The organism is Peptoniphilus faecalis (genome assembly GCF_012976305.1).
Taxonomy (GTDB): Bacteria; Bacillota; Clostridia; order Tissierellales; family Peptoniphilaceae; genus Peptoniphilus_A; species Peptoniphilus_A faecalis.
In genome coordinates, this window is record NZ_JABDSR010000011.1 from 1 (window position 1) to 57,671 (window position 57,671).

41 protein-coding genes and 1 pseudogene (1 of these 42 running past the window's edge) are annotated in these 57,671 nt (G+C 30.8%); 8 read left to right on the forward strand and 34 right to left on the reverse strand.

Features of this window, described 5'->3' with window-relative positions; genetic code table 11:
• Nucleotides 1-183: 183 nt before the first annotated feature.
• The 3 genes from HKO22_RS08155 to hutI all read right to left on the reverse strand — a co-directional run bounded on the left by HKO22_RS08155 (nucleotide 184) and on the right by hutI (nucleotide 4,019).
• A complete protein-coding gene (locus HKO22_RS08155) occupies nucleotides 184-711 on the reverse strand; it encodes a hypothetical protein (RefSeq protein WP_075659468.1) in 528 nt (175 codons plus the stop codon).
• A 54-nt stretch (nucleotides 712-765) separates the two neighbouring features.
• Nucleotides 766-2,301, reverse strand: a complete 1,536-nt coding sequence (gene nhaC, locus HKO22_RS08160; protein ID WP_169969942.1) for a Na+/H+ antiporter NhaC — start codon at nucleotides 2,299-2,301, stop codon at nucleotides 766-768.
• 452 nt (nucleotides 2,302-2,753) lie between these two features.
• Nucleotides 2,754-4,019 carry an imidazolonepropionase gene (gene hutI / locus HKO22_RS08165; protein WP_169969944.1) on the reverse strand — a complete coding sequence of 422 codons (1,266 nt, stop codon included), beginning with the start codon at nucleotides 4,017-4,019 and terminating at the stop codon, nucleotides 2,754-2,756.
• Between the two features lie 413 nt (nucleotides 4,020-4,432).
• Here hutI and HKO22_RS08170 point away from each other — a divergent pair, with 413 nt between their 5' ends.
• Nucleotides 4,433-6,424 carry a urocanate hydratase gene (locus tag HKO22_RS08170; protein WP_202968698.1) on the forward strand — a complete coding sequence of 664 codons (1,992 nt, stop codon included), beginning with the start codon at nucleotides 4,433-4,435 and terminating at the stop codon, nucleotides 6,422-6,424.
• Between the two features lie 400 nt (nucleotides 6,425-6,824).
• Here HKO22_RS08170 and HKO22_RS08175 read toward each other — a convergent pair whose 3' ends face one another.
• Nucleotides 6,825-7,391, reverse strand: coding sequence for a MarR family winged helix-turn-helix transcriptional regulator (locus HKO22_RS08175; protein WP_083635526.1), 567 nt, complete (start codon nucleotides 7,389-7,391; stop codon nucleotides 6,825-6,827).
• Nucleotides 7,392-7,550: 159 nt separating this feature from the next.
• On the opposite strand from HKO22_RS08175, the gene HKO22_RS08180 reads away from it, so the two are divergent.
• Together HKO22_RS08180 and HKO22_RS08185 are read left to right on the forward strand one after the other, a co-directional pair.
• On the forward strand, nucleotides 7,551-8,732 hold the full coding sequence (locus tag HKO22_RS08180; protein WP_075659472.1) for a MalY/PatB family protein: 1,182 nt from the start codon (nucleotides 7,551-7,553) through the stop codon (nucleotides 8,730-8,732).
• Nucleotides 8,733-8,760: 28 nt separating this feature from the next.
• Nucleotides 8,761-9,993 (forward strand): dicarboxylate/amino acid:cation symporter, encoded by a 1,233-nt coding sequence (locus HKO22_RS08185; RefSeq protein WP_169969947.1) that lies wholly within the window; start codon nucleotides 8,761-8,763, stop codon nucleotides 9,991-9,993.
• 423 nt (nucleotides 9,994-10,416) lie between these two features.
• Here the strand turns inward: HKO22_RS08185 and HKO22_RS08190 are convergent, their stop codons facing one another.
• From HKO22_RS08190 to HKO22_RS08200, 3 genes are all read right to left on the reverse strand, one after another.
• On the reverse strand, nucleotides 10,417-16,104 hold the full coding sequence (locus HKO22_RS08190; RefSeq protein WP_169969949.1) for a S8 family serine peptidase: 5,688 nt from the start codon (nucleotides 16,102-16,104) through the stop codon (nucleotides 10,417-10,419).
• 109 nt (nucleotides 16,105-16,213) lie between these two features.
• A complete protein-coding gene (locus tag HKO22_RS08195) occupies nucleotides 16,214-20,803 on the reverse strand; it encodes an S-layer homology domain-containing protein (RefSeq protein ID WP_169969950.1) in 4,590 nt (1,529 codons plus the stop codon).
• A 1,171-nt stretch (nucleotides 20,804-21,974) separates the two neighbouring features.
• The gene (locus HKO22_RS08200; protein WP_075659475.1) at nucleotides 21,975-22,484 is read right to left on the reverse strand and encodes an adenine phosphoribosyltransferase; all 510 of its coding nucleotides are present in this window, start codon (nucleotides 22,482-22,484) and stop codon (nucleotides 21,975-21,977) included.
• 112 nt (nucleotides 22,485-22,596) lie between these two features.
• Here HKO22_RS08200 and nhaC (HKO22_RS08205) point away from each other — a divergent pair, with 112 nt between their 5' ends.
• Together nhaC (HKO22_RS08205) and HKO22_RS08210 are read left to right on the forward strand one after the other, a co-directional pair.
• A complete protein-coding gene (gene nhaC / locus HKO22_RS08205; protein WP_169969952.1) occupies nucleotides 22,597-24,033 on the forward strand; it encodes a Na+/H+ antiporter NhaC in 1,437 nt (478 codons plus the stop codon).
• A gap of 51 nt (nucleotides 24,034-24,084) precedes the next feature.
• A complete protein-coding gene (locus tag HKO22_RS08210) occupies nucleotides 24,085-24,840 on the forward strand; it encodes a formate/nitrite transporter family protein (RefSeq protein ID WP_169969954.1) in 756 nt (251 codons plus the stop codon).
• Between the two features lie 33 nt (nucleotides 24,841-24,873).
• Here HKO22_RS08210 and HKO22_RS08215 read toward each other — a convergent pair whose 3' ends face one another.
• From HKO22_RS08215 to HKO22_RS08230, 4 genes are all read right to left on the reverse strand, one after another.
• Complete coding sequence (locus HKO22_RS08215; RefSeq protein ID WP_169969955.1) at nucleotides 24,874-25,575, reverse strand: YwaF family protein; 702 nt, start codon at nucleotides 25,573-25,575, stop codon at nucleotides 24,874-24,876.
• A 183-nt stretch (nucleotides 25,576-25,758) separates the two neighbouring features.
• Entirely contained in the window at nucleotides 25,759-26,670 is a 912-nt protein-coding gene (locus HKO22_RS08220; RefSeq protein WP_169969957.1) for an AEC family transporter, read from the reverse strand.
• Between the two features lie 5 nt (nucleotides 26,671-26,675).
• A complete protein-coding gene (gene pepD, locus HKO22_RS08225; RefSeq protein ID WP_169969958.1) occupies nucleotides 26,676-28,112 on the reverse strand; it encodes a beta-Ala-His dipeptidase in 1,437 nt (478 codons plus the stop codon).
• A 35-nt stretch (nucleotides 28,113-28,147) separates the two neighbouring features.
• Nucleotides 28,148-29,569 (reverse strand): YfcC family protein, encoded by a 1,422-nt coding sequence (locus tag HKO22_RS08230; RefSeq protein ID WP_169969960.1) that lies wholly within the window; start codon nucleotides 29,567-29,569, stop codon nucleotides 28,148-28,150.
• Nucleotides 29,570-29,743: 174 nt separating this feature from the next.
• On the opposite strand from HKO22_RS08230, the gene HKO22_RS08235 reads away from it, so the two are divergent.
• On the forward strand, nucleotides 29,744-30,607 hold the full coding sequence (locus tag HKO22_RS08235; RefSeq protein ID WP_169969962.1) for a LysR family transcriptional regulator: 864 nt from the start codon (nucleotides 29,744-29,746) through the stop codon (nucleotides 30,605-30,607).
• A gap of 67 nt (nucleotides 30,608-30,674) precedes the next feature.
• On the opposite strand, the gene HKO22_RS08240 is transcribed toward HKO22_RS08235, so the two are convergent.
• Both HKO22_RS08240 and HKO22_RS08245 read right to left on the reverse strand, forming a co-directional pair.
• Nucleotides 30,675-31,106 carry a PaaI family thioesterase gene (locus HKO22_RS08240; protein ID WP_169969964.1) on the reverse strand — a complete coding sequence of 144 codons (432 nt, stop codon included), beginning with the start codon at nucleotides 31,104-31,106 and terminating at the stop codon, nucleotides 30,675-30,677.
• On the reverse strand, nucleotides 31,093-32,151 hold the full coding sequence (locus HKO22_RS08245; protein WP_169969965.1) for a DNA polymerase IV: 1,059 nt from the start codon (nucleotides 32,149-32,151) through the stop codon (nucleotides 31,093-31,095). Before HKO22_RS08245 ends, HKO22_RS08240 begins: the two co-directional genes overlap by 14 nt.
• A gap of 77 nt (nucleotides 32,152-32,228) precedes the next feature.
• Between HKO22_RS08245 and HKO22_RS08250 the strand changes: the two genes are divergently transcribed.
• Nucleotides 32,229-32,864, forward strand: coding sequence for an HAD family hydrolase (locus HKO22_RS08250; RefSeq protein ID WP_169969967.1), 636 nt, complete (start codon nucleotides 32,229-32,231; stop codon nucleotides 32,862-32,864).
• A 16-nt stretch (nucleotides 32,865-32,880) separates the two neighbouring features.
• On the opposite strand, the gene HKO22_RS08255 is transcribed toward HKO22_RS08250, so the two are convergent.
• The 20 genes and pseudogenes from HKO22_RS08255 to HKO22_RS08350 form a co-directional block, all read right to left on the reverse strand.
• The gene (locus HKO22_RS08255; protein WP_169969969.1) at nucleotides 32,881-34,662 is read right to left on the reverse strand and encodes a thioredoxin domain-containing protein; all 1,782 of its coding nucleotides are present in this window, start codon (nucleotides 34,660-34,662) and stop codon (nucleotides 32,881-32,883) included.
• Entirely contained in the window at nucleotides 34,659-35,594 is a 936-nt protein-coding gene (locus tag HKO22_RS08260) for an NAD(P)/FAD-dependent oxidoreductase (RefSeq protein WP_169969971.1), read from the reverse strand. Before HKO22_RS08260 ends, HKO22_RS08255 begins: the two co-directional genes overlap by 4 nt.
• Before the next feature lie 9 nt (nucleotides 35,595-35,603).
• A complete protein-coding gene (locus HKO22_RS08265) occupies nucleotides 35,604-36,209 on the reverse strand; it encodes a histidine phosphatase family protein (RefSeq protein WP_169969973.1) in 606 nt (201 codons plus the stop codon).
• A 115-nt stretch (nucleotides 36,210-36,324) separates the two neighbouring features.
• Nucleotides 36,325-37,935: a MutS-related protein gene (locus HKO22_RS08270; protein WP_169969975.1), complete on the reverse strand. Its 1,611-nt coding sequence runs from the start codon at nucleotides 37,933-37,935 to the stop codon at nucleotides 36,325-36,327.
• A gap of 143 nt (nucleotides 37,936-38,078) precedes the next feature.
• Complete coding sequence (locus HKO22_RS08275) at nucleotides 38,079-39,020, reverse strand: D-2-hydroxyacid dehydrogenase (RefSeq protein ID WP_075659486.1); 942 nt, start codon at nucleotides 39,018-39,020, stop codon at nucleotides 38,079-38,081.
• A gap of 997 nt (nucleotides 39,021-40,017) precedes the next feature.
• Nucleotides 40,018-41,181, reverse strand: a complete 1,164-nt coding sequence (locus HKO22_RS08280) for a helix-turn-helix domain-containing protein (RefSeq protein WP_169969977.1) — start codon at nucleotides 41,179-41,181, stop codon at nucleotides 40,018-40,020.
• 11 nt (nucleotides 41,182-41,192) lie between these two features.
• Complete coding sequence (locus tag HKO22_RS08285) at nucleotides 41,193-42,578, reverse strand: MmgE/PrpD family protein (RefSeq protein ID WP_169969979.1); 1,386 nt, start codon at nucleotides 42,576-42,578, stop codon at nucleotides 41,193-41,195.
• Between the two features lie 3 nt (nucleotides 42,579-42,581).
• Complete coding sequence (locus HKO22_RS08290) at nucleotides 42,582-43,895, reverse strand: sodium/glutamate symporter (RefSeq protein WP_169969981.1); 1,314 nt, start codon at nucleotides 43,893-43,895, stop codon at nucleotides 42,582-42,584.
• 13 nt (nucleotides 43,896-43,908) lie between these two features.
• A complete protein-coding gene (locus tag HKO22_RS08295) occupies nucleotides 43,909-44,769 on the reverse strand; it encodes an isocitrate lyase/PEP mutase family protein (protein WP_169969983.1) in 861 nt (286 codons plus the stop codon).
• A gap of 1,356 nt (nucleotides 44,770-46,125) precedes the next feature.
• Nucleotides 46,126-47,154, reverse strand: a pseudogene (locus tag HKO22_RS10890) (proline racemase family protein); the annotation flags it as partial.
• 52 nt (nucleotides 47,155-47,206) lie between these two features.
• Complete coding sequence (locus tag HKO22_RS08305; protein ID WP_169969985.1) at nucleotides 47,207-47,371, reverse strand: 2-hydroxymuconate tautomerase; 165 nt, start codon at nucleotides 47,369-47,371, stop codon at nucleotides 47,207-47,209.
• A 13-nt stretch (nucleotides 47,372-47,384) separates the two neighbouring features.
• Nucleotides 47,385-48,572: a CaiB/BaiF CoA transferase family protein gene (locus HKO22_RS08310; protein ID WP_169969987.1), complete on the reverse strand. Its 1,188-nt coding sequence runs from the start codon at nucleotides 48,570-48,572 to the stop codon at nucleotides 47,385-47,387.
• Between the two features lie 10 nt (nucleotides 48,573-48,582).
• Nucleotides 48,583-50,115: a BCCT family transporter gene (locus tag HKO22_RS08315; protein WP_169969989.1), complete on the reverse strand. Its 1,533-nt coding sequence runs from the start codon at nucleotides 50,113-50,115 to the stop codon at nucleotides 48,583-48,585.
• Nucleotides 50,116-50,126: 11 nt separating this feature from the next.
• On the reverse strand, nucleotides 50,127-50,555 hold the full coding sequence (locus HKO22_RS08320) for an aconitase X swivel domain-containing protein (RefSeq protein WP_169969991.1): 429 nt from the start codon (nucleotides 50,553-50,555) through the stop codon (nucleotides 50,127-50,129).
• Complete coding sequence (locus tag HKO22_RS08325) at nucleotides 50,540-51,808, reverse strand: aconitase X catalytic domain-containing protein (RefSeq protein WP_169969993.1); 1,269 nt, start codon at nucleotides 51,806-51,808, stop codon at nucleotides 50,540-50,542. Before HKO22_RS08325 ends, HKO22_RS08320 begins: the two co-directional genes overlap by 16 nt.
• Before the next feature lie 34 nt (nucleotides 51,809-51,842).
• Complete coding sequence (locus tag HKO22_RS08330) at nucleotides 51,843-52,628, reverse strand: YitT family protein (RefSeq protein ID WP_169969995.1); 786 nt, start codon at nucleotides 52,626-52,628, stop codon at nucleotides 51,843-51,845.
• The gene (locus HKO22_RS08335) at nucleotides 52,625-53,161 is read right to left on the reverse strand and encodes a 2-oxoacid:acceptor oxidoreductase family protein (RefSeq protein WP_169969996.1); all 537 of its coding nucleotides are present in this window, start codon (nucleotides 53,159-53,161) and stop codon (nucleotides 52,625-52,627) included. The genes HKO22_RS08330 and HKO22_RS08335 overlap by 4 nt, the downstream gene beginning before the upstream one ends.
• Nucleotides 53,154-53,900 carry a thiamine pyrophosphate-dependent enzyme gene (locus HKO22_RS08340; protein ID WP_169969997.1) on the reverse strand — a complete coding sequence of 249 codons (747 nt, stop codon included), beginning with the start codon at nucleotides 53,898-53,900 and terminating at the stop codon, nucleotides 53,154-53,156. The genes HKO22_RS08335 and HKO22_RS08340 overlap by 8 nt, the downstream gene beginning before the upstream one ends.
• Nucleotides 53,900-54,982: a 3-methyl-2-oxobutanoate dehydrogenase subunit VorB gene (vorB, locus tag HKO22_RS08345; RefSeq protein WP_169969998.1), complete on the reverse strand. Its 1,083-nt coding sequence runs from the start codon at nucleotides 54,980-54,982 to the stop codon at nucleotides 53,900-53,902. Before vorB ends, HKO22_RS08340 begins: the two co-directional genes overlap by 1 nt.
• Before the next feature lie 3 nt (nucleotides 54,983-54,985).
• The gene (locus HKO22_RS08350; protein ID WP_169969999.1) at nucleotides 54,986-55,198 is read right to left on the reverse strand and encodes a 4Fe-4S binding protein; all 213 of its coding nucleotides are present in this window, start codon (nucleotides 55,196-55,198) and stop codon (nucleotides 54,986-54,988) included.
• Between the two features lie 258 nt (nucleotides 55,199-55,456).
• On the opposite strand from HKO22_RS08350, the gene HKO22_RS08355 reads away from it, so the two are divergent.
• Nucleotides 55,457-56,230 carry an IclR family transcriptional regulator gene (locus HKO22_RS08355; RefSeq protein WP_169970000.1) on the forward strand — a complete coding sequence of 258 codons (774 nt, stop codon included), beginning with the start codon at nucleotides 55,457-55,459 and terminating at the stop codon, nucleotides 56,228-56,230.
• A 791-nt stretch (nucleotides 56,231-57,021) separates the two neighbouring features.
• Here the strand turns inward: HKO22_RS08355 and HKO22_RS08360 are convergent.
• Nucleotides 57,022-57,671, reverse strand: the 3' portion of a protein-coding gene (locus HKO22_RS08360; RefSeq protein ID WP_169970005.1) for a nitronate monooxygenase. 283 nt of this gene lie beyond the right edge of the window; 650 of the gene's 933 nt are visible here — the last part of the coding sequence; the start codon falls outside the window, past its right edge — the gene reads right to left on this strand; its stop codon occupies nucleotides 57,022-57,024.

Sequence of the window (57,671 nt, forward strand, 5' to 3'; positions counted from 1 at the left end):
TCTTTTGATAATTTTAGATTAAGAATTTTTTTATGTTTTTACCATAAAAAAATATATGGTTTAAGCCATAAGACATAAACCATATATCATTAATTTTTATTCACCAACACTATTTGACAAAGAACCAAAAAAAGACAAGATTTGCTCTCGTCTTTAAAAAATTAAATATTCAAAAAATAAAAGTCATTTCTTTTTATTTTTGCGACCTATTCTATTGGAAATTTTCATTTCTTTTTTAAATTTCTTGAGATTTTGTTTGTATTCCCAAGCATCGTAAATTTTTATCTTTTTATTGTGCTTGCGAGCTACTTCAAAAACTCTTTCTTTGTCTTCTTCAGTAAAGAAAAATCTTTTTGTAATATCTCCCTTTGTGAAATACAAAAGTGTAAGCTTGGGCTGCTCAGGTTTTTTCTCATAAGTAATTGCTTCAATCTCTGACCAATCCCAGACATTGTAGGTCTTTGTAATCTTCATATCCGTATACATTTCCAGACCTTTGGCACTTGCTGCCACATATCTTTTAGTCAGTAAAGATAAGAGAAGGAGTCCTGCAAGGACAATTGTAAGTTTGTACTTTGTAAAAATACCCAACAAAATCAAAATAGAAGTGATTATGTAGGCATATTTTTCAGAAAAGCTTTTTCTAGGATTAACATATACATATTTAATTGCTTCGCTGTCATCATCCCAAGGTAGTTTTATATCTGACACATAATCACTTCTTTCTCTTTTAAAATTTTTAATTTGTTAATTTTTTATCGTCAATTAAGCTGTAACCTTTGGTGCTTTTCCCTCAGTCCTTAATTTTTCAAGTTGAGAAACAGCATATTTATGTGCTTCTTCAGGAGCTGCAGCAGCTTTCTTCATAACAGTTTTGCCAAATAAATTTGTGTAAGCACCGTCAGCCCAGAATATATTTTTGCCCATAAATGCAGTTATGCAAGCATAAATAGGGTTTAATAGATTAACAAATGCATATGGGAAATATACAAATGGATTCATTCCAAGTACACCGCTTTGATAAGCTCCGCAAGCTGTCCATGGGAACATACAAGCCCAAAGTGTACCGGCATCTTCAAGTGTTCTTGAAAGCATATTTCTTGCAAGTCCAAGTTCGTCATATTTGTCATCATAAAGTGGAGCAGGCACTCCAATTCCTAAAAATTGGTCACACATTGCTGCATCACAGAAAATTGATGTAAGCATTGTTGCTAAAACAAGTCCTCCAACAGAGTGAATCTTGTGTTTAATATTTCCAAAGATTCTTTCAACAGTACCACATCTTTCAAGAGCACCACCAAAGGATACTGCAAGTAAAATTAGGTTAATTGTCCACATTTGATTGTCCATACCACCCTTAGCAAGAGCCTTATCTACAAATTCGTTTCCCGTTTCAATAGATGGTCCATAGTGAAGAATACTAAAAATATCTGCAACATTATGTTGTCCTTGGAAAATAACTGCAAATAATACACCTGTTACAACTGAGATAAGAACTCCAGGAAGTCCAGGAACTCTTAGGATACATACTACAACAATTACGACTATTGGTAGAAGTACAAGTGGATTTAAATTGAAATTAGCTGCAAGTGCTTCTTCTATACCTTGTGCAATTGTAGGATCATAATTTACAACATTAATTCTTGAACCGAGAATTGCATAAATAATAAGTGAAATTAAAAATACGGGTCCTGTAGTAGAAACCATTGCCGTTACGTGATCAAATAATCCAGTATTTGAAACACCAGCTGCAAGGTTTGTAGTATCAGATAATGGAGAGAATTTATCTCCAACATAGGCTCCAGAAATTACCATACCTGCTGTAAGTGCAGGTTTGATTCCAAGACCAACTCCTATTGTCATAAATGCGATACCAATTGTACCTGTTGCTGTCCATGATGAACCACAAGCTAGTGAAACAATTGCTATAAGTATACAACCTATAGGCAAAAATAATTGTGGTGTAAGTAATCTCAATCCATAATAAATAACTGCTGGGATTGTTCCTGAAATCATGAAAGCTGAAATTAAAAGACCTACTGTAAGTAAAATTAAAATTGCTTCAAGAGTAGCTGTAAGTCTTTCGATCATTCCTTCTAACATTTCAGAAAAGCTGTGTCCACATGCTGCTCCAACTGCACATGCAACACAGATTGCAATTATTAGTGGCATATGAGCTGCGTCATATTTTTCGTCACTAAAGTTGAAAACATATACCATTAAACAAACCATTGTAATGATCGGCAAAAATGCTTCAACAAGACTAGGTAGTCTAACAGTCCTTTGACCGTCGTTCTTCATATAATTACCTCCTCGACATATCATTTAAGCATATTAACTTTACATAAATTTTTCTAATATGCTTAGGATACAATTTTAAAAATTTTTGTATCTTTGAAAATGTTTTCTGAGTAAATTTTAACTCTGAGTAATAAACAAGTCAATCAATTAATTTTAAAAATGACAGAATTACAAGAAAAAATACAATTTATTAATATCGTTACATGATAACTCATTATCATGGGTAATAATCTTTCTTGTGAAAATTTATTTTATCGCAAGTCCCATAATTATTTAATTAATAGCATTAAATAATTGAATTTACAAAAAACCCTTTAAGAAAATAAGAGTCTAAAGTGTTTTTTGTAAATTTATTTAATTCTTCCCCTTCATTAAAGATAAAGTTTTTACAATTAAATAAAATGCAAGTAGAATTTTCCACCTGCATTTTATAAATCATAGCTTTGCAAAAATTATTTAACTAATTTTCTATCTTCAACTACAAGTTCTCCATCTACATAAACTTGTTTGCATAAATTTGTTGCAAAGAAGTAAAGCGTGTAGTCTATGTTGTGAGCATCAAAAATTGTTATATTTGCTCTCTTGCCCTTGTCAAAAGATCCAATAGTCTTTGCTCTGTCAACTGAATATGCAGCATTAATAGTTACTGCGTTAAATACTTCAATTGGTGTTAATTTCATTTCAAGACAGCCAAGTTGCATAATGAATTGTAAATTTGCTGTTGGACAAGATCCTGGGTTTGAGTCTGTACAAAGTGTAATAGCCATTCCCTTCTCGAGCATTTTTCTTGCAGGTGCATAAGTGTCAAGCATTAGTGAGAAAGTTGTTCCCGGAAGTAAGTTTCCAATTACATTTGCCTTAGAAAGTGTTTCAATTTCTTCTTCATCTACCACCATTAAATGTTCTGCAGAAACTGCTCCAACTTTTGCTGCAACATCTACTCCACCAATATTTTCAATTTCATCAGAGTGAATTCTTAATTTGAAGCCTTGTTTTTTTGCAGCTTCTAAAATTCTTTCAGATTGCTCGGCAGTGAATACTCCCTTTTCGCAAAATACATCACAAAACTCGGCAAGATTTCTTTTTGCAATTTCTGGCATCATGTCTATTACAACATCAACATATTCATCAGAATTGTCTTTGTATTTTTCGTGGATTACGTGAGCTGCCATAAAAGTTCTTACAAGTTCTACTGGAAAGTCTTTGTTTAGCTTTTCAAGAACTTCAAGTTCTTTAAGCTCAGTTTCAAGAGTAATCCCATATCCGCTTTTTGCTTCAACAGTAGTTACACCATGAACTAGCATATGTTCAAGTAAATCTCTAGTCTTATCATAAAGTTCATCAAAACTTGCAGATTCAGTTGCCTTTAGCGTAGAAAGAATCCCTCCACCTGCTTCAAGAATTTCAAGATATTCCATTCCATTGAGTTTCATTGCAAATTCATTTTCACGACTTCCACCATAGACTAGGTGAGTATGAGCATCAATAAGACCTGGAGTTGCAACTTTTCCTGTAAGATCAATTATTTCCGTATTGTCGTCTTTTAGCTTTTCGTAACCCTTACCTTCGCCAATTTCTAAAATTTTTCCGTCTTTAATTGCAATATAAGCATTTTCTAAAATATCCGCTTCATTCATTTCTTCGCCTCTTAAAGGTCTTCCAATATCTTTAGGTGAAAAAACTTGGTTTAGATTAATTAATAATTTATCCGCTTTCATAAATCCTCCTTATTTTTCAAACATCGTATTTTTATTATACCCTAGTTAATTTTAAAATAAAGAAAAACTGTATTTTTAATTTTATAAGTTTTAATATTTAAGATATTTCTATATCGATGTTTTTATTATAATTTTATGATGAATTAATTTTCTTTCTTTTGGACTTTTTTTGCAAAGGTTTTATTTTTAATTTAGTTTGATAAACTTATCAATCGATAATCTGATTTTTAGTTGCTCCATTTGCTTTAAAATAGTAAATTTCTCTATTTTAATTAGTATTACTAAAAATTTTTATTTTTTTAGGAAATTAATTTCCCTATGTATTTACTTTTTAAAAATTTTAATTTATAATGGCTTATAAATGGAGGTTGATAAAAGTGATAAATAATCATAATGCAGAAGTTCAAAAGATCATGAAGGTACAAATTACGAATCTTCCAGAAAAAAAATCTTTTGAACAAGGAATTAGGAGAGCTCCTGATAGGGGATTTAGACTTTCAAAGGCACAAACTAAAATTGCCCTTAGAAATGCTCTAAGATATATCCCAGAAGAATATCACGAAGAACTAATTCCCGAATTTTTAGAAGAACTTACTACTAGAGGAAGAATCTATGGATACAGATTCAGACCAGAAGGAAGAATTTACGGCAAACCAATTGACGAATATAAGGGAAATTGCTTAGCTGGAAAAGCTTTCCAAGTAATGATTGATAATAACCTAGACTTTGATGTTGCCCTTTATCCATATGAACTTGTAACTTACGGAGAAACTGGTTCAGTTTGTCACGACTGGATGCAATACAACTTAATCAAGCAATATCTTGAAATTATGCATGATGATGAAACTCTTGTAATGGAATCTGGACATCCCCTTGGACTATTTAAATCAAGAAAAAATTCTCCAAGAGTTATAATCACTAATGGACTTATGGTTGGCGAATATGACAATCTTGAAGATTGGGAAATTGCAGAAGAAATGGGAGTTGCTAACTACGGACAAATGACTGCTGGTGGTTGGATGTACATTGGACCACAAGGTATTGTCCACGGAACTTACAACACTATCCTAAACGCTGGTAGACTAAAATTAGGTCTAAGCGAAAAAGATAACCTAGCTGGAAAATTATTCGTTTCATCTGGACTCGGTGGAATGAGTGGTGCTCAAGGTAAAGCTGGAGACATCGCTGGCGCTGTTTCCATCATCGCTGAAGTTGATATCTCAAGAATAGAAACTAGACTTGAACAAGGATGGATTAAAAAACTTGCTGAATCTCCTGAAGAAGCTTGCAAACTTGCTAAAGACGCTCTTGAAAAGAAAGAACCCCTTTCAATTGCCTTCCACGGAAATATTGTTGATCTTCTTCACTATATGGATAAAAATAACATCCACATTGACCTACTTTCTGACCAAACTTCTTGCCACAATGTATACAATGGTGGATATTGCCCAGTAGGTATTACTTTTGAAGAAAGAACTGAATTATTAAGAACTGATATTGATAAATTCCACAAACTTGTCGATAAAACTCTTAAAGAACACTTTGAAGTTATTAAAAATCTTACTGCTAAGGGAACTTACTTCTTTGACTATGGTAACTCTTTCTTAAAAGCTATTTACGATTCTGGAGTTAAAGAAATTTCAAAGAATGGTAAAGACGACAAAGACGGATTTATTTGGCCTTCTTATGTAGAAGACATTATGGGACCACTTCTATTTGACTATGGATATGGACCATTTAGATGGGTTTGCCTAAGTGGTAAACACGAAGACTTAATTGCAACTGACCACGCTGCAATGGAATGTATAGATAAAGACAGAAGATATCAAGATATGGATAACTATATCTGGATTAGAGATGCTGAAAAGAACCAATTAGTAGTTGGAACTCAAGCAAGAATCCTTTACCAAGATGCTAAGGGCAGAGTTGACATTGCTCTTAAATTCAATGAACTTGTTAGAGAAGGAAAAATTGGTCCTGTTATGATGGGTCGTGACCACCACGATGTATCTGGTACAGACTCTCCATTTAGAGAAACTTCTAATATCAAAGACGGTTCTAACGTAATGGCTGATATGGCTACTCAATGTTTCGCAGGAAACTGTGCTAGAGGTATGTCACTTGTTGCTCTTCACAACGGTGGTGGAGTTGGTATTGGTAAATCAATCAATGGTGGATTTGGTCTAGTACTTGACGGATCTGAAATGGTTGACGAAATCATCAAACTTTCACTTACTTGGGATGTAATGAGTGGCGTTGCTAGACGTAACTGGGCTAGAAACGAACACGCAATTGAAGTAACTAAAGAATTTAATGAAGACAATAAATACGGACACATTACAATTCCTTATCTTGTAAAAGATGAATTAATTGACAATGCTGTTGACGCACTTGACATTGACTAAGTTTGAATAAAAATTGCCCTGCATATCATGGAAAGCAGGGCTTTTTTCATTTTTTTAGGCTCTATAATATCTGTTTGGGAGTAAATCTCTAACAGATATTATAGAGCCTCTTTTAATAACAATACTTACAGACAAATAAATAAAATAAACTAAAAAACATAATTGCCATAAATTATTTCACACCAGTTAACTACATAATATAATATAATTAAAAATAAACTTTAATGCAGAAATATATGATATTATTTTAATATGAGTTTTCACACATAAACTATTTCAAAGTCTCATTTAATAAAAAAGTGATTACACAATAGGGTTATCTATTGTACAACACTACTCCAAACTATTTTATAATAGTCTTTTATATTTAGTAATTCCATATAAAATATACGCTAAAATTTTAATTATTAATTTCAAAATCTTTTAAAATAACTTCGTTATACGCATTAATTACTTTAAAAAAAGATGAAATATCATCTTTACTAACTTTTTCTTGCAAACTATTTAATGTTTTAGAAACATCAACTATATCAAATTTTCTATGTTCTTCATTAACCTTTTTTCCTTTTTCTGTAACATATAATAATTTAAAGCGTTTGTTTTTAACGGATGCTTCTTTTCTAATAAGCTTGTGTTCTTCCAATCGTTTTAATATTTGAGAAATAGAACTTTTACTCTTATGCCAATATTCAACTAATTCTGTAGAAGTAATTCCAGGATTATCTTCAATATATGTCAAAGTATGAACTTCTATCATTGAAAATTTAATATCTACTCCGTAAGAATGAGTTGAAAATATATAATCATTATATAAAAGAACAAATTTATACATTTCTGAATAGACATTATTTATAGAGTGAAAAACTTCATTAACGCTAATTTCACTAAATTCAAACCCTTTAGATTTAATGTCAGAAATATTATTAAATAATATTTTTAGTAATTCATTAAATTTATCATTATCCATAAATTGCCTACTTTCTAAATATTATAAGGACATTTAAGTAATTTAACATGGATATAAATAAAAGTCAAGAAAAAGAAAATAAGCATTGACAAAATAAAAAAAGTTGTTAAAATGAATCATAGTATAGTTTATTAACTAAACTATTATAAGGAGGTTTATATGAAAAAATATAATTTTGACGAAATAATTGATAGAAGAGGAACCAGTTCATTAAAATATGATTTTGGCATTCAAAGAAAAGGAAGAGATGATTTATTGCCTCTGTGGGTTGCTGATATGGATTTCAAACTTCCTAGTGTTGTTTTAGATGATCTACATAAAAGAATCTCTCACGGAATTTTTGGATATACAGACCCAGATGAAGAATATTTTGAAGCTCTTAATTATTGGTTTAAAAAATATCATAATTATACTGTTGACCCTAATACCGTTACACTTGGTTGTGGCATTGTATACGGAATTGCAACTGCTGTAAAATCGTTTACAAATAAAGGTGATTCTGTTATTATCCAACAACCTGTGTACTATCCTTTTAGAGAATGTATAGAAGACAACGATAGACTGTTTGTTAACAATCAATTAATACTGGAAAATAATAAGTATAAAATTGATTTTAAGGATTTTGAAGAAAAAATTATAGATAATAATGTTAAGATGTTTATTTTATGCAACCCTCACAATCCTGTGGGTAGAGTTTGGAATAGGGATGAATTAACAAAATTACTTGATATCTGTTATAAACATAAAGTTGTTGTTCTATCTGATGAAATCCATTGTGATTTAATATACAAGGGAAATAAATTTACTTCGGTATTTAATTTAGACGATAAATATAAGGAAATAATTGTTTTAATGACATCTCCTTCAAAAACTTTCAACATTGCAGGATTTCAACCTTCTAATATAATTATTCCCAACGAAAATTTAAGGATGAAATTTCGCAAAGAAAAAGCTAAAACAGGTTACAGTCAAGGTTCTCTTATGGGTCAAGTGGCATTAATTGCTTGTTATAAAAAGGGTGAAGAATGGTATTTAGAGTTATTAGATTATTTAGAAGATAATTTAAATTATTTTAGAAAATTTATTAAAGAAAAACTACCTATGGCAAATTTAATTGAGCCTGAGGGAACTTACTTATTATGGGTTGACTTTTCAAACTATAATTTTACTGCAGATGAATTAGATGACATTATAATTAACGATGCTAAATTATGGCTAGATTCAGGAAAAATTTTTGGAGTTGAGTCTGAGAAATTTCAACGTTTTAATATTGCTTGTCCTCGTTCTACCCTTGAGAAAGCACTTGAAAGCCTTCAAGTTGCAATAAATACAAAAAAATAATATTTAGTTAGATTTTAGGAGATAAAAAATGAAAAAAATATGGAGTGTATATGGTTCTTCGTTAATTTTACTTTTTTCAATGGTGTTTGGAGGTGTTATTGGATATTTTGTTGGTCCAGAGATAAAATTCTTACAGCCATTTGCTGACATTTTTCTTAATTTATTATATGTAAGTGTAGTCCCTCTTATCTTTTTTTCTTTGACAACTTCAATTGCAAAGATGACAGATATGTCTAAATTAAAAAAAATACTAGTCTATTTTATTATCGGTGTATTCATTACAGGAATATGTGCTTGTTTGTCAATGGTTCTTCCAATGATGTTTATAGATCCTATTGGAAATGCTGAAATTTCATTAACTCAAAATGACATTGAATTAAACGCTTCATTTAACGTATTATCAATGTTTACCGTTAATGATTTTCCTCTGCTTTTTTCAAAAAATAATTTAATGGCTTTAATTGTATTTTCAGTAATTTTATCTTTTTCATTAATACGTTCTGGAGATAGAGGAAAAAACATTATTGCCTTATTTGATGATGCAACGGAAATGATTTCGCAATTTATAAGCATTGTAATGAAAATAGCTCCAATAGGATTAGGTTCATATTTTGCAATCTTAATAGGAGAAAATGGGTCAAATTTAATTGGTCCTATGGCGAAGGCTATATTAATTTATTCAATAGTTGTTGTTATTTATTATATAATTTCTCAAACATTATATGCCTATATTGGAGCTGGTTCTGAGGGAGTCAAGGCATGGTGGAAAACTGGAATTACACCAACATTAACCGCACTTGGAACTTGTTCATCAGCAGCAACATTACCTTCAAATTTAAATCAAGCAAAACAACTTGGAATCCCTGATGAGATAGCAGATTTAGTCGTTCCACTAGGAGCTAACCTTCATAAAGACGGAGCCTGTATTATACAAATTTTAAAAGTTGCATTTCTGTGTTCATTATTTGATGTTAATTTTGTTACAGTTGAAAACATATTTTTATCAATACTAGTAGCTGTTATTGCATCCATTGTAATGGGAGGAATCCCCGCTGGAGGTTACGTCGCAGAAATATTTATTATATCAGCTTTTGGATTTCCACAATCAGCAATACCAATTATGGTACTAATTGGAACTATAACTGATGCTCCAGCAACAGTAATAAATGTTACAGGAGACACTGGCTTGGCAATGGTAATTGCAAGGCTTGTTGATGGCAAAGACTGGTTTTCAAGAAATTATGATAATAATAAATTATAAACTTTACAATTTTGATATTTTTATTATTCTATAAAAATTTATTGGATATAAATATTTCTAATGCTAAGTCTTAAAAGGAATAAAATTGGCTCTATTTCAAATTTGGGGGAGGCTCGATAATATCGGGTCTCTTTTTACCATAAAAATTAATAAATATACACAAAATAATTCTAAACTATAAATAAAAATTATATATTTTTAAGCATTGCAAATAAAACCAATAGGAGTTTCAAAATTCTTTCTTTGCACTTATATGCACCTCCAAACTTTTTGTTATTTAAGTTTAGGACTTAGTGAGTTTAAGTACAATTTTTTTACATAAAAATATCTGTTAGAAATTACTCTCCAACAGATATTATAGAGGCTTTTAAACAACTCCTTATTTTATAATCGAATATGGAGTTGTTTAATGTTTATGGCTTTTTATTTTTTAAGAATTTTTTCTAAATTGCTAATTATCTGTACAATTTCTGCCCTTGTTGCTGGCTTTTTAGGAAGTACTCTTCCCTGTTCGTCGCCTTTTATAAGCCCAAGATTATATGCTATCTTCATATCTTCTATTGCCCAGTCTGAAATAGTATTTACATCTTTAAATTTCATCTCAGAACCAGATTTTATATCTACATTTTTCATCTTTAGATATCTAACAATCATAGTAATTACTTCTTCTCTTGTTATATTACTATTAGGTGAAAATTCATCTTCCATTCTACCCTTTACTATATTATTTAGGACTAGTTTTTTTACATCTTTATAGTACCAGTCAGATTTATTTACATCTTTAAACTTGATATCTCCTGCTACATCATCTAAATCAAAGGCTCTATTCAAAATAGATACATATTCTGCCCTTGTTGCTGGATTGTCAGGTCTAAAGGTATTGTCAGGATAACCCCTTACAATTTTTCTTTCGACTGCTTTCAGTATAATATCTTTCGCCCAATGATTGTCTATATCCGTTAATTGTACAGAAATATTCTCCTTCTTGCTACTTTCTTTAGTTGTTTTTTTGTTCTCAACTGCTCTTACTTCATTTACCTTTGAAGGTTGCCTATATCCACTCATTCTTGAATAAGTGTGGTCTGAATAATAACTATCACTATCTAATTTTTCATCTTTTGAGATAGGTGTTATTGGAGTGCTTGGTTTTTCCGTAGGTGTCGAAGGCGTTTTTAAAATATTAAGAGTATACTCTTTTTCTACTTCATTTCCGTAGTTATCACTTATTATAACTATTATTTTCTTCTTGTTCGGTCCTTCATTTTCACTGCTCTTTAAGGAAACCTTTATTCCCTCAGGTATTTCAAATAAATTGGCTATATTGTTTAATTCTTCCTCATTGACATTTAGTTTGATCAATTTCGCATCAGGAATTGGAAGAATTTCAATATTATATTCTTGTCTATAAGTGTTTCCGTCTTTTGTAAATTCAACTTTTACAAGAGTTTTACCCACTTTATTTGCATCAATTGGTTCTACAAGTTCTGCACTTACTCCTTCAGGTAAATCAAATAATACATCTATTTTTCTTAATTCTTCTGCTAAAAACTTGTCTTTTTTAAGTGCTATATCCAAAGTTTTTTCGCCATAACGACCTGGACGTTTTTTAGCCTTTAAATTTTCTTCTGTCTTAATTCCAGAAGCAACTCCTTCTACTTCCTCATAAATAGCTTGTTTAATAGGAAGTGTATATTCTCTTGTCTTATAGATGTTTTCTTCATTCTTTATTCTTATTTTAACCTTTGCTACTTGCTTATTTCCTTCTACTTGTTCAATTTTTGCTTTCTCTAAAACTTCGGCGCTATAACCTTTTGGAAGTTGAAGGATGGCATTTGCATCGGTCAAGTCACTAAAATCAAAGGCTTCTTTTTTCGCTGGTATTTCAGGGAATTGAACTTCCTTATCTTCTTTTTTGCTTGCATCAATAATCTTTTCAGAAGTATTTCCCGCTCTGTCGGTAGCTATTACTTGGATGATATATTCATCTCCATATTTTGAAAGCTGGCTTCCACTTTCGTAAGGCTTACCATTTACAAGGATAATCTTTGCTTCATCTGCTATACTTCTATCGTCCTTGATTTCAATATCAAGTATATCGCTGCCATTAAATGTTTGATTCTTGACATTTATTGTCGGAGGAACATTATCAAAGGCAACTCTATATTTTAAATTCTCAGTCTTGTTGTGATGTCTATCCTCTGCATATAATGTTATTAAATCGCCATCTTGTACAGATATTTCACGATTGAATTCCGCCTTATTATCTCCCATCATACCCGGTAAATTTGCACTTGCTACATTATCTCCATTAATATACATAGACCAATTGTCATTAGAATCCCTTACCGTACCCTTTATAGTGATAGTGTCTGAATTTGTAAATATATACTCACTAGAGTCAAAAATATTTGAATCGTCTCTTCCAATTCTTGACTTGTCTATTTTAAATTCTGGTGCTTCACTATCTAGTAGTATAATATGTCCCCTACTATATAAAATCTCATCAGGATTATCTTTCTTATAGACAGTGACATTTATAATATTAAATCCTTCTTGAATTTCAAGACGCTGACTTGGAACTCTTCCACCTGTTCCCAAACCTGAAATATCTGTCATTGGATTATATCCATTTTTGCCATAATTATAAGATGTCAATCTCATTCTATAGTCTTTAGTACCCTCAGGCATGTTGAAAAACTCTGTATTAAAATAAATTTTATCTTCGATTTTTGATATATCTTTTATACTTAAATTTACTTCACGCCAATTATACATTATTTTTGATAATTCTGGTCTAAACTTAGCTTCAGTATCATCGTCAAGCTCCGTATAGACTAAAGCACCTGGTCTTGTATCTGCTTTATGAGAACCCGATGTGCTTTCTTCTGTACTTTTTGCAACATTTTTATTTAAGTCTACATTGTAGCCTTCCATAATATTTCCTGCAGTATCCATTGCCTCTATGCGCAGTGTAGATCTAGTTAAATTATTGATATGCTCGTCTAGATTTTCAATTTTATATTCATCATCACTAATTTTTTGAACTGGAATTATTTTTCCATCTATACTTGCTCCAACAAAAGCAAGTCCATGTTCGTCGTTGATTTTAAAGCTAGCTGTATTTGATCCAAAGGTTGGCATCATTGTCATCTTAGGACCTGTATTGTCAATTCTAACAGGCATATATAACTCTTGATAAGGTGCATTTTCCTTAACGCGAGCCCTTATTCTAAAATAGTATTGTCCTTCATCGGCAGGAGTCATTATTCCCGGATATGCTTCTTCATCTTCAAATTGACCATCTCTACTTACATATACCTCGCCATCCCATTGTAAAAGTGGATTTGGCGCTAAGAATTTATTATCATATTGCCATTTATTTTCTAGTGGAAAATGTCCAAAAAACTTTCTGAAATATTTAGATGTGGACAATGTCCTCACATGTTTCTTATCTTTATCAACTATTGCAACTTCTAAATCTCTAGCTTCTCTTAACGGAATGATCCTTGCGGCTACTCCGTCCCATGCTCTTATCCCTTTATTTGAAAAAGCAATTTTACTAGGATCTATATTCCCATTCTCATCTTTTCCAAGCTCAATGAAACCTTGTGAATCATCGTGATGTGCTTCCTTTGTAGCGATTACTGTCGTTAATTTATAAATGGAATCTGCTTCCCATGCTGGTGAATCGATGATTTTACCTGCATTCCAATCGCCCTTATATCCAAAGTAAGGAATTGACAATCCTGGTTGTTTTTCTGGATTTTCGGCATCGAGATAGATAAAGCCTTCTACAAATTCATCCTTTGATTTTCCTGTATTTAATGTTACAGTTATATTTTTTTCTTCCTTAGGCTTTAACTCTACATATTCCATATTTGAGTTTATACTTGCATCTACTATTGCCTTTGAACGTGTTTCATAAATAGTATGGTTCTCAAATTCATCTTCAAAATCTTTATATTTTCTCGCCGAATCTGCCATATTAGGCTTTGACATCTCTTTTACTGTTTCTCCAAGCACAGGTCCAAAGTTCACTTGAAATTTTTGAGCTTCATTGGAATAGTTTTTAATTTTTAAGTTAAATTGTACAGTGTTTTTTTGAATCTCCTTTAGTTCAACAGAGCCTTTATCATTGTGCGTAACTAAAACATTGGTCCTTAGTGCATCATAGGCATTTACCATGCCCGCACCCTGTCTACGAGGAGAGGATTCCGTGCTGGAGTTTGCTGTGTCCATAAGAGGCTCTGCAGTATTCATCAGTAGAATCTTGTTTAGTTTTACCCTGCCTCCCTCATAATTAGCTCCACTATTTATAAGTTCTGTTACCTTATTTTTAAGAATTGCTGAAATTCCCGCAATATGAGGTGTTGACATTGATGTCCCTGACATTAGTCCGTACTTCCCATTGTGGTAGGTTGAATAGACATTTTCACCAGGCGCTACTATTTCCGGTTTTAATTCTAATTCTGCATTAGGTCCCCAACCCGAGAAACCTGATATCTTTGTATCTTTGTTAATAGATACCAGTGTTTTTTCCTCTTTAAATTCTACTTTTTGTTTCGGAGATTTTTTTATCATTTCCCTAAGGATATCTCCTTGCGTGCCGTCAATACTCGTAATCCACATTTTAGATGTATTGATTCTATCTATTGTCAGCTTGTCTGTATCATAATCCATTATCGGATATTGTTTGTAGTGATCTCTACTATAATATATAGGTGCATTTATAAGAATATATCCTACTGCTCCCTTTTCTGCTGCATTTTCAAACTTATCATATATAGTTCCGCCACCTCTAAGACCAACAGCAACCTTTCCCTTTAAATCGAGATCCTTTACGGCTGTTTTTCTGCCATTGCCGACAAAGACAAATTCATACTCCTGATTTTTTATAAATTTCTTATTGTCTTCATCACTTCCCATGTATTTATGATGGAAATCTGTACCGCCAATTTTTACAGTATCTAGGGGAACTTTATTATTAGTTGTAGAACCAACTGAAAGTCCTTCGCCAACAGATGCAATATATGTCATAGCAGAGTTGTCGATTAATTTAGCATTATTATCTGGATAAAAACCATAAGTGTCTTCTGATGCCGATGAACTGTAATTTCCAATAGCCGATACGACGACAACGCCCTTTTCTGCTGCATTTCTAACGGCTTTGTAATAAATATCTCCCACATAGCCATTTCCTGCCTGACCTATGGACATACTGATGACATCGGCTCCATTGTTTACAGCATCTTCCATAGCATGGTAGACTGCATCGTCGCCACCATATTCGAATTGTGCATAATCCTGTGTCCATTCTCCTTCTTTATCTTTAATTGGGAAGGTTCTATCTGAAAATATTCTATACATAAATAATTGTGCATTTGGTGCTACTCCTTTAAAATCTTCTGAATTAGCAGCCACAATACCAGATACGTGCATCCCGTGAGCTCTTGGAGTTCTTTCCATTAAATCAAAGGATCCCCCGAGATAATTAAAACCATGGGGTACTTTTAATGTAAATCCCTTTTGTATTTTATTTTCTTTTATTTTCACAAGGGGCTTTGCATCATCGTCTATTTTCATTGCAGGATGATTAATATCCATGCCAGAGTCTATTACCGCAACTACCGTTCCACGACCGTCAAGCTTTTCATTCCTAACTTCCTCTGCATATTTTACCGCCTCATTTACCTTTGTCATATCTCTTGCATTTAAATTTTGCGGTACAAAAGTCCCATTTTCTTGGATATTTTTTATTCCATCAATTGCTTTCACTTTTTCAAATGTATCAGTAGATATTTCTACAGATACACCATCGAAAAGAGAATTATAATTATATTTTATCTTTAATCCTTCAATTTGATTAAGTTTTGCTATTATAGTATCTCTCTTGCCCTTTTCAAATTCTAATATATATACTCTTCTCTGTATATCTTTTGCAGTATCTACCTTTCCGTCTAAAAATGCCTCTACTAGAGGATAATTTTCTTTAATTGAATTACTTGAGCCTTCGCTTTCAGGGCTCTTTGCCATAACTGAATATGGAATAGTCCCCAAAAATAAAACAAGTGCTAAAATAAAGCTTAAAGCTCTTTTTGATATACTTTTCATACTTCTCCCTTCAAGTGTAGTATTTCACTTTTATAAAATATTATTTTATAATTCTATACTTAGTTTAAACCAACCTCCAATTATTGAAGGTTGGTAATTTTATTTGTTTTTATCTTGTCTTCTCATTTACTACTTTTACAGCTTCAATTAAGACATCACTTGCCGGCATAATAAAGTAAGTCTTGCCTTGTCCGTCTGTCTTAACTTCTATAGTTTCACCCTTTGCAGTTATTTTCAACTTGTACTTAGCTTTTCCAAAATTAACTGCTTCTACATAGATTTTAGAACCTGAAATACCTTCATCTAACCATTCATTTTTACCAAAGGTAATTGAACCCTTAGTTTCAATTTTATATGTTTTAGATTCTGAATTTGAATTTTCATCCACAGGCTTGCTGCTACCTTCGTCTGGATTTCCTATACTGGCATAGATATAAATCTGAGCCTTGTATTCTGTTGCATTATACTGATCAGACTCCCTAGATACATAATCTAAAAGTTCTTGATAACTATTTGCCGTCTTATTGAATAAAACATCATTATGCTCCTGAGTCTCATTTGTCTTCTCTCTTGCAATATAGAAATATCTAAAACCAGGTGTTTGAGATAATTCTTTTAGTTTATCTAACATCTCTCGGTTTAATAAGGCATATTTTTGACCCGTTTTGAAGTTTTCCTGAGTCAAATGATAGCTTGCTTTATTTTTTACACTATTCCAATCATAAATAAGAACTTTGGCATCAATAGCATTTTCATCTACTACCTCTGGTTCTTCCGGCTCATTTTCATCTACATAATTTGGATCTATGCTGGCATAAATATAGACTTGACCTTTATATTGATCTTCATCATATTCATCAGATTCTTTCAAGCTATAAGCTAATAATTTTTCCAAATTTCCAATAATTGTGTCATTTCTTGTGGCAGAAGATATAGGTTCTCTATGGATATAGAAATACTTAAATCCTGGTTTATTCGCCAACTTTGTCAATGTGTCTTTCATGCTTTCATTTAGATTAGATAAGGGTTGATCCGTCATAAACTCGTCCTGAACATTTTCTTGGTCAGCTGAAAATATAAATACTTTCATTGGCACAGGTTCTTTTATTTCTTCTTCCTGTTCATCTACAAATATAGTTTTAATTGTAGTATCCTTATCTATTTTAATTTTAATAGGTTTAGTCTCATAACCTGCTATGCCAGTTATCGGATCTTTTTCCCCTTCAAATACTATTGGTTCATTATTTACCAGAATTTGTTTTAAAGTTTTCCCATCTCCAGTATTCAAAGCTGCCCTAATATAGATAGAACTTTCTGGGCTTACATCTAGTGTAGTCCCTCTCGCAAAGGACATTTCTTTATAGTGAGCCGTTCTATATTCTCCAGCAGGACCTCCTGAATACTCAACATTGGATTTTTTGTCGTCATTTATCTCATAGGAAGCATCCTTCCACTTTTCTATATAATCGTCCCTTCCATATAGGCAATAGGTATATGGATTCATTTCTGTTGAAGTGAAGCTAATTGTATGTTTATTGTCTTTACTTACTAAAGATTTTTCAAATTGTTCCAAGTTAAAGAGCTCTACACTTATTTCTGTAATTGCAGGATTCTCAAGCTTAAGAATTTTTTCCGCTCTTTTAATTGTTTCTACTAGTCTATTTGCACTATCTGATGTGTATCCACTTAAATCCAGACTTTTAGCGCTTTTAACTTTAGTTTCTAATGTCGCCTTATCTGCTTTTTGTCCCTTTGCTTTAATCTGTGGATTAAGCTTCATTACATACTCTTCATACTCATCTAACGCAACCATATCCTTTGTAACTTTTAGGTTTAATAATTCTGCCGTCGTATAAGTTTTGCCCGTCTTTTCTATTTGCCAAGCAGCTACTTCCATGCCCTCTCCTGCTTCAAAATTTAGAATGGCATTTTTAACCTTGTCAACATCAGAAAATTTTTGGTTGATTTGGATTTCTAAATTTTTGTTAGTATTGGGATCTATGCCGCCGTATATATAGACAGTTTCGCCTAACTCTACGTCTTCACCTGGTTCAGGTTGTGGTTCAGGCTGAGGTGCCGGTTCTGGTTGTGGCTCTGGTTCTGGTTGTGGCTCTGGTGTGGCATTTTTATCTACTAATATCGGACTTATTGTTACATCAGATTTCGGCATGATAAAATATGGCAAATCTCCTTCAGGATATTCCACTTCAATATCTCTGCCATCTGCATTAACTACTTTCCAACCGTCAACTTTCTTTCCGAAAGCTGTCATATTGGAACCAAATTTTATCAAAATCTTAGAGCCTGCTGGATAATCAAACTTTCCTTGTATATAATTTGTCTCATAATCAGCCTGGATAGTGAACATTATCCCTTTTCCATCTATCTCTATATTGAATTTTTCTCTATCGGCTATTTCCGGTGGTATAACTGGTGCTACAGGATCTCCTTTATTGTCTAGGTTTGCATTATATGGGTTATCATAGAAATATATATAGATATTAGGATTTCCCGCTCCATATCTATGTTCATTACTTGATGTCATTGCCAATAATGCCTTGAGATTTGCAGGTCCATTTCCTAAAGATTCAAATCTTATATCTCTATCCTCTCCATTAGGACCTTTAGCTCTTGCAATATAGATACTGTGATGTCTATATTGTTTAGATAATTTATCCATTACTGCTAATGTCTTTTGATCTAATTGACTATATGGCTTGCCTATAATGAATTTATCCTGAACATAGATTTCACCACTGTCATAATGGCTACATCCTGCACGTGTTGTTCTCCAAATGTTGACAGATACCTCGTTGGATAATTTATCCGTCTCTAATTTTGGTGCCACATAGTTTTGATCTTTTTCAGTCACCATTTCTATATTGATATACTTAAATCCAGTTGGGCAATCCTGAATCATATTGGACGTCAATGTTAATTGTAAAATTTCATCTATGGTATATTCTCTACCAGTTTCTTTTAATTTCCATTTAACAAATTTATATCCCGGTGCCGGTTTTGGATTTTTTAAAGCGGTTTTGACATCTTCTCTTGAATCAAATTTGTCCCCTAAATCCAATCTTAGCCCATCGAGTCCCGCGCCATTAAATGCTGGTTTGCCTTTTTCGAATTTTGATTTTATTTCAGTAGAAATTTCAGTAGGATCTTTTTTGTCTGTTCCTGTAGGATCTTTTTTGTCTGTTCCTGTAGGATCTTTTTTCTCCGGTTTCTTTAATGTATTATCGTAGGCATAAATATAAATATCTGTATAGCCTCCACCATATCTATGGTCTTCTGTAGATTCCATTGCTTTTAATTCAGCTAGAGTCTTAACTTCAATATCCATATTTCCCTCAGATGGATATCTTCCAATATAGAAGTTTTTATGTCCTTCTACTTTGGATAGTTTTTCTAGCTCTGTTAAAACCTCTGAATTTAATTCACCATATTTTTTACCTATTTTGAAATCCTTTTGAAGAGCTTTTTCTTTTATCGCAAAGTGTTTGCAGCCCAATCTACTATAGCTATAGACATGGACTGACGCTTTTCCTTCAAGGTCTTGATCTTTATAGTTCGGGTCAGCCTTGGTAATAGGCTTTAACTCTACATAATGGAAGCCATAGGGACATTCATAAACCATGTCCTTAGTTAGCTTTGTACCTAATAGCTCCTCTGTTGTGTATTGCTTTCCTGTTTTTACCGATTGCCATTTTTCAAAAATTTGTCCCCTTCCAATTTTTGGATTTGATAGGGCTTCTCTGATTGCTTTTACATCTCCAAATTTTTGATCTATGTCAATTCTCAACCCATCTAAGCCTTTAATTCCTGTGCCTAGTAGTGCAGACTTCCCTTTTTCATATTTACCTGTCTGGTCTAGTCTTGGACTTATTGATTTTTGTATTTTATCCCTATCTTCCTTTGACTCCACTGGTATTGGCTTTGGGTCTGGTTTTTTTATTTTTGAGTCCTTTGAACTACTACCACTATTATAATCTCTATAGCCACTGCTACTTATAATACTAAAAGACGATGCCCTTTTTCCCTGTGTTTTTTTAGAAACATAGCTCTCCTTTTTTATTTCTTGACCTTGTTTATTCAAGAGTTCTTTACAATTATATAAAGCTACAAAAGCATTTTCTCTAGTTGCCGCTTGATTGAAATCTCTTATTTCAAGTCCAACATCACTTCCAATGATTTTTTCTTCTTTAGCCCAATTAATATAAGAATCAGGCCATTTGGCATTTTTTATCATCTGATCACTGAGATCTCTTTTGCTAGCTACTACTAATATCTTGATTAGTTCCGCATAAGTAATATTATTCTCTGGTTTGAAAGTCCCATCTGGGTAACCTTCTATCAAATATTGACCATTGGGCATTTTTATTTTGCTTGCTGCTTGAATCACTCCCTTTGCCCAGTGATTTGAATTAACATCTGAATATTTAGATTTTTCTGATTGAAATTTTACTGCCTCGTCTTTATATCCCAAAGAATATATTAGGATTTTTGTAATCTCACTTCTCTTAATTGGATCGCCAAGGTTTAAATTTCCTCTTTCATCTCCTTCAACTATTTTTGCACTAACTAATTTGTCAACTTTTTGTTTATTAGTTATTTCTACTTTAGCAAAGACCTCAAGAGGCACAGTGCCAATCATCATTAACATTGCCATCATTAGCACAATTAATTTTCTTTTCATATCTACCTCCTAAATAGAATTAATGACACAAAATATCATTTTATAGTAATCTTGCTTATCATAGCCTTGTTTTGCTATATGTTTTTATCATAAGTTCTACTCTCTTTTGAATTAATTCCTTTTTTTGCAAAAATTTTATTATTGCAAAAATTTTATTGTGAAAATGTTTATCTCTTTTGATTACCTCCCTTTAAAAAATAAAATCCCAATCAAAATCTTCATTCATGGACATGCTATAGCTTGTAAAGACTTTGATTTAATAGAAACATCCCTCATTAGAGTATAATATAATTGATTATTATTATCATATAGATAATTATCGTTATTTTTTTAATTCTTGAAGATAAAATTAGTTTTTATTTCTCCACAATTGATTGCAATATGTGTAAATTTTTTAATTTAATTTTTCTTTATTTCTCTCTTATTATCCTAAATAAAGTATTTAAGGATTTTTGTATAAATATGTAAATCTTTAATTCCAAAATAATTTATTAAGCATAGGTAATAGAGGAATCATTTCTAATTTGCCTTTTTACTTTAATTTAAATTTTAATAGCAAATGTTTTTACCTATGACTTAATGTGTGAGTGTCTTTTTGCTCCACATGATGGTACAAGAAATTGAAAATTCTTAAAAATGAGTTTAAAGAAGTTTATGTATATAAAAATGTCTTTAAAATTTATTTTAAAAAATACGTACTTTCTCGATTATGCTTTAATTATTGTCTATTTAATTAAACTCATACAAAAATTAAGAGAGTTACAAGAAATTATTTCGATAGGATAAATTTTCCAGAATTTGAAAAGGAATAATACTTGTTTATAAATATTTTGGAGAAAAGAAATCTGCAAAACATTATGCTTTTGTTTTTATGCTAAAAACATCTAATCTTTATTTATAGCTTAGAATTGTTTTATGTATTTATTTTTAAACAAAAAAAAGACTCGACATATCGAGCCTCCCCAAAATTTGGCATAAAGCCAAAGATCTCCTATAAAATTATAGCATTAAATTGCTTTTATCTGTCAAGGCATTATCCTAACAGGTAGAATGATCGAGTCTTAACTCCCCTCAGCATTTGCTCCCATAATTTTATTATAAATTTTTAATAAAAATATAATAGTGGTTTTTCAAATCAAATATCCAATAATTTTTAGATTAAAATTATTCCTTAATATTTTATAATTGATTCCACTTTTACGCCCTTTAAGGTTTCTCTTCCCTTTAAATCTAATAACTCAATTAAGAAAACTATAGAAGACACTTCGCCCTTTAATCTTTTTACAAGATCAACACATGCCTTAGATGTACCACCAGTTGCAAGAAGGTCATCTACTATTACAATTTTTTCACCAGGGTTAATTGCATCCTTGTGAATTTCTATAGAATCTTTTCCATATTCAAGCTCATAGGATTCTATCAATTTGTCGTAAGGAAGTTTGCCTGGCTTTCTTGCTGGCACAAAACCCTTGTTTAATTTATAGGCAAGTGCCGCACCAAAAATGAATCCCCTAGCTTCCACACCAATAATTTTATCCACATCTTTGTCAATTTTTGTTGCCATTTCATCCACTGCTTTTTTAAAAGCATCTTTGTCCTTTAAAAGAGTAGTAATATCTCTAAAGATAACTTTCTCTTTTGGATAATTTTCTATTGCACGAATTGTGTCTTTTAATTCCATAATTTCCTCCATTCCTTTATAGTATAACACCTTTGTTAATTAACTAAAACTTTTATTATTTTAATTTTAATGATATAATATGTTAAATTTTTAAATTTACACGAGGTGTTAAATGAATAATAAAAATATTAAAAATATTAAAAAATATGATAAAGATATAAGAAAAGCAAATTTTGGCGAAGCAATTTTTACTTTCCTTTCTCTTGTAATAATTATGTTTGTGAGCATTATAAAGTATGAAGAAAGTCCTCATATCCCCATGTTAATTGGTGTTTTTATAGCATCCCTCGTTGCATTAAAAATAGGCTATAGTTGGAAGTTTATTGAAAATTCAATGATAAAGGGAATCTCTCAAGCCATGCAATCTATTATAATTTTGGCAATTATTGGAGTTTTAATTGGCATTTGGATTTTAGCCGGAGTTGTTCCAACTATGATTTACTACGGACTTTTAATTTTAAAACCTTCAATTTTTCTTGTGGCTACAGTTTTAATAACTTCTATAACTTCACTTGCTACGGGAACTAGTTGGGGAACAGCTGGCACAATGGGCATTGCTCTTATGGGAATTGCAAAGGGTTTAGGCATACCTGCTCCAATAACTGCAGGTGCAGTTTTATCTGGCTCCTACTTTGGCGACAAAATGAGTCCCCTATCTGATACTACAAATCTAGCACCAGCAATGGCTGGCACCGATGTATTTACGCATATCAAGGCAATGTTTAAGCCAACTGTTATAACATATATTTTAACTCTTGCAATCTTCGGATTTTTATCAATGAAATACAGCGGAAGTTCTGCCGATCTATCTAGTGTAAATGTAATTACTAATGGTTTGAAAAATAATTTTAATATATCTCCCCTTCTTTTAATTGCACCTTTAATTGTAATACTTTCCATTGCAAAAAAGATTCCCGCAGTCCCTGGAATAAGCCTTGGCATAATTGCAGCTGCCATCTTAGGGCCAATATATCAAAATATAAATTTTGGAGATATCTTGTCTGCTGCACTAAATGGTTTTGTTTCAGAAACTGGAGTTGAGTCTGTGGACAAGCTTTTGACAACTGGCGGACTTAACAACATGATGTCTTCTATTTCACTTACTATTATCGCCATGATGTTTGGTGGCATTGCAGAAGAAACTGGAATCCTAGAAGCAATAGTGAAAAAGTTCCTTCACAAAATAAAGTCCACTGTTGGAATAGTAACGGCTACAATTTTAACTTGCTTTTTTACAAATGCAACTATGCCCGAGCAGTACATCTCCATAGTTGTGCCTGGAAGAATGTTTAAAAATGAATATAAAGATAGAAACTTAGATCCAAAACTTTTATCTTCAACTCTTGAATCAGGTGGAACTGTTACATCTGCAATGATACCATGGAACACTTGCGGTACTTATATGACATCTGTACTTGGAGTTCCAACAGTACATTATCTTCCCTTTTTGTTTTTCAATCTATTGATGCCAATTGTACAAATAATAATTACAGCAATTGACGCAAAAAAATTTAAGCTTTCTACTGACAAAGATACTTTCACCAATTGAAAAACTGCCTCTTTTTGATATAATGTTTAGTGAAATAAAAAGAGGTGTAATATGTATAAAGATATAATAACTGGACTTATAAATTCTGCAAGCAATAAGAAAAATTTACTTGAAGCTTCTCTCTTCAAGTACATAATTTCCTCAATGCTTGCAGGATTTTTTATTGGTATAGGAATGCTCATAATGATACTTTCGACAAATGTATTTTCTCCCCTACCAATTGCAGCTGTAAAATTTATTAATGGATTTTTCTTCTCTCTTGCATTATCCTTTGTAGTTTTTGCAGGCGGCGAACTCTTCACTGGAAATGTCCTCGTTACAACCCTTGGAAGGCTAAATAAAAAAATTGAAACATCTACATTTTTAAAAATTTTAATATTTTCCTATATTGGAAATCTTTTGGGCTCAATTTTAATCGCATTCTTATTTAAAATGACTGGTGTATCCCCTGAATACAATGAAACTCTATTAAAACTTGTAGCCGGGAAAACAAATTTCGACTTCACTGCACTTTTATTTAAGGGAATTATGTGCAATATCTTAGTATGTATAGCAGTTTTAATATGCTCAAGAAAAATTTCTGACTCAGCAAAATTAATTTTAATTTTTTGGTGTATCCTAGCCTTTGTAAGTCTTGGTTTCGAACATAGCGTGGCAAATATGACTTGCTTTGCCCTTGCAAAAATATTAAATCCAGAATTTAGCTTTGCATTAATTCTTAAAAATTTAATACCAGTTACAATTGGAAATATTGTTGGTGGTGTGCTCGTTGCAATAACTTATAATACTATAGGTAAAGACAAATAAAGAAGACAGGTTTTTTATTTTCCTGTCTTCTTCTTATATCTTTAATTTTAAAATTAATTTGTAGATAAAAAAGGTCATCACCATTACAAAAATTGTAACTGTAAAAAGTCCCAAAATATAATTTGGAAATACATTTTTTATCACTTCAAGAGGAGAACCAATATAAGGTTCTTCAATAAAAAAATAATTTGCACTTAACTTTTTATTTAAAATTCTTATAATAGGCAACATGGCAATTATAAAAATTGCTGGATAAATAATATCAATAAGCTTTGGTTTGTATTTCTTTGAAAGAACAAGATATATGGGATAAAAGGAATTAGCTCCGTGAATTATCCACGAAATAATTGCAACATAGGAATACCTATTTACACTAGTCCACCCTGGTGTAATTAAACTTAAAATGGCAGCCGGCATAAATAAAAAGAAAAGCGATGCCCTTATAAATTTACTTTTGAAAAAAACATCTAATGCCATAAACTGTGCTCCAAACAAACAAAGATGAAAGGGTAAGTAGGAGCTGTCATAATGTCCAGTCATTAAAACTATAATAAGCCTTATTATCTCCAGTGTAATTGGCATTATCGCAAAAACTTTTCTAAAGTTTTTATTATTTTTCCAAGGTTTATATAAAATTATTGCAAAAATAAAAATAATAAATATGCAGGTGAAGTGATACCTTCCAAAAAACTCAAAGCCAACTTCACCATAATTTAAATCCCAAAAATTTCTCATTTAATTAAAATCCTTTATAATTTTCTTTAGAATATTTCATCATAATAAATTATACAATTAATTCTATATAAAGAAAATACTATAAATTCCTTTAAATTTTGATCCTATGTTGAACAATTTTTACATAATCTTGAATTTCTTATATTTTGCCTTTTATATTTGCTTTTTATTTCATTAGACTATCTATACTAATATTAAATCAGCCAATTGTAAAATTATTGGCATAGTAGCCAAATATAAAACCGTACTAACGCTAACTAACTCAACTGAATATATATAATCTTTATCTAATTTTTGTGCATATACCGCCAAATTAGAACCTACAGGAGCACTTACACAAATAATTAGCGGTAAAATTATTTCTTTATTGACATTTAATACCTTAAAAATAAATATTGTTGTGATCGGTATAATTAGCAGTCTAACCATTGAGCTAATTACTAGATTTTTATTTAAAAATGAACTTACTCCTCGCACTTGAGCTATATATGTGCCTAACAGAATCATTGCTAGCGGAGAATTAATGCTAGCTAATGATTTAATAAATGAATTAAAAACATCAGATACTTGGTATTGAAAAGTATATATTGTAACGCCAATGAAAAAACTTATAACTAAAGGATTCTTTATCATATCCAATTTGTTTTTCAAAATAGTCTCTCCTAATAATAATTTTTGCCCATAAAAATATTGTAAAATATTTAATAAAGCAATATAGCCAGATGCATAAATCAGATATTTTTCATCTAAAACAGATGTTATAATTGGTATTCCCATAAATCCTGCGTTTGAAAATGAAACTCCAAAATTATCAATTGCTTTATCTTTAAACAATAAAGAAGATATTAATATTGAAATCATTAAACATAATAATGACAATGCTATTGAAGCTAAAAATAATTTAGACGGTATTTCCATATTGTTGTTGATATAAGACGTTAAAATTGAACAAGGCAATACAATGTAAATTAATAAGTTAGCAATACTTTTTGAACCCTCATTATCTATCTTCTTATTTTTATACAATAAAAATCCCACTAGCATAAACAAAAACATTATCAACAGCTGTTTTAGTATTATAAACAAATTACTCATTTATATTATATTTCCTTTAGTATTTTTTCTAAATATTTTTCAAACTTGATTGCAGATGCATAATCCAATACTTCACTAGGCGTGTGGTAATACAATCTAGTAGGACCAATTGCTATTGCATCCTCTAAGTTCAGCAAATCTTTCAAAATAGCTACTTCATTTCCAGAGTGAGATGCAGTTATAATTGGAGCTTCGTTATAAATGCTCTTAAAAATTTCTTCGGCTTTGCTACAAAGCTTAGAACTCTTGTCAGAAGTCCAACCAGGATATTTGCTATGCACACTTATATCACAGTTATAAATGTCTGATAATATTTTGATTTTTTCTAAAATCATTTCTCCTGATTCTTTATAAGCACTTCTTATCTCCTCAGTAAGTATAATCTTATCCACTTGGGTTTTTACAACGCCTAAATTTGACGAACTTTCTACTAAACCGCTAAACTTGTTATCCATTTCAAATATACCGTTAGGAATTAGGCTTATGAGATTAATTGTTCTCAATTCATCAATTTCAGTAAGCACTAAACATTTATCAATTTTACTTAATGATAAATTTAAATTCTTTCCCATTGTGTTATATTTCTTAGACAAAAAATACGAATATTCATTAATAATTTTTTTGCATTTCTCTATATTATTTTTATTCCTTAGTCCTAATTTTATAGATGCTTCTCTTGGTATAGCAAGTCTAGAATTTCCTCCATCTATCGAGCTAAGACTGCATTCTATTCCAGATTTTTTTAAATTTTTATATAAATCAACTAGTAGTATTAAGGGGTTTCCATATCCCTTATCTATATCATTTCCAGAGTGACCACCACGCATATTGGTTAGTTTTAATTCAAAAAATTCTCCATCATACTCAACAAAATTTACTTTAAGGCTAAGTTCACACGCAAAGCCACCTGAAGAGCCTACTAGAATTTTATTTTCCGGACTAATATCTAAATTTATCATTCTTTTTGCACTTAATAATTCTTTGTTTATATTATATGCTCCAGCCATATCAGTTTCTTCTCTTGTTGTTAAGATTGCCTCTATTGGTGGAAACATTTCATCATTAATTTCTAACATAGCCATTATTAGAGCTACGCCAATACCGCAATCAGCACCCAATGTTGTGCCGTTTTTTGATCTTATAAATCCATCTACTATTTCCCATTCGATAGGATCAGTTTTAAAATTATGATTAGATTCAGGTGTTTTTTCACATACCATATCTAAATGAGCCTGCAAAATAATAGGATCCTTAGATTTATTATTATCTTTTTTTATAATTAAATTATGATACTTATCATCTTTAACTGTATACCCTCTTTCAAGCGCCCAGTTATATATATATTTACTGACTTTTTCTTCATTTCCACTTCCCCTAGGTATTTTAGATATTTCGCTAAAATAAAACAAAGTATTATTTTTTAATAAATCTTCTTTTTTCATGAATTTTTAATTCCCCTTGTCATTAAATTTATTGTTTAAAATGGCCCATAATTTATATATTGTGCAAACATTGCCGCAGCTACACCTATAGCTAGTAAAACCAAATATATTTTACTAATAAATTTAAACCAGTTAATATAATTAATTTCTCCTATACCTAGTCCAATCATAAGTGTTCCACATGTCACCCATAGCATATTTGAAAGTCCATCTCCTAGTTGAAAGGCTAAAACAGCAACTTGTTGATTTACACCTAACACTTGCGCTAGTGGTGATATTATAGGCATTGTAATAGCAGCTTGAGTTGATCCTGAATTTACAAAGAAGTTAATTAACGTTTGAACTATAACCATTCCACCTGCCGATATAATTGGTGGTAAATTCTTAAGTGGCAAAGATAAATAATAAACTATTGAATCTAATATTTTAGCAGAATCTAGTATTGTAGTAATAGCCATAGCAAATCCGATTATTAAACAAGGAACAGCCATATCTTTTGCTCCCTTACTAAATTCTTGAAAAATTTTATTTAAATTATATTTATTAACTACACCGCTTAATAAGCCAATAGTTAAAAAAATAGTAGCACACTCAGATAAATAAAAACCTTTCATAGTCGCACCATAAATTAAAAATGCTAATCCCGATACAAATATGAGCCATACTAGTTTATGAGATTTACTCATTTTATTAATGTTTTCAAATTTGCTTTTGCTCTTAAATTCTTCTGGTATATTAGGGCTAATACTTAAACTAAAATCCTTTTCAACTTTATTTGCATAATTTATCATATATCTAACTGCCACTAAATATAAAATTAAACTTAATATTATTCTAAACTCTAAACCTGATGGATAGGGTAATCCTGCAATATCTTGAGCTACTGCCAAGTTAAAGGGGTTTAAAAACCCTGAACCATATCCTATAGCATATCCTAATATCATAGTTCCTATAGCAGTTATAGTGTCAAACCCTAAAGATACCATCAATATTATTATAAAAGGTGCAAAAGCCATCATTTCTTGACCCATTCCAAAACTTGATGAGCAAAACAAGAAAAAGAACATGGTGATAGCTATAATTATTTTTTTCTTTTTTTCATTATTAAACTTTTTTACTAAAACATTTAATAATGATTCTATTGCTCCAGTAGATGTAATAACTCCTAATGATCCTCCAATTAAAAGTAGAAAGGAAATTATCGGTGCCGCCTTTTGAATTCCTGCATCAAAGGATAATAACATTGTTGTTACACTAGCTTTATCTGCTTCAACAAATTTAAATGTATCTGCTACTACAACTGTTTTTCCTGTTACTTCATCTAATACTCTGGCATATTCCCCTGATGGAATAAAATGTGTCAAAATTGAAACTATTACTACTATAACAAAAAGTAAAGTTAATGGGTTCAAGTTTGAAAAAATGCTAGATAAACTTAATTTTTTATTCTTTTTCATAATACTCTCCTCTTCATAATACTCTTCTATAAAAACGTTTTTCTTGATTTTTATTTTATACCTTTAATTTTCTAATGTACAATTCAATAAAAAAATATACCCCATACATTTTTAATATGTTATTTTTTGATAAATTTGTTTTACTAATTTGTTATAATTATTATGGGTGATATTTTGGAATTAAGACAGTTAGAATATTTTATTACTATTGTTCAAGAAGGTTCTATTACAAGCGCTGCAAAAAAATTACATATGACTCAACCTCCTCTAAGCCGTCAAATTAAAAATTTAGAAGAAGATTTAGGAGAAGTTTTATTTTACAGAAAAAATAACAAAATGTACCTTACAGAATTTGGAAAATTTTTCTTATTAAAATCAAAGGAAATTGTTTCTTTATCAAAGAATATAAAAAAAGAAATTAAGGAATTTAATGAACAAAATATAGGAAGTATATTAATTGGAGTAACTCCTACTTCTATACCCTTAATTTTCAACAATGAATTAAAATCTTTTTTAAAAGATAATCCTAAAATAGTTTTTGATATATATGAAGGAGATACTACTTTCATATACAATCTTCTAAACAAGGGGATAATTAACATTGGAATCGTGAGATCCCCTTTTCAAAAAGATAATGTTAATACCATAATTAAGAATCCAGAAAATATGTGCGTAGCCATGATTGATTATTTTAATTGGAACAAAGAAAAAGATTGTTCAATAGGCGATTTAGATGGAAAAAAAATAATAATTTATCATAGATATCAAAAGGATTTGGAAAATTCTTTTTTTAAAAATAATATTAGACCTGAGATAGTATGTGTCTGTAATAGTTCAAGCACTACGCTAAGATTAGCGGAACTGGGGATGGGAATAGCAATTCTACCTAAAAGTGCTATTAAACAATCAAATGAACATATTGTATATAAAGAAATATTAGATGATAGTTTAACATCTTCTACTATGGCTATTTGGATAAAAAACAACTACTTATCTAAAGCTGAAAAGCTTTTTTTAGACTTTTTTACTAATTTATAATTTATACAGATAAAATTCATCATTAAAGCGAGAATTTTATCTGTTGATATTTACCATTTTTCGATATTTATTTTGTTGTTTCTAAAAATTCCCTTCCAGTGATTTCAACTTTATCCAAGACAAAAAGCGTGAAACTTCCCTTTGCAATTATTTTGTTCTTGCACATGGCGACAACTTCAATCACTTCTGTGCTTTTTCCCACGTGAATTATTTTTGTATTAGAGTAAATTTCTTCTCCATAGCTTATGGAGGAAATAAAATTGACACTCGAATCTAATGTAACAGCTTTTTTTCCATTTATGATAGAAAGGCAACCTACAGCTGTATCCATTAATGCAAAAATTTCTGCTCCGTGAAGTATATTATAGGCATTAAATTGATTTTTCTCTGGTTTCATTTTTAAAACTAAATTATCGCCATCTAGTTCAAAAAATTTTATATTACTTTTTTTTACATATTCATCATCTTTAAATAAATTTTTTAAATTAATTTTTTTCATTTTTCCTCCTACTAAAAAAAGAAAGCTGTCTTATGTTTAGATCTACTAAATTTGAAACTGTGATGCCAATAAGCCTTAGCTTCTCGCCTTCATAAGCTTCATCAAAAATCTCCATACTCTTATTTAGTATATCTCCTTCTTCATAAATTGCATTGTCATAAGTTTTTGACCTAGTCTTAACTTTAAATTTTTCATTTTTCATCTTTAAAGTTAAAGTGTATCCAGAAATTTCCTTTACAATTAAATCTTCTGAAACTTCTTTAGAAAATTCTTTTAAATAATTTATAAGTTCTTCTTTGTTTTTTGTAGCTTCAAAGGTTGACTCCGTGCCAAGACTTTTTCTCATAGTGTTTGGCGTCACCTCTCTATTATCTACTCCTCGAATTCTGTTGTAAATTTCTTCGCCACTTTTCTTAAACATATTTGCTAAAAATTCATGGGAAAGTTCATAAAGATCCTCAACTTTATTTATTCCAATATTGCGCAGTTTTTCCTCCGATTTTCTCCCAATACCGTGAACCTTTCTTATATCCAGTGGAAATAAAATTTCTGGAATATCGGACTCTCTAATAACCATTACGCCACTAGGTTTGTTCCAGTCGCTTGCAAGTTTTGCTAAAAATTTATTATAACTAAGGCCAACACTCACGCTTAGCCCTGTTTTATTAAAGACATCTTTTTGTAGTTCGTAAACAATATTTTCGTCATAACCAAGTCCTGTTACATCGAGATAGGACTCATCTATGGAAACTTTTTCGATTTTGTCTGTATAAGTCTTTAAAACTTCAAATACTTCCCTCGATTTTTCCAGATACCTATCTCTTCTCATGGGCTTAATTATTAAATGATCGCAAAGATTTTTCGCCATATACATGGGCATGGCAGAATGAATGCCATATTTCCTCGCAACGTAATTAGCCGTTGTTACAACTCCATGATTGGATTTACCCCCTACAACTACTGGCTTGCCTATTATTCTATTGTCGTCAAGTTCTTCTACTGATGCATAGAAAGCATCTATGTCAACATGTATAATAATCCCCATAAATATCACTACTTTAGTATATCATATTAACTTTTTATAATGAAGAAAATTTGATATAATTACATTGAGGTGAAATCTTGAAAAAAAAAGTTGCACTCTATGATTTTGACAAAACTATTGTTGACTGTGAGTCTATATTGGAACTTTATAAATACGCATACAAAAATAAAAAAATAAATATTTTTAAAACTCTTTGGAATTTAATTTCTGCATATATCAAGTCAAAAATTAATTCCGACTTTGAAATAATGAAAAATGAAATGGTCTCTGTTATAAAATATTTTTCAGAAGATGAACTCAAAAGCTTCGTTACAAATTTTCTCTACCCCAAATTTTTCTTTAAAGAATTTGAAAGTGAATTTAATTCCTATGACGAAAACACTGTTAAAATCCTCTGCTCTGCTTCTGCCACAAATTATTTAATCTATGTAGGTGAACTCTTTTGCTTTGACTACATAATTGGAACGGATCTAGACGAAGATTATAAATTAATTCGTGGCAATAATAAAAAGCAAATCAAGGTAAAAAATATCAACGAAATTTTAAAAAGAGATGGAATAGATATTGATTACGAAAATTCCCTTGGCTACTCCGATTCTTATAATGACGATAAATATATGCTCAGGCTTGTAAAAAATAGATTTTTAATCAACTCTAAAGTAAAGAAAAAGGGATATACAAATTTAACTTGGCATAAAAAAACTGAGGGTTAATTTTCCTCAGCTTTTTTTAAATTTCTAAAATATATTTTTCAATTAGCTTGGCAATTTCGTCATAGGATTTTTCTCCAATAAACTCGTAAACTTTTTCGCCCTCTTTATAGAAAGAAACTCTAGGCAATTGGAAGATTTCATATTTTTCTGCAAAGTCTTTATTTTTGTCGAGATCCATGTAGTAACAGCTAATCTCTTTGAATTCTTCTTCTAGGAGAACTTGCATTACTTCCATAAGTGGTTCACAGTGAGAACATCTATCTGCACCAAAGATAACTATGGCTGCTTTTTGTGATTTTATCGTGTCGCCAAAATAATTTTGCATTACATATTTTATTACTGATTCATTTCTCTTAATTACTTTCTTATTTTCTTCAAGATCTAAAACTGATTCTGATTCTTGTGAAAGTGGGTCTATATCGTTATTTAGTTCACTTCCATTTACATTTGTAACAGCAACAGACTTGAAACTTCCTGCTCCCTTTAGCTTGTAATAAGATGCATCTTCAATCTCTTCAATTTCATTTTCACTTTCATCTACGTCTAGATAATCGTAGGGATATCTATAAACTCTGTAAATCATGTTATTTTTCAAAACATTTTCTGTCGTCGTCCTATAAGGGCATGTCCATTGCCAAACTATTTCCTTTGAAGGTGTGATTTCAATAACCATACCCTCTGTCGCAAGGGTTATTAGAGTGTTTCCATTGGGAAGTCTTTGAAGATTTCCGCCATAGGGTGAATAAAATTTGTAGCCATTCATTGGAATTGAAAAACCAAAATCCCTTGGATCTACGGACCAATTTACAGAAAGTGTTACTGGATTTATCTCTAAGATTCTGGAATAATTTCTAACAAAGGGCAGTAGTCCTGAAGGTGATGTGAGTGTTGGTGAGCCGTAGCCACATCTTCCTCCATTGTCAAAAATCAATAGATTGCCCTCGCCTTCCAAACCCCTTGGAATTATACTTGCAAAGGCAGAGCCAACTACTGGATCTATTTTCTTGAAGTCTGAAAATTTTGGTCCCAGCTTGTAACAAATTCGTGACCTCTTTTTGTCGATTATGCCAATAATATTTGCAGCTCTCGCAGTAAATAAAATGTTGTCTGGATGAAATCGTGGATCGCCTTGATCGTACCACTTGTTTTCGCCAATTGTAGAAATTGATGTCACGTCTAAATAATTTCCAAGAGGTCTTTCCGTAATCCTAAGATTTGGATTTCTGTATAAAACATTTTTTGCCTCTTCGGAAAATCCAAGTTGGTCAAAGTGTTCACTAAAGGAAAATTTCCAAATAATATTTCCCTTTTTGTCTACTTCTAAGATTACATCGTCAAGCAAAGTCTTGTCAGAAATTCTATTGTCCACGATGGCATCGTGAACTAATATAAGCGTATTGCCACCTTGGATGATTTTTTCTCCAGGGTAATAATATCCAAGTGAGTTTCCTTCTCTTTGAAAATCAGAATGTGCTCTAGCCATCCACTTTGGTCGATAACCTCTGTCCTCTGTGAACTTAAATTTGTCGAAGTCAAATACAACTCTTCCATCTTTATCAAATTCAACTAATTTTATACCATCACTGACTCCAAAATCTGATGATCTAAAAGAAGAAATACTCATAATATTTTTATTTGGAAGCATCTTTGCAGGCATTGGGTTCACAGAATACCTTTTAAGCTCCCTGCCGTCCATTTTTGTAATTAGTGCTCCGTCCTTTGCCGTTGAAATTAAATTTATACCATTGTATGCCTTTTCTTTATTGTAGACTACAGTTCCCCTTGGATAAACTCTCATCTCACACCCCTATTTCTAATGTATCTCTCTGCATAGACAGTAGCCACTGCACCATCGCTTGCTGCTGTAACAATTTGTCTAAGAGGTTTTTGTCTTATATCTCCTGCAGCATAAATTCCTTCTACAGATGTCCTCATGCAGTCGTCCGTTACAATAAAGCCAAAATCATCTAAATCTAAATAATCCTTTACAAATTCTGAATTGGGACTCATCCCCGCAAAAATAAAAACTCCATCAGAAGTCACTCTAGTATTTGTATTGTCAGATAAATCTAAAATATCAAGACTATTTACTCTGTCATCGCCGTAAATTCCCTCGAGTTTTGAGTGCCAAGTGTAAGAAATTTTTGGATTCTCCTTAATTTTTTTAACTTCCAATTCATTTCCATCGAAATTTCCTTCTTCGTGAATAATAATCATATTAATTGAGTTTGCAAAATTAGAGAGATAATCTGCCTCTTCTAGTGCAAGATCACCTGAACCTAAAATATGTATGTCTTTGTCCTTAAAATAATCTGCATCACAAGTTGAACAATAGGACACACCACGACCAGCAAATTCAATTTCGCCAGGAACATTTATCATCTTTGCATAAGTTCCCGTTGCAATAATAATTGCCTTTGCAAAAAATTCTCTTCTCCTTGAAGTAATAAGCTTGAAACCCTCGCCTATCTTTTCGATCTTTGAAACAGTTCCATAAGTAAACTCGTTAGTATTAAAATTTTCTGCTTGCCTTCTAAATTCATTTATCAAATCTCTCCCAGAAATTTCTTTGAATCCTGGATAATTAATAACCCTAGGAGTATCGTTAACTCTGCCGCCAAAGGAAAATTTTTCGATTACCAAAGTGCTTAAAAGAGATCTCCCCGCATAAATAGCAGCACTCAAGCCAGCTGCACCTGCGCCAATTATAATTAAATCATAATTCTTCATTTAATCACCTCAAATAGAATCCACAGGATTTTGTGGTGCCTTTTTTATAATTTTAAATTTACCATCGTGATAATCGGCGATGTTAAACTCTCCATTTCGCCTAACTCTATTTATCCAAAACTTTTCCATAGGAATATCTTCCATAATAGAAAACATAGCTACAATAGTTACGCCGTGAGCCACAACTAAAATAGTGTTGTCAATTTCTGGATAAATAGCAAATTCAAAGAATTTTTCCACACGTTTTCTAAGATCGTATAAACTTTCGCCATCAATGCGGTTGTATCTATGTGGCTTATTAAAATAAAGTTTGTGAAGCCATCTATCACTGTCTTTAACATCCTTAATGTTTTTGCCAGACCAATAACCCACATCAATTTCGCGAAGGAGCGAGGTCTTTATAATATGCCTGTTGGGACAAATTAATTTTGCAGTATCATAGGCACGACCAAGGTCAGAAGAATAAATCTTATCGAAGTGAATATTCTTTGACTTATCGTGAAGCGCCTTTCCCATCTCAATACCTTCTTTAGTAAGTGGCGAATCATCTTGCCCTTGAATTATATTAAGCTTGTTCCATTCAGTCTCACCATGTCTTGTAAAATAAATCCTCATACTACCCTCACAATCTGTATAAAAAAATATATTCTTAATAATATTATATATTATTAAGAATAACAATTAAAGAAAGAAAAAATTACTCCTTAAAGAAACCACTGAATAAAGCAGTCTATCTGTTTTCCATTTCCTTTGAAAGAATTCTTGCCTCATTTATTATTTCTTCTGGGTAGTTTAGACTATCCAAAATTGCTATGGCATTCCTCGTAGTGGCAGGACCTTCTTTTATTAAATAATCAAACTTTATGTCGCCATCTTCTATTTTTTCTTCAAAGTGTTTGTTATTAAATTCATCCTTCAATAAAATTGTAAGCTCTATATCATGAGTTGCTGCCACCACATGATTTTTCTTCGCCAAGTATTTTAATGTCGATGTAGCAGATGCAATTCTGTCAATAGTATTAGTTCCTCTAAAAATCTCATCTAGCAAAATTAACTTTTCTTCCTCATCTTCTATCATCTCTCCAATTGCCTTGGACTCTGCCATAAAATAGGAAAGATTTTTCATTATTGAGTCGCTAATGTCAATAGCCGATGTTACTTTAAGAGGTTTTATTTCAAATTTTTCGCCAAAGAAAATGCCAAAGCTAAGTGCAAAAACTGCATTAATGCCAATGGTTCTAAGATATGTCGACTTGCCCGATGCATTAGAACCCGTTAAAATTATTGATTTTTCCAAATTCAAGTCATTTGGCACAGCATCTTTTAATAATGGATTGTACAAATTTTTGCCACAAATTTTCTCACTAAAAATTGCCTCTCCTGTTCTATATGCCTTTTCAATAGAAATAATTCCTATTTCACAGTCGATTTTTCCCAATAGATAATATAGTCTAAAAATTTCATCTTTATACTCTTTAAAGTATTTTTGTGACTTCGAAAATTTCCTAGCTTCCGATAAAAATAATACATTTTTGTAAGTTTCTGCAAAATCCATTTCCGCATTGCCAGTCAAAAAACCAAAGGATTTCAAAATTTTCTTTAGTGGAGAAATCCTTTTTAAAATATTTTCTATCTCTTCTAACTCTTCTATAAAGACTTTTCTTTTATTTTTCATCAAATTTTCTGAAACAAATAAAATGCTTTTAAACCTAACTAAAGTTTCTAATTTACCAAGGGTTATGTCATTAAATTTTTTATAAATGTAAATATTTATTCCAAGTAGGACAAAAATAAATAGAAGCGATCCAGCTCTTAAAAAGATAAAAAGAATTAAAATATAAAGTGCTGTAAAGGAAAAAATTCTCGCTCCAATTTCAAGCTCTCTATCTATTTCAATTTCTTCTTCAACTAAACTTAACACATCTTCTTTGAAAAATCCAATTTTGCCAAGCTGAAACTGAAGATCTAATAACTCATCTTCCTGCTTTTTATAAATATTTCTATTGTTTTGAGACTTTATCAACTCATCCTTATCTAAAATTAAATTTCTAAGTCTGTGATAAAAATATTCAAGCCCAAGCCTCGACACATTGTGATTTATTTTCTCCGTTATTTTGTCAAAATTCAAATCATTGGCTGTGATTTCTGTTAAATTTCCGCCAATCCTTTTATGTAATCCGTCAATTTTCCCCTTAAATTTTTTTGAGTGAACCTTTCCAAAGTCTTTTATTATTTCTTCTCTCAAAATTTTTTCATTTCTCACTTTTATATAATAATTGTAGAAAAAAATTATTGCAGTAAATACAAATAATAAAATAATGGGTACATAATAATCCTTCATATCAACCTCCCCCTTTAATATATTATAAAAAATTTTAAAGAGCAATGTTATTTTGCATAAAAAACCTGCCCACAATTGTGAGCAGGTTTCTAATTTATTTTAGTCTTAACTCTATATGCTATCTTAAATTAGCTATTGTATTCTTATTTTCCGAAAAGTTCATCAAAATTTCTTAGTACTACATGTCCAATATCGTCTTGAGCATCGATAGTAGAGCCACCAATATGTGGTGTTACATAAAATCTATCTAGTTCAAATAATTTACTTTCAACTGGAACATCTTGAGTGTCAAGTCCACCAGAGCCAAGTTCATTAGAAAGTGTATCTAAGTTAGCTCCACCTAATTTACCATTTTTAAGGTAATCATAAAGTGCATCTTCATTAACAATTCCACCCCGTGCAGCATTGATTATGCAAGCTCCATCTTTCATCTTTTCGAATTCATCACTAGAGAATAAATCCTTAGTATCTGGAGTAAGTGGCATGTGAAGAGTGATAATGTCAGACTCTTTTACTATTCTATCAAAATCAACAAGTTCAACATAATCGACTTTAATATCTTCTGGCTTTAAGAATGGATCATAAGCAAGAACATTCATGTGGAATACCTTGGCGATTTCTGCAACTCTTCTACCAATTGCACCAAAACCACAAATTCCTAGAGTTTTATTTCTAAGTTCTCTACCAATCCATCTGTACTTATTCCAAATTCCGCTCTTAACTTCATTTTGAGCTTGTACAGAGTTTCTATAAAGATCTAACATTTTTGCAAAAACAAGTTCAGCAACTGCATTTGCATTTTGTCCTGGAGAGTTTTTAACTGGAATATTTTTTTCCTTTGCATACTCAAGATCAATGTGATTAGTTCCTGTTGAACCAACAAAAATTGCCTTTAAATTTTTAGCCGCATCGAGAACTTCTTTGTTGATGAATGGATCAACTCTCATAAATAAGAAATCATAAGGTTCAATAATTTCTGCTAGCTTTTCAGAAGTTGGAAGCATAACCTTATCGAGTTCAATACCTCTTTCTTCAAGTCCCTTATCAATTACATCTGACATATAATCTACCATTAACGCTTTCATTTACATCCTCCTTAAAATTTTATGTACTTTGCTACATCTATATTGTAGTTGAAATCATACTCTTTTTCAAGTTCATTTGTAGCCTTAATATAATTAACACTTTTTTTTAAAAAAACCCTTGCAAAATTGGCGTATATTTACTTTACGTTAATATTTTTGTCAAAAGTTTCTTTGTTTTTTTATAAAATTATATAAAAATATCTTCGTGCTGTAAAACTCTAGTTTTCTAAAACTACTATAATTCCAAAGCAATGATAACTAAAAGTAGAACAACAAACTATATTTAGTTCCTTCAAAGTTTTCTTTAAAACTTATTTATAAATTAGTCCAACATCCAAATAAAATTAATCTAATCAAATATCTTTTTCTGTCATAGTTTTTAAAAAACTTCATCAATAAAAAAGAAAAAGCAAAAAACAATACACAAATACGTCAAAAGTTGAACTTATTTATTGGCTATCTAATATCTCTTGGGTAGTAAATCACTGGCAGATGTTTTTATGATAACATATACACTTATATATAAAAAGTCCTAAACTTTAAATAGCAATAAATAGTCTGGAAGTGCATATATGTGTAAAATAATAATATAAATTTGTTTGTTTTAAAAATATAATTGTTAATATAGTTAGAAACAACCCTTGTAAAAGTGTTGGAAGTAATCCAAACTTTACCTTATTATTTATAGAATATTTGTTTAGCATTCACTCAGCTTCATCACAATCTGAAAGAGTTTTATAGAAATACTTCATAAAAAATCTCTTCCTCTTTTGTGAAACTCGCTTTTTTGAATTTCTATTTACAAGTCTTACCCCATACCCATATCCAAGTGATGTTCTCTACTGAAGATATGACAGGTTGAGATATATATAGTTCTTCACTCGCACTTGTAAAATTGATATGATGAATTGATAGTTGATTATGATATATAGATATTAGCAAAACTTTTCTTTACTTGCTATGAAATATAATAAGTTAATAATAAATCGCTATTCTCTTAACTATCTATTTTTCCTGTAATAATTCCTATGATTAAGGCGGAAAATAGTTCGTATCTTACAAGCGAATCATCAATGTTTTTTTTTAAAATTTCTTCAATTTGCTCTAAACGATAGTTTAATGTATTCCTATGGATATATAGTGATTCTGATGTTTCTCTTTTATTGCCATTATTTATTAAGTATTCCCATAGTGTTTTTATTAAATCTTCTGAGTTTTTATTTTTATTATTAAATAATCTACCAATTGTTTCTTCGAAATACTCGTTAATTACTATCGGATCTTTAATTTCTAGAATTAATCTAAAAGATTTTAAATCTTCAAAATCATAAAATTTACTTTTAGTGTAATTATTATTGTTGAAGTTTATAATATTTTTTGCATCCTTATAGCTTTCTTGTATGTTGTCTTCATCAGTATCTATTATTCTTCCTATACCCATAGAAAAATCATTTTTAAATTTATTAAAATATTCAACCATTATTTTTTTTATTAATTTTAGAACATTCTTATCATTGGATGAAAACATGTAAATATATTCATTTAAGTGCCTATAATTAATGAGATTAAAATCCTCTATAGGAACTTTTTTAGTAATTACCTTTATTATTGATGTCTCTTCTATTTTAATTTTTGAACCCTTTTTCTTATTCATAATTAAAATAAAAGAATTGCTCTTAAATGGCAATTGATAAATAGTACTCATTTGTGAATTTAATATTTTATTCTCATCAAATAATATTTTCCCTAAGTGAATTTTATTGAATATATCTTCATTAAGTCTCATTGATACAGCATTCATAATTTTTTTAGTTAAACTTACAAGTTTTGTTTTATGTGACATTGAAAATATTGGGAAATTGTGTTTTTCTGATAAAGCTTTTGTAGACTCATAGATTTTTTCTATAAATCCTTCTCCAGCCATAAAAACGATACCCGAAATATTAAGTTTTATCCCTTCTTCAACAAGTTTATTTAATCGCTCCTCACTAACTTCTATCCCTGCTCCTGTAATAAAAATCAGTTCTTCTGCTTCCATATAATTATCAAAAGTTTTTCTTGCCCAAACAAATGGGCAAGATATCTTTCTATATAAACCTTTTTTGCCAGATACTAAAGTTAATTCTTCAAAATTTAATAAATCGCCTGCAGAAAAATACATTTTATCATCCTTTAAGATATTTTATTTATGTTAAACAATTCTTCAACTGATTCTATATTCTCTAATTCTTTGATATTGTACCATAATAATTCTATATAATGTTTTGAAAAAATTTCTTTTAGCAAATAGTCGAATTTGTTTTTAATATCAATTTTTCTCGCTTTTCTCTTAGGTCTTCCATATACATCTATACATTCTCCCTCAAGAATTTTTCCATTTTTTAAATTAATCTTTATCTTACAAGATTTAGGATTTTCTAGCATCTCTTTACAATATTTAAAATGTACCTTTTTTTGCAGATCTATTATTTCCTTATTTTTCACTAAATTATCATTAAAACACTCTAGATCTAATCTTCCATATTTCAAAAAAACAGATATTGAATAAGGTAATGAAAATTTAGCGGAGAACTTATTATTTGCAATTGTCATAACTCTACTAGTTTTAGAATTTCCTTGTATAATAATTATAGATTCTATTTCCTCTGGTAAAATTTTCATTTCACCTTGATAGGGTGGGTAACTCTCATTCTGTAAAGTGTATTCAAGTGCATCAATTGCTGCTTCTATCGCTGGATGACAAACTCCACAATTTGCATGAAATTTAAAATATGTGTCTAAAATCTTGAACTCTTTTCCTATATTATTAATAATTTTCTCATAATCTATTTCATTTCCTATTAAATTTTCATACATATCATTTAATGAGTTTTTAAAACCATAAAATCCAGAATCTACTAAATCTTTTATTAGAAAAGATATGGGAGCTGAAAATGATGCAAAGACTGTACTTATTGTTGCTCCTACTTTTGATGCTTCATAAGAAGTTGCCAATTGTAATGAAGATGACATCAATATAGCATTAATAAATTTTTCTTTATTCCAATCCTCCATTTTCCCAATTGCTATAGAAGAAGCTATATGGCCAATATTTCCATGTGGATAAAATCCATCTCTAAGTTTTATACCTTCCGAAAATCTTGCATATATTTCATATCCTAAAATAAAAGATAGCAATATATCTCTACCTGATTTTGAATGTTTTTGAGCATATGAAAGTATAGGTGGCAATATGTGTATAGCTGGATGATGACCAGTTATTGTACCTTCATCCAACTCTATAAATGTCGATTGTGTTATATTTACAAAAGCAGCCTTTTCCGCTGATGTCATTTTAAAATCCTTAGATAGTATAAAGGATTCTTCTATACTATCTAAGTTTTTATGTAATTTCTGTATTTCTCTTTCCTCTGAACCCCTAAATATAACAGCTAATGTATCTGCTATTGTCAATTTAGCTCTTTCTATTATTTCATCAGGGATTGAATCTAAATTTGTATCTTCTAAAAAATTTCCTAGATTGTCTAAGAGTTCTGAAATATGAATTTTTTTAGTCATTTCTCACCTGTAATTATTTCTTATAAATAAAACTATTAGAATTATTGCAACTAGCGTTATAGCAGCACCAATACCAGCAACATATGTGATAGACTGCATAGCTATTATTGGTACAATAGCTGGTAATGTTCCCGTCAATGGCACTAAAACAGCACTACCCACTCCTGTGCTTTCTGCTGCAGTTGATTTGAAATCTGGATCAACTGATCTAACTAATGCTAGTCCCGTTGAAGCATTTCCAGTCGATTGCCCAAAATTGAGTAACACTTTTTCAAACCAGTCTATTCTACATAGTTTTTTTCCTATAAACAAACTTATTATTAAGGTCAAAATTATATTAGCCATTGAAAATATTGCTATAGGTACTATATAGGTTGAAAAAAAGTCAAGTCTAAGTGTAGCTATTGCAGATGTAATAATAAGTTCCAAACAAAACCCGGATATAGTAGAACAAGTTTTTTTATCTGCATATCCATCTACTTTAAAAGCTTTCATCAAATTATAAAGTATAGCAGCTCCAATCATACCTCTTGCCATATTAGGTATTTTATTAAACATTTCATTTATCATGGATAATAGGTCTATTATCTTATCCCCAATAAAAATTGCAACACATAGTAGAGCAAACTGCAAGGCTAAGCTATTTATTGCTGATGAAGACGCTTTCTCATTTCCAATACTTATTTGTTTATCTTCCGAAAGAACTCCACCTAATAATATCTCTTGTCCCTCATCATCAACTAAATAATTTGCATAGCCTTTTCTTATTCCCCAATTTACAATTATCATTCCAACAGCAATAGCTGATATTAAACCTATAGTAGCTAAAATCATTCCCATTGAAAGATTATCTTGAACTCCTAGCTCTTGATATAGGGCACCTGCAACTGCAGAATTTCCATGACCTCCAAAAAACGCAAACACTCCTAGAGTTCCCCAAGCAGGTGGCAAATTTGTCCATATTTTCCCAAGAGCTTCTCCTATTACTGTTCCAAATAATAATTGTATACCATAAGTTATTAACATTAATAGTGTGAAATCTAAATAAGCATTTATTCTCTTTTTATTAATACTAATACCAAACACTAGAGCTGTCATAACTATTGTGATAAATGTGCCAGATAATTGATTAAAGGTTTCAGGTATTTCTATTATACCTAAAACTTGTTGACCTAAGATTAATGCAATTAATCCCCCAATTATAGATGAAGGAATATATAATTTTTGTAATGGTTTTACTATCTCTCTTATTGAAAAGCCAATAACCAGAAATATCATCAATAAAATTATATCATCCATAAAGCTAGCTACTGTCATATTAAACCTCCTTCTATTTTCTTAAATATTTTTTCTCTAATTCTGCATAATCTTCTTTTCCAATAAATTTTAAAAAATCATTAAATGGCATAATTTTATCCAAGAAACCGTTATCAGTGCCTGTCTCATATAATTCTTTCATTGCAGCTTGCATAGCTTTAACAGATGCACAAATTGCAGAAGTAGGATATGTAACAATCTTATATCCTAATTTACCAGCATCCCATGCAGTAAGACCTTCTGTCATTTCAGTACCACCATCGAATCCTACATGTAGTAAAGCATCTACTCTTTTTGGAAGTTCAATTAGTTGTTCTCTTGTCTTTGTATTAATTTTAATCATATCCGCCCCAGCCTCTAAATAATAAGGAGCTCTTCTTATAGCTTCTTCAAAAGGTGCATCTGATCTTGCTACAATTACAAAGTCAGGATCTACCCTTGTGTCAACAGCAGCTCTGATTTTTCCTACCATTTCATCTACGCTAACTACTTCCGTTTCTTTTACAAACGGACAATTTGGAGGTAGTTTTTGATCTTCAATAAAAATTCCTGCTAATCCTGCTTTTTCAAAAGTTCTAACGGTTCTAATTGTGTTGATAGCGTTTCCATAACCGGCTTCAGCATCTGCTAATATTGGAACATCCACTGCATCTACCATTTTCCCTAAAGCTTCAATCATCTCATTAAATGCAAGTTGACCATTATCAGGTGTACCAAGCATCGCCGCATGCATATCAAATCCAGATGTTGCCACTAACTTAAATCCAGCTTCAGCTATTATTTTGGCTGATAATGCATCATATGCGCATGGTGCAATTATAGTTTCATTTGATTCTAATAAATCTCTTAGCATTCTTGCTTTTGTTTTTTTCATTATGTCCTCCTTAAACTTAGTAAAATTTGTTAAACCAATATCTTATGTCTTGTATAGTATCATATGATTAAACTATATGGTATGTCCAAAATGTATGGAGAATATTAGTGTTTTATGTGCATAATGTATAAAAGTGTTATTGATTTATTTTTAACAAAATTTAATTGATAAATCTATTTTATAAATATAATAGGTGTTTACTTAAAATTAATAATATAAAATGAAGTCAAATACATAATATTGTATAATTTTACTAGTAAAATATTCTCTTCTATTCATAAATATTGCTCCCTTTAGCATTATTGCTGATATTTCACTTAGAAATATTCTCATTGCTTTTCTTCTTGTCTAATTTTCTTATTTAATCTTTCAAGACAATTTGTTGTTCTTAGCCTTGAATAAGATTCTTCATTTAAGTAATAAAAAGCATCTTCAAATACTTAATCTTGTATTTCTAAGCTTTTTTGATATATTTTATCTTCTTCATATTTGATGAATATTTCCTCTCTCATTTTTCCAGCTAGTTTTATTTTTTCTCTAAATTCTTTTGTACTTTTCTTTGGAGTTTTATTTTAATATGTTTAGTATGAAATTGTAATGAAATAAGACATGCGTTGTAGAAATAAAAAAATAGAGAGGTCCTTTTGATACAATATAACTAAGCAAAAAAGTATCGAAAGAAGTCCCCTCTATGTCAGTAATAACAGAAGAAATGAGATACTCTCAAATATTATGTGAATATACAATTGAAATGGTATTGCTAAAACTGTAAGAAAATATCATACTAATAGTCAATTTGTATATAAACAGCTAAAAAATACGATAGAAATGTATGAAGTCTAGCATTGAGATCTAAACAGCCAAAAGCAAGCCCAAAAGCCCACAAAAAAGAAGCTTTGGACTTAATTGAAAAAGTTTATAAAGAAAACGGGATATATAGATTAGTATAAATATATGTTAGATGCAAATTTAAGGGATATTAAAGATCTTTTAAAAGCATGTATAAACAAATACGCAAACAAGGGTTTTTTAAACCAAAATCAAAGGTCAAAACTATATAAGATATATGATAATAGGCGGAAAATATCCCCGAGAAAAAATGCAAATATACATAAAATATGTACCTGAAGCGTGCATAAGATTTCCCACATAATAGAATAACTATTATCAGATGACAGCAATGATTAATATTCCAAAAAAGAATATTCATAATAGGCTCTGAAAAATTGTACTGGTTAGTGTTTGTTGTTTTATTTATCTGCCTTTCCAGAGCCTATATCTTATTATAAATACTTAAGTCCTATTATTATTTGTGTGTATATTGGTTATCTATTTTAAAATTTATAACTATAACTTTTATCCCCAAATGTAATTAATTTTAAATCCTTTTACAAATGAATCTTCATTATCCAATACATACATTGAATATCCATATATCCAAGCTTCCCCTAAAAGCGTTGGAACAACAGCTTTATATTCTCCAATCATTGTTTCTTCAATAAGCTCTCCCTCATAAACCGTCCCCAGAATTCCCTCATGTCTAAATTTTTCATTTAATTTTAATTTCCCTTTTGCATATCTAACAGCCATTTGTGCACATGTTCCCGTACCACAAGGGCATCTATCAATAGCACCAGTCCATGTTGATGGGTCGTCAAAGTCAATCTCTCCACTTGCAACAATTACAGCATTCTTAAGATCCGCATCTTCTATATCTGGTTCACTAGTTAGTTGGGCAATTGAAATACCACGTTCAGGAAAATCTGGGTGAGAAGTAGGCAGTTATTCATGAGCAGCTTTTAAAATCAAAGCTTCAACTTCACAAATCATATCTCCCTTATCTGGGGTAAGTTCTAAGTCTTTATATCTTTCAATTTTCTTAAATTGTTTATAATCAGCAATTACATAAAACATTCCTCCCCAAGCAACATCAACCTTTACCTTTCCTATATGAGGTACATCTATTATCTTGTCTAAATGAACTGCAAATGCAGGCTGATTCTTAAATCTTACACCTTTTACTTTTCCATTTTCACAAAAAGCTTCAATTCCAATTAACCCAACTGGTGCTTCCAAGTTAAATCTTGTAACTGGCTCTTCCATAGGAATCATTCCTGTTTCTAAAAGTACAGTTGCAACAGAAATTGTATTTCCTCCAGACATTAATGGATACTCTGTCTGTTCCATAATTATATATCCATCCTTTGCTCTTTCATCCTTTGCTGGAACAATTAAATTACAACAAAGTGGCAGATACCCTCTTGGTTCTCTTAACATTAGTAATCTAATTTGATCGTCATTTTCTTCTAAGTATTTCATTTGTTCATATACAGAATTTCCAGGAATATTTGGGATGCCACCAGTAATTACTCTCATTGGTTCTCCGGAATGTGTTTCTACAGCTTAAAGCATCCTTTTAAAAGACATATTTTACCTCCTAATCGCAATAATAATTATCGTCATTCATTTCTTCATAAATTACATGAACATCTTCTTTTTTCGCAAATTTTGTTTTGTCGATAATATCAATAATACTCTTTGCAAGTTCTCTTTTTTGCTCAATTGTTCTTCCCTTCATCAATTGAATTCTGATAAACGGCATAATGTTCTCCTTTCTAAATTACTCCATCTTTTCTTAATTCTGCTATTTGTCCACTATTTATACCTAAAATTTTATTTAGTACATCGTCTGTATCTTTACCAAGTGTAGGCGCACAATTTTTCGGGCCATCTTCAGTATCTTTAAATTTTATAGGAGTTCCCGGAACTATCACTTTTTCTCCTATTGCTTCATCAAAAATTTCCCAAAGCATATTATCTTTTATAATTGGCTCAAAATTACATGCTTCTTTTATATTATTTATTTTTCCAAATGGTATACCTACTCCATCTAAAATTCCTTCAACTTCAGAAACTGTATATTGTTTTGCCCAGTTTTGAATAATTTCTTTTAATTCATTATAATTATTTACTCTATTCATGTTAGTATTAAATCTTGAGTCAGTTTTTAATTCAGTTTTTCCCATTTCGTCACAAAGTATATGGAAAAAATTGTCTGTCCCACATGCCAATACAAACATGCCGTCAGAAGCTTCAAATGCATCAAATGGGGCTATCTTAGGATCTCTATTAGCTTCAGGCTCTGGAATAACTTCTCCGATAGTATAGTCAATTACACTAAATTCAAGAATCGAAAAAATAGTATCGACCATAGAGACATTAATAAAGCTCCCCTCTCCAGTAATCTCTTTCTTATATAGAGCCATAGCAACTGCAAGTGCTAGATAAGTTCCCGAATAATTATCTGCTATTGCTGGACCAACTTTTACTTGTCTATCTTTAAAACCTGTTACGCTTATTATTCCACCCAATGCTTGAGCGATAATATCATATGCAGGTTTTTTAGAGTATGAATTATTTAGTCCAAATCCAGAAATAGATGCATACACTACCTTAGGATTCACCTCTTTTAGAACTTCATAACCTAGCCCTAATTTTTCCATTGTTCCAACTCTAAAGTTCTCACATACAACGTCAGATTCTTTTACTAAATCTAAAAATATTTTCTTTCCTTTTTCGCTCTTTAAGTTCAAAGTTATACCTTTTTTATTTCTATTTATATAAGCAAAATATCCACTAGAATTATTTTTCATAGGACCCCAAGTTCTAGTTTGATCTCCTTTATTTGGAACTTCTATCTTTATAACTTCAGCTCCGTGATCTGCTAAATGCATTGTCGCAAATGGTCCACTATACGCATGTGTTAAATCCAATACCCTTACTCCATTTAAAGCTTTAACCATAAATTCCCCCTTATTCTTTTTTATTTATATTCTTTAATTCATTAGAAGTTATTCTAAAAGAACCAACAAATGAGAAAATCATAATTATTGAAACTAACAATCCAATTATATTAAATAAACCTCTTACTGAATCTATTCCACCTGAGGCAACCAGCGAATATGAAGTTGCGCACATTATTACTCCAATCAGTATCTTTATATTTCTAGGTGCTTCATCATTTACATCAAGACCTTTTGTAGCAATTGTAGCAATAGTTGTCGACATTGGATCAGCTAATGTTACAAATGAGAAACATATAGAAATCAAAAATATAAAAATTAAAAATTTTCCTAAAGGAAGTGTTCCTAATATTTGAAAAGCCGTTGCCTGCATACCATATTCTTGTACTGCAGCCCATACATCTAAAGTTCCAGATTGTTGAAGATTAATTGTCATTCCACCAAATATTCCAATCCAAACCATACAAAATATTGATGGAGCAAGCACATTTACTAATGTGAATTCTCTAACTGTTCTACCTTTTGCAAGTCTACTTAAAAACATTCCCATAACAGGAGCATAGACTATAAAACTTGCCCAATACTGAATTATCCAATCTCTAGACCATGTATCTTCTGGAATCATGGTGTTTAGTAATGTTGTATTTGTTCCAAAATTATCAATTATTCTGCCAAATGATTCAGCAGTTATCTTCATCATAAATCCAGTATCACCAAAGATAAATACATATATTAAAAGGAATATAAATAGATACACACAAGTTGATGCAATTTTCTGCAATCCTTTCGCTAATCCAGATAGACTTGATGTTATAAATACAATCCCAATTATTACAGCTATTACTAACCAAATAAAAGGACTTTGTTCTATTCCAATCGCAGCTTCTAAACCTGCTCCTATTTGCATAAGACCAACTCCCATGGAATTCGCAACAGCTCCTGTCAAACAAAATATCAAGAAAAAGTTTATTACATTTTCTAATATTTGACTTTTCTTTCCTATCGTTTCCTCTATATATGCAGACCATGCTAATGGTTTTTTTAAATTATGTACAATTATTGAAAATCCTATTGCACATAATGTATACATGCAATATTGTACAAATGACCAATTCCACATTGCTTGAGATACTGCAAATATTCCTGCATCCCTAGATCCTGGTTCTATTCCAAGTCCTAGTGGTGGCTGCATGAAGTGAAATATGGGTTCTCCCATTGCCCAAAATAAAAGTCCTGTTCCAATGCCTCCAGTTAATGACATTGCAATCCAACTAAACGTACTATATTCTGGAACTGCATCTTTACCACCTATCTTTACATCACCAAGCTTAGAAAAAATAAATGGTATTATTAAAAATAGACTTACGAGCGAAAGAATATTGATATATCCTCCAAAGTTTTCAGCTACTTTATTTAAAAGGTACTCTAAAAATTTTGCGAATTGATCCGTATGAAATATTCCAGTATATAAAAATATTGTCAGTATAATCATCGCAGGAATAAAAACCTTATAATTAAGTGTATATTTTTTATTATTATCCATATTTATCCCTCTTAAAAATATGCCACTATTTCATCACGATCTTCAAAAAATTCAACGAATTTAGCATGCTCTAATTTCTTGTAATCATCTTCAGATATATTTACAATAGGTATTTGGTAATTATAAAATCTATTTGCAATTATTGGTCCAGTAAGTACTACTGGATCACTTCTTAAATTTATGATAGCCGCTGGTGCACAATTATTTCTTATTTGTTCAAGTATAATTAAACCAGTACCACTACTACCTTTTGGCGTAGGAAAAGCTAGTACCTTACCTGACATGTTTTCCTTATAAAGAGGATGCTTATTATCTCTAATTTCTCCATTTTTCGGATTCACAGTACCCCAAAAACTAAGCGGTTTTTCAGTCCATAGTAGTTCCGCTTTTAAATTTGCTCTTACTGCACTCTTGCACTTAATATTCAATGTATTTTCCATGGTTTTTCCCCCTTAACTACTTTCCCATAAATTCCTGACTCAACACATTCTCTCAGATTTCCAATTATTGGTTGAACTCCTCTCATCGAAAATGCATAACTATTAAACTTTCCAGAATCAGACATTATAACTTTAGAATTCCACTTATCATTTCTATATTCTAATATACATCCATCTGTATATATTTCTATGCCTGATCTGAGCAAAGATTCATATATTCCAGATTCTTTAATTAGATCTTCTGTAACTTTTGAAATCGTTATCCAAAATTGCGTTTTTTCTACTATTCTTCTTCCAGCAAGAAGTTTATTAATTTGTACGCATTCATTATATGATAGGTGTGGACATCCTAATAGTACAGCATCTAAATTATCTTTACTTTCCGAAGAAAGCATTTTTTCTGCTCTGTTTAAATCTTCTATATGAATTTCAAAAACTTCTTTCGGAACTCTTCCTCCAAAAGCTTCACTTTTTGTTTTAGCCTCTGGAGTAATTCCAATCATATGAAATAAAGCTACACCACCTGAAGAAGATGCTGTTGCACTAAATTGTTTTAACACATCATTACTAACATATTTTCCAGGAATTCCATCTATAGCAAATATTCTATCAGCTGCAATTTCCCCGAATAAATATCCAATTAATGTGAAAATTTCTCTATCTTCAAAATATTCTTCTTTTATATCATTTCCTATAGTTATTAGCCCCTCTGCAAATCTGTTTTCCTTTTTATGAAGACCATAGTAAGGAACCCTACCAGCTATAGCACACAACAATTCCAATGGTCCAGCATATCTGTTTGTTCTTGCTCCTATTACAGAATTGTAATAACAAATTACATTAGATTCCGCAGATGCAAATTGTTGTCCGAAAGATGGAGCTACCCCTATTTGATATGGAGCGCATGACCATGTAGGAACGGCTCCCATCTTAATATGAGATGCCTGAATCCTATTCGTAGCATACATTGTGCCTATATCATGCTTTTGTTCTGCCCATCTATTAATGTCGTTTGCCATTGCATTCGTTGTAGTAGGCACAGAAAATTTAGCCCCATTATCTGCTAGATATTCAGCAAATTGAACTTGTGCTTCACCAGCATATACAGTGCTATCATCATGACAACCAACAATTTCTACAAATTCTTCAACATTATAGAATTTCGCTAAATCTACAAGTGCTAACATTGACTTCTTCTTCATTTCACCATGTTTTCCGTCTAACATTTCTTTTTCATAATCTGTTAACTTCATAATCTACCCTCCTAAATTTTCACTTTACAACTAATTAATTCATCTTTTTTACATCAAAGTAATACGCTTCAATTTCCGCATCCAAACTTCTTAATGTTTCAAATATTTTATCAGCTTTGTTTTTTTTGCAATATATATGATAATAACCATTATTTCTATCAAACTTTTCAATTTGTTCATTCAAAGGAGTTTCCTCTATTTTAATCTTAGTAAATATGATCATTTCAAACCTTCTTTTCTCAAATTCATCAACAATATTTATGAATTTAACACAAATGTATAAATTTATTATTGAATATAAAAGTGTCTCAGAATTTTTTAATACCACGGAACCCAATACTATTATTATAAAGTCAACTATCAACAAAATATCTCCAATAGGAATACTAGGTCTTTTTCGAGTTACTAATCTTCCCACTACAGTTGTACCTCCTGTAGATGACCCTAGTTTTAAAATCATTCCTAATCCAATTCCCATAATTATTCCACCAAAGATGGATGCCAACATAATATTATTAGTAAAAGGTTTCATATTTGCAAATAAATCCATAGTTGTGCTTGTTAATATCACAGTTAATACTGTATATATCAAAAATTTTTTACCTAGTTTACTGTAACCAAATATTAATAGAGGGACATTTATGATAATACTTACTAGCCCTATAGGAAATCCAAAAGCTGCTTTTAAAACTACTCCTACGCCCGTAACACTACCAGGGATAATTTGTGCTGGATCTATAAAAAGAACAACTGATAGTGAATATAGCAAGCACGCAATGGCTAATACCATTAATTCCTTTATAATTTTTTTATTTTTCATATCTTGTTAGTTTTTTCATAGCCGGCCTCAAAAGCATTAGTTATAACTTCATCATAACGACCCTTTGCTTTAAAATATTCCTCAAGTCCCCTTAAAAACTCATCATGTGTAAATATATCATTTGCTTTTATAAAAGCTCCTAGCATAACAATATTTACTCCTCTAAGATAATCGAGATTGTGACAAATTTCATTTGCTTTAACTCCATAAACACCAACATTTTTAGGTTTCTCATCAATATTTACTATTGATGAATTGACAATCATTTTTCCACCTGGTTTAACTACATCATAATATTTTTCATAAGAAGGTCCATTAAGTGCTAATACATAATCATATTTTGATGAATATGGAGTCCCAATTTCTGAATTTGCAAGAATTACCCCACAACTTGCCGTTCCTCCTCTCATCTCAGCTCCATAAGAAGTAGTCCAAGTAACTTCTTTACCAGCATTAGCACCAACCTCTATTAATATTTTTCCAGCTGTTAATACTCCTTGACCTCCAAAACCAGCTATTAGAATTTCATTCATTTTTTTCACCTCTATCCTTATATACTCCTAGTGGAAATATCTTTGTATATACTTCCTTAACCTTATCTGCTGCTTCAATAGGTGACAATTTCCAATTTGTTGGACAATTAGATAAAATTTCTATTAAAGAAAATCCTTTATTATTAATTTGATTTTTAAATCCTTGCTTTATATACCTTTTTGTCTTATTTATCTCTTTTCCATTAAATAATGCTCCTCTTGCAAGAAACTCAACATCATAATTTTTTAATACTTCCATCATGTTTATTGGAGAGCCATAATTTTCCGAATTTCTTCCATAAGGAGAACTGACTGTTTTATCACCTAATGGTGTTGTTGCAAGATTTAATTGCCCTCCCGTCATCCCAAAAATTCCATTATTTACAACGATCATAGTTATAGGCACATCTCTTAATGCAGTAAATATTGTTTCACTAAGACCAATTACATAGCTACTTCCATCACCTGCATGTACATACACATTAGTCTTTGGCCTTACTTTTTTTATTCCAGTTGCAACAGCTGCACATCTTCCATGTGGACCAGCAATAGAGTCAAAATTCATTGTGTCCATTGACCAATACGAACATGCAATGTCTACAACATTTATAATATTATCTTGTATGCCAAGCTCTTCAATGCTTTCAGCAATTAATCTTTGAATAACTCCATGTCCACAACCTGGACAATAACCTGTAATTCCAATTATAGATTCTGGCTTTGAAATTATCTTATTCATCAGTAAACCTCAACTTCCTTTATTTTTCCTTCAAAAATTTCTTTGCAATAATTTACTATCCCTTCTGGTGATGGAATATTTCTGCCTGTTAAATAAGAGTATAAAGGTTTTCTATTTTCAGACGCTATTTTTACATCTAATGCCATCTGCTGTATCAATGCCATCTCTACTGTTACAATCCCTTTAGCATTTTTTATCTTCGCTTCTACAAAAGCCTTATTAGGAAATGGCCAAACACTTATTGGTCTGATAAGCCCTAAATTTATTCCTTCTTTTTTGGCGAGTTCTATTGCACTTTTGGAAACTCTTGAAGAAATTCCATATGCTACTAATATTAAATCTGCATTTTCTAGATTAACTTCTTCCCATCTTTGCTCATTATTATAAATTTTTTTTGTCTTATTTATATAAAACTCATCTGCAGCATCAAAGCCTATACTTCTATCTAAATTTGTAATTCTATTCTTTATACTATTTCTTGATTTGCCAGTAATGGTCCAGTCAAACTTATCTATGTTATGTTCTTTTGCTTCTGGTAAAATGCATTTTTCTACCAATTGACTAATAGCACCATCAGTAAGAATTATTACTACATTTCTATACTTCTCTGCTAAATCAAAAGCTTTATATGTAAGACTTGCACATTCATTTACAGAAGCTGGAGCTAATACTATTTGTCTACTATCACCATGTCCTCCGCCTCTTACTGCTAAATTATATGAATCTTGACCTGCTGTAATTTCACCGTCACCAGTTCCAAACCTCATAGCATCTACAATAACAGCTGGAATATGATATGAAGATAAGTAAGAGATTCCTTCTTGTTTTAAATCATATCCTGGCCCAGAAGAACTAGTCATACATCTTGCACCAGCTGCTGCCGCTCCCCAAAGCATACTTATACTTGCTACTTCATTCTCCCCTTGAATAAAAACTCCTCCATATTTTTCCATATTTTTTGACATATATTCCAATATTTCACTTTGTGGAGTGATTGGATATCCCGCATAAAATCTACATCCAGCTCTAAGAGCAGCTTCAGCTATTGCTTCATTACCTTTCATTAATTCAAAATTTCTCATTTATTACCTCTCTATTATTGTATAAACATAATCTGGACATATTCTATAGCACATACCACATCCAATACACTTTTCTTCGTCTACCGTTGTAATTTCATATCCATTTTTATTTACAATATCTAGCTCTGTAATTGCACCAACAGGACATTCTCTAACGCATAATTTACAACCTTTACATAATTCTTCATTTAAAATTGCAACTTTACTTTTTACCAATAGTATACCCCCTTGAATTTGAAACTTTTTTCCATTTTATTCTATTTTGTTTCATTTTTAATTCATTTGTTTCTTTTATGTTATCATTATTTAAAAAAATTTCAAGAGTTATTTTAAAATAATTCAATAATTTTTTATATTTTATTTTATTGATCTTATATTTTTCAACATTGCTTGACAAAAAACTCGTGTTTTGCATATAATAAATTAAAGTCTTCTACTTGCTTTAGTTAGTACAAATGGAGGTATTATTTAATCATGGAAAAAAATCTAAAAGATGACAATGTTGTCGTTCTTGATAGAGCTTTCGATATACTGGAACTTCTGTCTGAAAAAGATAAACTTTCTTTTTCAGAGCTAAAAAATTCAACAGGAATTAGTAAGGCCTCTCTTTCAAGAATACTAACTACTTTAACTAATAAAAATTTTATTTCTAAAAATGAAAACACATTGGAATATTCCCTAACATTAAAATTGTTTGAAGTTGGAGCTAAAGCAATTAAAAATTTTGACTACCTAGAATTAATAAGAGCTAATTTAAATGAAATATCCAATGAGCTGGGAGTTATTGCTCAATTTTCAATAGAATATAACAACCAAAATATTTTATGTATAGAAAGTTATGATAATAAAAATGACGCGTTTTCAATTTATACTAGAGTTGGTCAAACATCTGCTATGTACTCTACAAGTGCAGGTAAAGCAATACTGAGTACTTATTCTAATGAAAATATAATTTCTCGATTTAAAGATGTAGAATTTAAAAAGTTTTCTCCAAATACAATTGATAATCTTCAAGATTTACTAGAAGATATATCTTTAGTTAGAAAAAACAATTTTGCTAGTGATAAAGAAGAAAATGAAATTGGTGTCTTCTGTATCGGATCAGCTTTAAAAAGTTATAATAATAAAGCTCTTGGTGCAATAAGTTTATCATCTAGATCTAAAGAAATTACTACTGACCCTAAATATTCAAAAAACCTATTAAATAAGGTTAGTCGTATTTCAAAAATGTTAGGCTATTTTATATAAATTGAATAACTCTAATTTACAATATCAAATGCAACACTTTTATCTTTTCTCTTAAAATCTATAAAGAATAATCGAAAGTTTTTAACAATATAGAAAATAAAACCGAACTTTTTAGAAGAAACTGTGAACTAATTATTTATAAAAAATCCTCCCGATAAGATAATGATAATCAGGAGGATTTTAATATGCAAAAAAAGGTCAATCAAAAAATCTGTAAAATCACCCTACAGAAACATAGATCTAAACATTCCTAGAGACATATAAAATCATTTTAACCACAAACATAGAAAAAACGAATCAAGTAAATATTGGCTATTAATATTAAATCAACCAAAAGAACGAGGACTAGAAGATATACTAATAGTTTCAACAGATAACCTCTACTGGTATTTAGTCAAGTCATAGAATCTGTATATTCATACGCCAAAAATTCACAATCAAAATGTGTAATCCACCAAATAAGAAACTCAACAAAATATGTATTCTACAATAATATAAAGATAATAAAAAATTTGAATCTCTCCGTCAAGAGTAAAGATTTTGTCCTAGTCTTACGACAAAAATCTTCAAATTTTAAAATAGATAATTAGACAAAAAACTTTTAAGATAAACCTTAATCTTTTAATTAAATTGCCAATACTAGGTTTCAGACATCTGAACTGTAAAATTTTAGCAATAATATATTTTTTATCAAAAAAATATCAGCTCACAATCTATCTGGAGGAGCTGATACACAAAACTTTTCACACTACCATTGTTTTGAATTTTCACTGTCTTTTCTTTTCTATATTTTAATACTTTTCTTTAAAACTTCTCTTTAACTTTTCGTATTCCTTCATTATATTTTCGATTATTTCTCTTGCACTCTCGATTTTATTTAGGTACTCAAATCCTTCACCCGCCAAAACAGAACCCCATTCTACATCTCCATCTCTTACAGCTTTTTTCCCTGAACCACGAGCATATTTTTCAAATTCTTCTTCTCCAAGATTGTTAATTTCTATCTCCAAAAGTTTTTCTGCCAATTTGTTTTTGTAGCATCTTATAGGATGATTTGTTGTTACTCCCGTTACAATTGTATCTCTATCCTTTGCTTCTATTAAAACTTCTTTAAATTTTTCGTGGACTGGTGCTTCTCTTGATAGCAAAAATTTTGTTCCCATTTGTACGCCACTTGCCCCTAAAATTTCTGCCGCTAAAATATGTCTTGCTGTGTAAATACCACCCGCAGAAATCACAGGAATCTTTACAGAATCGCAAATTTCTGGAAGAGCAGGAAAGGTGTTTAGCTTTCCAATATGTCCTCCCGCCTCTGCGCCTTCAAATACACAAGCTATTGCCCCGAGGCTCTCAACTTTTTGTGCCATTTTTTTATTTGCAATAATGGGAATTACTTTTAATTTGTTTTTTAACCAATAGTCAAAATATTTTTGAGGGTTTC

Bases quoted from the DNA above. Each gene is read 5' to 3' on its own strand.
- HKO22_RS08260 (WP_169969971.1), bottom strand. From the start codon at position 35,594: ATGAAGAATTATGATTTAATTATAATTGGCGCAGGTGCAGCTGGCTTG.
- hutI (WP_169969944.1), bottom strand. From the start codon at position 4,019: ATGAAAGCGGATAAATTATTAATTAATCTAAACCAAGTTTTTTCACCT.
- nhaC (WP_169969952.1), top strand. From the start codon at position 22,597: ATGAATAATAAAAATATTAAAAATATTAAAAAATATGATAAAGATATA.
- HKO22_RS08340 (WP_169969997.1), bottom strand. From the start codon at position 53,900: ATGAATAAGATAATTTCAAAGCCAGAATCTATAATTGGAATTACAGGT.
- HKO22_RS08275 (WP_075659486.1), bottom strand. From the start codon at position 39,020: ATGAAAGCGTTAATGGTAGATTATATGTCAGATGTAATTGATAAGGGA.
- HKO22_RS08240 (WP_169969964.1), bottom strand. From the start codon at position 31,106: ATGAAAAAAATTAATTTAAAAAATTTATTTAAAGATGATGAATATGTA.
- HKO22_RS08230 (WP_169969960.1), bottom strand. From the start codon at position 29,569: ATGAAAAAGAATAAAAAATTAAGTTTATCTAGCATTTTTTCAAACTTG.
- vorB (WP_169969998.1), bottom strand. From the start codon at position 54,982: ATGAGAAATTTTGAATTAATGAAAGGTAATGAAGCAATAGCTGAAGCT.
- HKO22_RS08295 (WP_169969983.1), bottom strand. From the start codon at position 44,769: ATGAAAAAAACAAAAGCAAGAATGCTAAGAGATTTATTAGAATCAAAT.
- HKO22_RS08270 (WP_169969975.1), bottom strand. From the start codon at position 37,935: ATGAAGGATTATTATGTACCCATTATTTTATTATTTGTATTTACTGCA.
- HKO22_RS08265 (WP_169969973.1), bottom strand. From the start codon at position 36,209: ATGAGGATTTATTTTACAAGACATGGTGAGACTGAATGGAACAAGCTT.
- HKO22_RS08335 (WP_169969996.1), bottom strand. From the start codon at position 53,161: ATGAATGAAATTCTAATAGCTGGTTTTGGAGGTCAAGGAGTATTAACA.
- nhaC (WP_169969942.1), bottom strand. From the start codon at position 2,301: ATGAAGAACGACGGTCAAAGGACTGTTAGACTACCTAGTCTTGTTGAA.
- HKO22_RS08215 (WP_169969955.1), bottom strand. From the start codon at position 25,575: ATGAGAAATTTTTGGGATTTAAATTATGGTGAAGTTGGCTTTGAGTTT.
- HKO22_RS08195 (WP_169969950.1), bottom strand. From the start codon at position 20,803: ATGAAAAGAAAATTAATTGTGCTAATGATGGCAATGTTAATGATGATT.
- HKO22_RS08185 (WP_169969947.1), top strand. From the start codon at position 8,761: ATGAAAAAAATATGGAGTGTATATGGTTCTTCGTTAATTTTACTTTTT.
- HKO22_RS08315 (WP_169969989.1), bottom strand. From the start codon at position 50,115: ATGGATAATAATAAAAAATATACACTTAATTATAAGGTTTTTATTCCT.
- HKO22_RS08310 (WP_169969987.1), bottom strand. From the start codon at position 48,572: ATGGTTAAAGCTTTAAATGGAGTAAGGGTATTGGATTTAACACATGCG.
- HKO22_RS08285 (WP_169969979.1), bottom strand. From the start codon at position 42,578: ATGACTAAAAAAATTCATATTTCAGAACTCTTAGACAATCTAGGAAAT.
- HKO22_RS08255 (WP_169969969.1), bottom strand. From the start codon at position 34,662: ATGAGAGTTTATCCAAGGGGAACTGTAGTCTACAATAAAGAAAAGGCA.
- HKO22_RS08170 (WP_202968698.1), top strand. From the start codon at position 4,433: ATGAAGGTACAAATTACGAATCTTCCAGAAAAAAAATCTTTTGAACAA.
- pepD (WP_169969958.1), bottom strand. From the start codon at position 28,112: ATGAAAAAAGAAGATTTATTAAAAAATAATACTTTGTTTTATTTTAGC.
- HKO22_RS08245 (WP_169969965.1), bottom strand. From the start codon at position 32,151: ATGGGGATTATTATACATGTTGACATAGATGCTTTCTATGCATCAGTA.
- HKO22_RS08355 (WP_169970000.1), top strand. From the start codon at position 55,457: ATGGAAAAAAATCTAAAAGATGACAATGTTGTCGTTCTTGATAGAGCT.
- HKO22_RS08175 (WP_083635526.1), bottom strand. From the start codon at position 7,391: ATGGATAATGATAAATTTAATGAATTACTAAAAATATTATTTAATAAT.
- HKO22_RS08190 (WP_169969949.1), bottom strand. From the start codon at position 16,104: ATGAAAAGTATATCAAAAAGAGCTTTAAGCTTTATTTTAGCACTTGTT.
- HKO22_RS08210 (WP_169969954.1), top strand. From the start codon at position 24,085: ATGTATAAAGATATAATAACTGGACTTATAAATTCTGCAAGCAATAAG.
- HKO22_RS08290 (WP_169969981.1), bottom strand. From the start codon at position 43,895: ATGACAGTAGCTAGCTTTATGGATGATATAATTTTATTGATGATATTT.
- HKO22_RS08200 (WP_075659475.1), bottom strand. From the start codon at position 22,484: ATGGAATTAAAAGACACAATTCGTGCAATAGAAAATTATCCAAAAGAG.
- HKO22_RS08325 (WP_169969993.1), bottom strand. From the start codon at position 51,808: ATGAAGTTAACAGATTATGAAAAAGAAATGTTAGACGGAAAACATGGT.
- HKO22_RS08220 (WP_169969957.1), bottom strand. From the start codon at position 26,670: ATGAGTAATTTGTTTATAATACTAAAACAGCTGTTGATAATGTTTTTG.
- HKO22_RS08305 (WP_169969985.1), bottom strand. From the start codon at position 47,371: ATGCCGTTTATCAGAATTCAATTGATGAAGGGAAGAACAATTGAGCAA.
- HKO22_RS08180 (WP_075659472.1), top strand. From the start codon at position 7,551: ATGAAAAAATATAATTTTGACGAAATAATTGATAGAAGAGGAACCAGT.
- HKO22_RS08320 (WP_169969991.1), bottom strand. From the start codon at position 50,555: ATGGAAAATACATTGAATATTAAGTGCAAGAGTGCAGTAAGAGCAAAT.
- HKO22_RS08280 (WP_169969977.1), bottom strand. From the start codon at position 41,181: ATGTATTTTTCTGCAGGCGATTTATTAAATTTTGAAGAATTAACTTTA.
- HKO22_RS08330 (WP_169969995.1), bottom strand. From the start codon at position 52,628: ATGAAAAATAAAAAAATTATAAAGGAATTAATGGTATTAGCCATTGCG.